This window comes from Paenibacillus sp. MT86 (assembly GCF_058792535.1).
The window spans coordinates 1,740,463-1,798,133 of the sequence record NZ_CM179499.1 but is presented as its reverse complement, the minus strand read 5'-3'; the positions used below and the strand labels follow the sequence as shown (position 1 = coordinate 1,798,133).

50 protein-coding genes, 1 tRNA gene and 2 other annotated features (1 of these 53 running past the window's edge) are annotated in these 57,671 nt (G+C 52.2%); of the genes, 5 read left to right on the top strand and 46 right to left on the bottom strand.

The annotated features are described in order from the left end of the window. The 39 genes from AC3RCL_RS07710 to lonB form a co-directional block, all read right to left on the bottom strand. On the bottom strand, nt 1-391 hold the 5' portion of the coding sequence (locus AC3RCL_RS07710; protein ID WP_009594028.1) for an ACT domain-containing protein. 47 nt of this gene lie to the left of the window's left edge; only the first 391 of its 438 coding nucleotides appear in the window; its start codon is at nt 389-391; its stop codon lies off the left edge, out of view. Nucleotides 392-689: 298 nt separating this feature from the next. Further along, a complete protein-coding gene (locus AC3RCL_RS07705) occupies nt 690-1,286 on the bottom strand; it encodes a hypothetical protein (protein WP_492535100.1) in 597 nt (198 codons plus the stop codon). Nucleotides 1,287-1,334: 48 nt separating this feature from the next. Beyond that, nucleotides 1,335-2,084 (bottom strand): hypothetical protein, encoded by a 750-nt coding sequence (locus AC3RCL_RS07700; RefSeq protein WP_192569320.1) that lies wholly within the window; start codon nt 2,082-2,084, stop codon nt 1,335-1,337. A gap of 25 nt (nt 2,085-2,109) precedes the next feature. Continuing rightward, complete coding sequence (locus AC3RCL_RS07695; RefSeq protein ID WP_213580567.1) at nt 2,110-2,868, bottom strand: tropomyosin; 759 nt, start codon at nt 2,866-2,868, stop codon at nt 2,110-2,112. 20 nt (nt 2,869-2,888) lie between these two features. Next, on the bottom strand, nt 2,889-4,196 hold the full coding sequence (locus AC3RCL_RS07690) for an SPFH domain-containing protein (RefSeq protein WP_096775412.1): 1,308 nt from the start codon (nt 4,194-4,196) through the stop codon (nt 2,889-2,891). Between the two features lie 279 nt (nt 4,197-4,475). Then, nucleotides 4,476-5,786 (bottom strand): GTPase ObgE, encoded by a 1,311-nt coding sequence (gene obgE, locus AC3RCL_RS07685; RefSeq protein WP_192569323.1) that lies wholly within the window; start codon nt 5,784-5,786, stop codon nt 4,476-4,478. Between the two features lie 13 nt (nt 5,787-5,799). Then, nucleotides 5,800-6,540 carry a Spo0B domain-containing protein gene (locus tag AC3RCL_RS07680; RefSeq protein ID WP_228468774.1) on the bottom strand — a complete coding sequence of 247 codons (741 nt, stop codon included), beginning with the start codon at nt 6,538-6,540 and terminating at the stop codon, nt 5,800-5,802. A gap of 170 nt (nt 6,541-6,710) precedes the next feature. Continuing rightward, on the bottom strand, nt 6,711-7,022 hold the full coding sequence (gene rpmA / locus AC3RCL_RS07675; protein WP_015734021.1) for a 50S ribosomal protein L27: 312 nt from the start codon (nt 7,020-7,022) through the stop codon (nt 6,711-6,713). A 17-nt stretch (nt 7,023-7,039) separates the two neighbouring features. Next, entirely contained in the window at nt 7,040-7,372 is a 333-nt protein-coding gene (locus AC3RCL_RS07670) for a ribosomal-processing cysteine protease Prp (RefSeq protein ID WP_492535096.1), read from the bottom strand. Nucleotides 7,373-7,385: 13 nt separating this feature from the next. Then, nucleotides 7,386-7,697, bottom strand: coding sequence for a 50S ribosomal protein L21 (gene rplU, locus AC3RCL_RS07665; protein WP_006208810.1), 312 nt, complete (start codon nt 7,695-7,697; stop codon nt 7,386-7,388). Between the two features lie 161 nt (nt 7,698-7,858). Next, a complete protein-coding gene (locus AC3RCL_RS07660; protein WP_015734019.1) occupies nt 7,859-9,094 on the bottom strand; it encodes an Rne/Rng family ribonuclease in 1,236 nt (411 codons plus the stop codon). Nucleotides 9,095-9,213: 119 nt separating this feature from the next. Further along, nucleotides 9,214-10,077: a M50 family metallopeptidase gene (locus tag AC3RCL_RS07655; protein WP_192569324.1), complete on the bottom strand. Its 864-nt coding sequence runs from the start codon at nt 10,075-10,077 to the stop codon at nt 9,214-9,216. Beyond that, nucleotides 10,070-10,978: a M23 family metallopeptidase gene (locus tag AC3RCL_RS07650; RefSeq protein ID WP_192569325.1), complete on the bottom strand. Its 909-nt coding sequence runs from the start codon at nt 10,976-10,978 to the stop codon at nt 10,070-10,072. Before AC3RCL_RS07650 ends, AC3RCL_RS07655 begins: the two co-directional genes overlap by 8 nt. A gap of 172 nt (nt 10,979-11,150) precedes the next feature. Then, nucleotides 11,151-11,945: a septum site-determining protein MinD gene (gene minD, locus AC3RCL_RS07645; RefSeq protein WP_009594006.1), complete on the bottom strand. Its 795-nt coding sequence runs from the start codon at nt 11,943-11,945 to the stop codon at nt 11,151-11,153. 3 nt (nt 11,946-11,948) lie between these two features. Then, nucleotides 11,949-12,611 carry a septum site-determining protein MinC gene (locus AC3RCL_RS07640; RefSeq protein WP_015734015.1) on the bottom strand — a complete coding sequence of 221 codons (663 nt, stop codon included), beginning with the start codon at nt 12,609-12,611 and terminating at the stop codon, nt 11,949-11,951. 85 nt (nt 12,612-12,696) lie between these two features. Beyond that, on the bottom strand, nt 12,697-13,221 hold the full coding sequence (mreD, locus tag AC3RCL_RS07635) for a rod shape-determining protein MreD (RefSeq protein WP_096775407.1): 525 nt from the start codon (nt 13,219-13,221) through the stop codon (nt 12,697-12,699). 1 nt (nt 13,222) lies between these two features. Further along, the gene (gene mreC, locus AC3RCL_RS07630; RefSeq protein ID WP_036673103.1) at nt 13,223-14,098 is read right to left on the bottom strand and encodes a rod shape-determining protein MreC; all 876 of its coding nucleotides are present in this window, start codon (nt 14,096-14,098) and stop codon (nt 13,223-13,225) included. A 57-nt stretch (nt 14,099-14,155) separates the two neighbouring features. Beyond that, entirely contained in the window at nt 14,156-15,190 is a 1,035-nt protein-coding gene (locus AC3RCL_RS07625) for a rod shape-determining protein (RefSeq protein ID WP_009593998.1), read from the bottom strand. A 38-nt stretch (nt 15,191-15,228) separates the two neighbouring features. Continuing rightward, nucleotides 15,229-15,918 (bottom strand): RadC family protein, encoded by a 690-nt coding sequence (radC, locus tag AC3RCL_RS07620; RefSeq protein ID WP_009593994.1) that lies wholly within the window; start codon nt 15,916-15,918, stop codon nt 15,229-15,231. Nucleotides 15,919-16,002: 84 nt separating this feature from the next. Continuing rightward, nucleotides 16,003-16,614, bottom strand: a complete 612-nt coding sequence (locus AC3RCL_RS07615) for a Maf family protein (RefSeq protein ID WP_192569327.1) — start codon at nt 16,612-16,614, stop codon at nt 16,003-16,005. Nucleotides 16,615-16,639: 25 nt separating this feature from the next. Next, on the bottom strand, nt 16,640-16,882 hold the full coding sequence (locus AC3RCL_RS07610) for a DUF4321 domain-containing protein (protein ID WP_009594010.1): 243 nt from the start codon (nt 16,880-16,882) through the stop codon (nt 16,640-16,642). A gap of 127 nt (nt 16,883-17,009) precedes the next feature. Further along, nucleotides 17,010-18,404 carry an SPOR domain-containing protein gene (locus tag AC3RCL_RS07605; protein WP_492535091.1) on the bottom strand — a complete coding sequence of 465 codons (1,395 nt, stop codon included), beginning with the start codon at nt 18,402-18,404 and terminating at the stop codon, nt 17,010-17,012. 205 nt (nt 18,405-18,609) lie between these two features. Then, on the bottom strand, nt 18,610-19,986 hold the full coding sequence (gene murC, locus AC3RCL_RS07600) for a UDP-N-acetylmuramate--L-alanine ligase (RefSeq protein WP_036662695.1): 1,377 nt from the start codon (nt 19,984-19,986) through the stop codon (nt 18,610-18,612). A 6-nt stretch (nt 19,987-19,992) separates the two neighbouring features. Continuing rightward, nucleotides 19,993-21,396 (bottom strand): bifunctional folylpolyglutamate synthase/dihydrofolate synthase, encoded by a 1,404-nt coding sequence (locus tag AC3RCL_RS07595; RefSeq protein ID WP_492536289.1) that lies wholly within the window; start codon nt 21,394-21,396, stop codon nt 19,993-19,995. An 8-nt stretch (nt 21,397-21,404) separates the two neighbouring features. After that, nucleotides 21,405-24,074, bottom strand: a complete 2,670-nt coding sequence (locus AC3RCL_RS07590) for a valine--tRNA ligase (protein WP_096775402.1) — start codon at nt 24,072-24,074, stop codon at nt 21,405-21,407. 111 nt (nt 24,075-24,185) lie between these two features. Beyond that, nucleotides 24,186-24,484: a binding site (T-box leader), on the bottom strand. Nucleotides 24,485-24,733: 249 nt separating this feature from the next. Then, entirely contained in the window at nt 24,734-26,083 is a 1,350-nt protein-coding gene (locus AC3RCL_RS07585) for a LysM peptidoglycan-binding domain-containing protein (RefSeq protein WP_192569329.1), read from the bottom strand. A gap of 163 nt (nt 26,084-26,246) precedes the next feature. Further along, on the bottom strand, nt 26,247-27,155 hold the full coding sequence (locus tag AC3RCL_RS07580) for an RluA family pseudouridine synthase (protein WP_192569330.1): 909 nt from the start codon (nt 27,153-27,155) through the stop codon (nt 26,247-26,249). After that, on the bottom strand, nt 27,152-28,447 hold the full coding sequence (hemL, locus tag AC3RCL_RS07575) for a glutamate-1-semialdehyde 2,1-aminomutase (protein ID WP_492535088.1): 1,296 nt from the start codon (nt 28,445-28,447) through the stop codon (nt 27,152-27,154). The genes AC3RCL_RS07580 and hemL overlap by 4 nt, the downstream gene beginning before the upstream one ends. Before the next feature lie 36 nt (nt 28,448-28,483). Next, complete coding sequence (hemB, locus tag AC3RCL_RS07570; protein ID WP_096775398.1) at nt 28,484-29,482, bottom strand: porphobilinogen synthase; 999 nt, start codon at nt 29,480-29,482, stop codon at nt 28,484-28,486. Between the two features lie 55 nt (nt 29,483-29,537). After that, the gene (gene cobA, locus AC3RCL_RS07565; protein WP_492535087.1) at nt 29,538-31,097 is read right to left on the bottom strand and encodes a uroporphyrinogen-III C-methyltransferase; all 1,560 of its coding nucleotides are present in this window, start codon (nt 31,095-31,097) and stop codon (nt 29,538-29,540) included. A 4-nt stretch (nt 31,098-31,101) separates the two neighbouring features. Beyond that, entirely contained in the window at nt 31,102-32,058 is a 957-nt protein-coding gene (gene hemC / locus AC3RCL_RS07560; RefSeq protein WP_492535085.1) for a hydroxymethylbilane synthase, read from the bottom strand. A gap of 3 nt (nt 32,059-32,061) precedes the next feature. After that, nucleotides 32,062-32,718: a precorrin-2 dehydrogenase/sirohydrochlorin ferrochelatase family protein gene (locus tag AC3RCL_RS07555; protein WP_492535084.1), complete on the bottom strand. Its 657-nt coding sequence runs from the start codon at nt 32,716-32,718 to the stop codon at nt 32,062-32,064. A gap of 6 nt (nt 32,719-32,724) precedes the next feature. Then, the gene (gene ccsA / locus AC3RCL_RS07550; RefSeq protein ID WP_009594011.1) at nt 32,725-33,555 is read right to left on the bottom strand and encodes a cytochrome c biogenesis protein CcsA; all 831 of its coding nucleotides are present in this window, start codon (nt 33,553-33,555) and stop codon (nt 32,725-32,727) included. Nucleotides 33,556-33,573: 18 nt separating this feature from the next. After that, nucleotides 33,574-34,980, bottom strand: a complete 1,407-nt coding sequence (hemA, locus tag AC3RCL_RS07545; protein WP_492535083.1) for a glutamyl-tRNA reductase — start codon at nt 34,978-34,980, stop codon at nt 33,574-33,576. Nucleotides 34,981-35,321: 341 nt separating this feature from the next. Beyond that, complete coding sequence (gene speD / locus AC3RCL_RS07540) at nt 35,322-35,720, bottom strand: adenosylmethionine decarboxylase (protein WP_006208786.1); 399 nt, start codon at nt 35,718-35,720, stop codon at nt 35,322-35,324. A 356-nt stretch (nt 35,721-36,076) separates the two neighbouring features. Then, entirely contained in the window at nt 36,077-36,667 is a 591-nt protein-coding gene (locus tag AC3RCL_RS07535; RefSeq protein WP_015734002.1) for a hypothetical protein, read from the bottom strand. Between the two features lie 213 nt (nt 36,668-36,880). Further along, nucleotides 36,881-37,525, bottom strand: coding sequence for a ribosome biogenesis GTP-binding protein YihA/YsxC (gene yihA / locus AC3RCL_RS07530; protein WP_096775393.1), 645 nt, complete (start codon nt 37,523-37,525; stop codon nt 36,881-36,883). Between the two features lie 17 nt (nt 37,526-37,542). Further along, a complete protein-coding gene (lon, locus tag AC3RCL_RS07525) occupies nt 37,543-39,879 on the bottom strand; it encodes an endopeptidase La (RefSeq protein ID WP_492535082.1) in 2,337 nt (778 codons plus the stop codon). An 84-nt stretch (nt 39,880-39,963) separates the two neighbouring features. Further along, entirely contained in the window at nt 39,964-41,673 is a 1,710-nt protein-coding gene (gene lonB / locus AC3RCL_RS07520; protein WP_492536287.1) for an ATP-dependent protease LonB, read from the bottom strand. 665 nt (nt 41,674-42,338) lie between these two features. Here lonB and AC3RCL_RS07515 point away from each other — a divergent pair. Beyond that, a complete protein-coding gene (locus AC3RCL_RS07515; protein WP_487717185.1) occupies nt 42,339-43,532 on the top strand; it encodes a transposase in 1,194 nt (397 codons plus the stop codon). Between the two features lie 293 nt (nt 43,533-43,825). On the opposite strand, the gene ispG is transcribed toward AC3RCL_RS07515, so the two are convergent. The 5 genes from ispG to AC3RCL_RS07490 all read right to left on the bottom strand — a co-directional run bounded on the left by ispG (nt 43,826) and on the right by AC3RCL_RS07490 (nt 49,506). Continuing rightward, a complete protein-coding gene (gene ispG, locus AC3RCL_RS07510) occupies nt 43,826-44,935 on the bottom strand; it encodes a flavodoxin-dependent (E)-4-hydroxy-3-methylbut-2-enyl-diphosphate synthase (RefSeq protein ID WP_009590416.1) in 1,110 nt (369 codons plus the stop codon). A 114-nt stretch (nt 44,936-45,049) separates the two neighbouring features. Further along, complete coding sequence (gene clpX / locus AC3RCL_RS07505; RefSeq protein ID WP_009590414.1) at nt 45,050-46,315, bottom strand: ATP-dependent protease ATP-binding subunit ClpX; 1,266 nt, start codon at nt 46,313-46,315, stop codon at nt 45,050-45,052. A 14-nt stretch (nt 46,316-46,329) separates the two neighbouring features. After that, nucleotides 46,330-46,920 carry an ATP-dependent Clp endopeptidase proteolytic subunit ClpP gene (gene clpP, locus AC3RCL_RS07500; RefSeq protein ID WP_009590407.1) on the bottom strand — a complete coding sequence of 197 codons (591 nt, stop codon included), beginning with the start codon at nt 46,918-46,920 and terminating at the stop codon, nt 46,330-46,332. A gap of 275 nt (nt 46,921-47,195) precedes the next feature. Next, the gene (gene tig, locus AC3RCL_RS07495) at nt 47,196-48,518 is read right to left on the bottom strand and encodes a trigger factor (RefSeq protein WP_036662679.1); all 1,323 of its coding nucleotides are present in this window, start codon (nt 48,516-48,518) and stop codon (nt 47,196-47,198) included. Nucleotides 48,519-48,663: 145 nt separating this feature from the next. Continuing rightward, the gene (locus tag AC3RCL_RS07490) at nt 48,664-49,506 is read right to left on the bottom strand and encodes a hypothetical protein (RefSeq protein WP_192569334.1); all 843 of its coding nucleotides are present in this window, start codon (nt 49,504-49,506) and stop codon (nt 48,664-48,666) included. A gap of 361 nt (nt 49,507-49,867) precedes the next feature. Here AC3RCL_RS07490 and AC3RCL_RS07485 point away from each other — a divergent pair. After that, a tRNA-Arg gene (locus tag AC3RCL_RS07485) sits at nt 49,868-49,941 on the top strand. 600 nt (nt 49,942-50,541) lie between these two features. Here the strand turns inward: AC3RCL_RS07485 and AC3RCL_RS07480 are convergent. Further along, nucleotides 50,542-53,343, bottom strand: coding sequence for a DEAD/DEAH box helicase family protein (locus AC3RCL_RS07480; protein WP_492535081.1), 2,802 nt, complete (start codon nt 53,341-53,343; stop codon nt 50,542-50,544). 151 nt (nt 53,344-53,494) lie between these two features. Further along, nucleotides 53,495-53,938 carry a GNAT family N-acetyltransferase gene (locus tag AC3RCL_RS07475; RefSeq protein WP_090910458.1) on the bottom strand — a complete coding sequence of 148 codons (444 nt, stop codon included), beginning with the start codon at nt 53,936-53,938 and terminating at the stop codon, nt 53,495-53,497. Nucleotides 53,939-54,070: 132 nt separating this feature from the next. Here AC3RCL_RS07475 and AC3RCL_RS07470 point away from each other — a divergent pair, with 132 nt between their 5' ends. The 3 genes from AC3RCL_RS07470 to AC3RCL_RS07460 all read left to right on the top strand — a co-directional run bounded on the left by AC3RCL_RS07470 (nt 54,071) and on the right by AC3RCL_RS07460 (nt 57,612). Next, a complete protein-coding gene (locus AC3RCL_RS07470) occupies nt 54,071-54,499 on the top strand; it encodes an EamA family transporter (protein WP_015733993.1) in 429 nt (142 codons plus the stop codon). Between the two features lie 144 nt (nt 54,500-54,643). Further along, nucleotides 54,644-55,408: a class I SAM-dependent methyltransferase gene (locus tag AC3RCL_RS07465; RefSeq protein ID WP_492535080.1), complete on the top strand. Its 765-nt coding sequence runs from the start codon at nt 54,644-54,646 to the stop codon at nt 55,406-55,408. A 58-nt stretch (nt 55,409-55,466) separates the two neighbouring features. Then, nucleotides 55,467-55,691, top strand: a binding site (T-box leader). A gap of 58 nt (nt 55,692-55,749) precedes the next feature. After that, nucleotides 55,750-57,612: an arginine--tRNA ligase gene (locus AC3RCL_RS07460; protein WP_492535078.1), complete on the top strand. Its 1,863-nt coding sequence runs from the start codon at nt 55,750-55,752 to the stop codon at nt 57,610-57,612. Nucleotides 57,613-57,671: the final 59 nt, after the last annotated feature.

Below are 57,671 nucleotides of genomic sequence, written 5' to 3'. Positions count from 1 at the left end.
TCAATCCGTCAAGCAGATCATCCAGCTCCTCATTCAGCCGGGAAACTTCGACGGAAATAACGACATTCGCGATTCCTTGCAGCGGGATGCTCTGATGAATGGTTAGCACGTTCCCGCCTTCACCCGCTACCAGCCCCAGCACCTCGGATAGCATGCCCGAGCGATGTTCCATATCGATGGAAATCGTTACGATTTCATCACGTTCCAATTGATTGATAGGGTGGATGCCGTCCTTGTACTTGTAAAAAGCGCTGCGGCTAAGCCCTACCTGCTCGACGGCTTCATGAACCGTCCTCACGTCTCCCGACGCCAGCAGTTTTTTCACTTGCATCGTTTTAACTACAGCCTCGGGAAGGATGTCTTCCCGGACCAGATAGTAGCGTTCCTTCACAAACGTCCTCTCCTCAAAGACTACTGTATTCGTATAGTGGACATTATACTGGATATACCCCGTAAGGGCAATACATAAGTGACCCATTTTTAGCGAGCCCGATATTTCCGGGCCAACCCTATAGCCTATACTATATCGCAATTCGAAACGGAACTCATCGGTATTCACGTCAAATTTGCAAATGATGCGTTAAAAAAACAGCCCCCGGTATTCCGGAGACTGCCGATCACTTCAAGCTAACTGGTGTATCTCATGGTCAAGCCGCAGTACTCGCACTCTTTTTCCTCATGCCGTGAAATCACGGTTCTTGCGCCGCAGCCGGAACATGCCACGACTTGGATTCCGTCTTCGTTTGAGATTCAACGGGGTTTACCGGCTCTCTATGCAGCGAACGGATCACCAGCGCGCCATCCTCAATCTTCCCGGCAGGAAGCATGCGCTCCTTCAACATATAGTTCAAATCCCGGATCACATGGGCCGGACTTTGGTTCGCAACGATCGCGATATGCTCGATGTAAATTAGCCGCCGCTGCAAGACAGCCTCCCTGTAAATTCCGAGCAGCTTCCGGAATTTCTTGTCTAAGAAGTCGGCAGCAACCAGCAAAAACAACGCGGGGATTAATATACACAACGCCATCGCTAAATTATCGTTTAAGAACTGCTCGCTGGATTCGCTCGTCACTAAATTGATTACCAGGATAACAATATAAGTGCCGAACAATACCCATCCGACCAATCTAAGGTTCCTTCCCTGATAACTGTGATGCTGCTGCGTGGGCAGAATACGAAACGCAGCGATAATCAAAGCTAATGGAAAAAACACATACGTCAGTCCGATAATAAAATAATCGAATGAGGTAAATTGCGATTTAAAAGGCTTTACCGGAACGCTCATACGAAGTTCTCCCCAGTCTCTTCTCTTTTAAATGGTACATCCGACGTGCTATGCCACAATCACGGTACCGCAATACTCGCATTCCTTCCCCTCCACATGCGTTACGACCGTTCTTGCTCCGCAGCCGGGGCATTCCACGGATTTAGGAGCCGGATCGGACGCAGGTTCGGTTCGGGATATGGGGGCCGGACCTGCAGTCGTATCGCCCAATGAATACTGCACGCGCTGCCCGCTGCGCGAAACGAATTCGCCACGGAACGCTTCGGACTTTCTGTGCAAGGACGGGATGAGAACAACTCCGTTGTCGAGCTTTCCGTTAGGCAGCATACGCTCTTCAAACATGAACGTGATATCCCGGATCACGTGTGCAGGCGATTGTCTCGCCTCACGGGCAATATGTTCGACCTGGACGAGCCCTCGATGCAGGATGGCATTCGAATAGAATTGAAGCAAGCTGCCGAATTTCTTGTCTTCCTTATTGGCGATCACCAGCATGATCATGGCTGGGACCAGAATGATTACGCCCCAAACGACGGTGGCCGAATAGAGGCTTTCGATATCTTTGTCATCAATCGTCGCAAGAATCATGAGCAATTCTATGATTCCATAGGTAATGGCAAGCACCCAGCCGAAGAGACGGTTGTTCCTCCCCTTGCAACGGTTGTGCCGATGGGTGACAAGGACCCGAACGGCTGCCAGCACGATGGCCAGCGGAAAAAAAAGCACGGCCAACGCGATGATCGAATAATCCATTTTCGTGAACTTAAGTTTAAAACGCTTCAGATTAGAAGCTCCCATATGCTATCCCCTCTATCATCCTGCATTAGGTTGATCCCGCCTTTGCCTTCAGAAGCACCGTATTGCGATCCTGCACCGTTCGGAGAATATCGCGGATGATAGGAACGGTTTGCTCTGCCAGTTCCTTGCGATGTTCAGCTTGCGCCTCGCCGATCAACGTTACTTGGTCCTCCAGCATCGCAATTTTTTGCTGAATCAACTGCTCCTCTTCATATAAGGAGGTATGTGATATGGGATCACTATAACGCAGCGTCTCTTCAAGCTCGGCTATCTGCCGTTCCAACGACGGCATGTTCTCTCCCGGCAGTTCGCTTAGCTTTCTGCGAATCTCCCCGATCCAGGCTACAGTCTCTCTCTTGACCGCGAGATGATCGCTTTCCTTTCGCTCCTGTGCGCCCGCATATTTTGCCGCCAGGAATACGAGCCCAAGAACAACGAAAAATCCAGAAAGCGTAATCAGATGAATCATGAAATACGAGGATACAGGCAGCTTAAATAAGTATCCCAGCAAAATAACCTCCAGCACAACGGACACCGTATAGATACCAATTATGATGCCGGAAGCAATATAAAATGGGGTGCCTGACGAAGCTGCCTTCCCCCTGCCGATGACAGAGCCGATAAATAGGAGAACGGCCGCTTCGGCGCATCCGACGGCAACCCCCGATATCCAAGAATTCGGCTGAAACATCCCGCCGACCCATCCAAATAAGAGGATCGTGACAAACGGAAGCGCAATGGCTGCCAGCCATGCCCCGTTTCGATCCTTGGTTCTTGTATTCACCTGATTCCCCCGCTTTCGCTTCACATCAATTTATGACCGCACTCCATGCAAAACTTCTGGCCCGGTTTGATCTCATGATCGCACCCCGGACATGTCAGCGCGTGACTCGACCCGCAGTGCGGGCAAAACTTGGCTTCGGCATCCACCAATTCTCCACATGCCCGGCAAGGCATCGGCAGCGGTGCACCGCAATCCGGACATTCGGCAGCGCCAGCCGGGTGATCATGTCCGCACTTCGGGCATGCATGGTAAGGGTCGCCGCAGTGAAGGCAGAACTTTGCATTCGGAGCCAGGGGCTGCCCGCAATCGTTGCACAGGATGGCTTTCGCCGGCGCTTCATCGGCCTGAGTCTGAAACGACTGGCCGCAGCCCGAACAGAACCGCGCTTCTTCCCCGTTCAGCATTCCGCATTTGGTGCATGCCTTCTGCTCGATTTGCTTATCGTTCTTCTCTTGAGGCTTGGCATGGTCAAACATATGGCCGACGGTCTCATACATCGGACCGACCATTCCGAGTCCCATGCCCAGCCCCGTCCCCATGGCCGCAGCCGGGCTTCCGGGATTCTTCGCCGCTCCCTCAAGCGTATTAAAGGTTCTTTCCTGATGGTAGGTATAACCGATGATATCCATCTCCGCTTTTTTTGCCAACGCTTCCTTGATTCGGACAGCTGCAGGATCATGCTCCGGTATATTGATGGAATCCACATAAAAATTCAGCAGGGTAATCCCCATCTCTTCAAATGAAGGCGCAATCGCTTCCATGATGTGCTTGGATATTTCCGCTATGTAAGCATTGATTTCCACAACGCTGATTTTTTTCCGAACGATATAGGAGGATATGATTTCCGTAATGTTGGACATCAGCACGCCGCGGTAATATTTGACCAGCGTTCCCTGATCAAAGGTTGGCAGGGTACCGACCATGGTTCCCAGAAACTTTCGCGGATCGCTGATTTGAACGCCGAATTGGCCAAAGGCTCGGAGCGATACGATGATGTTGTATTTCGGATCCTGCAGCTGGATCGGCGAGCTGGTCCCCCATTTCACGTCCAGCGAACGAAGTTTGTTCACAAACCAGACTTCTGCCGTAAAGGGAGACTTCCCTCCGAATGGAAGATTGATGACATTGGATAAAATCGGGATGTTTGCCGTACTCAGCGTATGCCGCCCTGCCGGGAAAGAGTCCAGTGCCTGCCCCCCCTTATACAGGATCGCCTCCTGCGTCTCATGAACAATAAGCTGGGTCCAGGTGCCTAACTCCTGATTCGGATAACGCCAGGCAAACACATCCGGCGGGCCTTCGTATTTTACGACTTCAATAATAGCCATAGTTCTACTCTCCTTTTTGCGCCGTTCCTTCCATCCTGAGATCCATGGAAAAGGTACTATTGTACTACTATTGTATACGATTTACCCGATAAGTGGATGCAAAATTTGGAAAGCTTGATCCGGCATTTCGAGCCAGACTCCCAGCCAATGGAATATACGGCTGCGCACGCTTGATTCACGATTTATGGGAAGCCTCCTTCGCTCACGAAAAAAAATACCGCCAAGCCTGCTGTAGACAGACCTTGCGGTATTTTTGTTATACATATATTCATCTGAACATCAATAGTAACTGCTGCCTTCGACAAATTCGAATTCGAAATCGCCGATCCGTACGATGGTGCCTTCCGTCGCGCCCCGTTTCCGCAGCTCTTCATCAATGCCCATATGACGCATCGTTCTGGCAAGCTTCAGGATCGCATCATGCGAATTCATCTGCATCCGTTTCAGCATTCGCTCAATTCGCTCACTGTGCACCACATACATTTCATTGTCTCTGGTGACGGTGAAGGAATTGTCGTTCTGCGCTTTGAATTTATACACCTTGCGCTCGGAAACTTCGGATACTTCTTCAATCGCCGGCTCATCCGGAATGCTCTCCAGCACATCGATCGTGCGGTAAAGAAGTTCCTGGATCCCCTGACGGGTCAGCGAGGAGATCGGCATCACCTCGATGTCAGGGCGAATCTCCTTCACCTTCTCTTTGAAGGCCGTTAAGTACTCCTCTGCTTCCGGCATATCCATTTTATTGGCGGCTACGATTTGCGGCCGTTCGATCAGAACCGGGTTATAGAGCCTAATCTCATCGTTGATTTTTTGCCAATCCTCGAACGGATCCCGTCCTTCCGTGCCTGCCATATCCACGACGTGGATAATGACGCGGGTTCGTTCCACGTGCCGGAGGAATTCGTGGCCAAGTCCCACGCCTTCATGGGCACCCTCAATCAGGCCAGGCAGGTCAGCCATGACGAAATTGCGCCCGTCCCCGACCTCAACCATGCCCAAATTCGGCGTGATGGTCGTGAAATGGTATGCCCCGATCTTCGGCTGAGCCGCGGATACAACAGACAACAGGGTGGATTTGCCTACGCTCGGGAATCCGACGAGACCTACATCAGCCATCACTTTAAGTTCCATGGTTACGTAGCGTTCTTCGCCTTCTTCTCCATTCTCGGCAAGCTCGGGCGCCGGATTGTTCGGCGTGGCAAAGCGGATGTTTCCGCGGCCCCCGCGGCCGCCTCTGGCAACAACAACCTGTTGACCGTGACGGGTCAAATCGCCAATCACTTCACCGGTATCGTCATCCGTTAAGATGGTACCCGGCGGAATACGGACAATCATGCTCTCCGCATTGGCCCCATGCTGGCTCTTATTGCGGCCCTTTTCCCCGCGCTTGGCCTTGAAATGCTTCTGGTAACGGAAATCCATCAACGTGCGCAGTCCTTCGTCCACCCGGAAAATCACGTCGCCGCCCTTGCCGCCGTCGCCGCCGGCAGGTCCGCCTTCAGGAACGTATTTCTCACGGCGAAACGCAATGAGCCCATCGCCGCCGTCGCCGCCTTTTACATATACTTTTGCCTTATCTACAAACATGAAATCACCTTCCTCAAGTCACAAACGGCAGATACAAACGGTACGAGGTCTCCCCCGGCTCCGTCTGCTCCACCCGAATGCCTTCGCCTTTTACGGATTGTTCAATCTGAAGCTTCAAGCCCTCCGGGTCTCCAAAGGAACCTTCTCCTAGAGCCCATACGATCAGCTCTTGCTCCTGCTGCATAAATGTTAATGTTAACTGCCGGGTATCCCCCCATGACGCCGTTCCGCTCAATTGAAAGGCTCTCACCGTTTGAATGATCGCTTCGGTAAAAGACTCTGCCGTTTGTGGCGATACTTTGTCTTCCAGCTGTACCTGGTCCACCACTTCAACGCAGAGCTGCAGGTTGCTGCTGTACGTTCGGTATGAATGTAAATAAAAAACCAGTGAAGGAATGCCAAGCTTGGAGATCCTGCTCTCCGTCGCCATCCTGTCCTTTATTCTTTCCACAGAACCCACGGTTTTATCATGCTTCCCCAGTTGAATGTAGCCGTACAAAATTTGAAGCTCATTCATCCAATCATGACGATGGTGATTCAACATCTGAATCGCCGTCTGCTCCATATTCCGAATGATGGCTTGCTGCCTGCGCTCGTCCGATTTACGGACAAGCCATGCTCCGCAGGCAGACGCGGCGACAGCCCAAGCCGTCAACACTGCTCCTGCAGCCAAGGATGGTTTCCATACCATCCATGCCACCGGTATTACGGAGGTTAACCCCGCCACAGCTGCTATCCATTTCCAGGATTTCATCGCTTCTCCTCGTCTTTCAACAGCAATTGGTTACATTCACCAAATCCCAGTATATCATAGACTTTCAGGACGGTTCATCCCCTGGATGATCTTTCTTTGCGCAATTTACAAAAAAAGAAGCCCCGGCAACGATGCCGAAAGGCTTCTTCTGTATGCAGCATAAGAAACGATTAAGCTTCAACTGCAGCCGCTACTGGAGCGACATCAACCGGGTAGACGCTCACTTTCTTGCGATCACGACCCCAACGTTCAAATTTCACAACGCCGTCAACTTTCGCAAACAAAGTATCGTCTTTACCGATACCCACGTTCGTGCCTGGATGAATTTTCGTTCCGCGTTGACGAACCAAGATGCTGCCGCCAGTCACTGCTTGACCGTCTGCACGTTTCACGCCAAGACGTTTCGATTCGCTGTCACGACCGTTCTTTGTGGAACCTACACCTTTTTTCGATGCGAATAACTGAAGATCCAATTTCAACATGTTGTCTACCTCCTTCTTCAAGTAGTCAATTCTTGTATTCTTATATACTTGCCGTACGAATCGGCAATTCCCTGTAACATAACAACCATGGATTCGAGAAGCAGTTGAACTTGGCCGGAGACGGAATCATCTGCCGTATGCGGAAGATTCGCGCTAAGAAAGCCGCCCTTCATCCGGGTCTCCATAACGGTTCCGGTTAACGCTTCAATGGAATTCACCGTTCCCACGGTAATGCTGGAAACTCCAGCACATACAATATCTTCACCCGGATCGGCATATCCCGCGTGCCCCGTTACCTTGAAGCTATGGATCCGTCCATCTTCCCCGCGCAGTACTTGTACAGTAATCAATTACCGCACCTTCTTACGCTTGGATTTTCTCGATGGTTACTTTAGTGTAAGGTTGACGATGACCTTGCTTCTTGTGGTAGTTCTTCTTCGGCTTGTATTTGTATACAACGACCTTACGGCCTTTACCGTGCTTCTCTACCTTTGCAGTTACAGTCGCACCGGAAACAACCGGAGTTCCTGCTACCAATCCGTCCTCTTTGGAAACGGCCAGTACACGGTCGAAAGTCACGCTCTCGCCGTCACCTGCAGTCAGCTTCTCGATGAACAATACGTCGCCCTCTTGAACTTTGTATTGTTTACCGCCTGTTTCGATAATAGCGTACATTTGCTTGCACCTCCCTATGTCTCAGACTCGCCTGGTATAAAGGTGTCCGTCCCAAAAGGAACGTTCTTGTGAACCCAACCGGAGCGGTTACAGCATGTGCAGCAACCTATCACTAGACACATACCCAATGATAATATCATATTCCCCGTTCACCGTCAACATCATTCTTCGATAACCACGCCCCGGCCTCCGCAGGTTCCGCAAGGCTTGGCAAAGGGGAGAGACGAGCTTTCCCGGGCTTTTTTGCGGGTCATTTCCAGCAGTCCCAGCTTGGTCCAGCCGACCACAAAGCTCTTCGTGCGGTCTTTGCGCATAACGGCCTCCATGACTGAAACCACCTGCTGCCGGTGCTCTTCATGATCCATATCGATGAAATCCACGATAATAATGCCCCCGATATCCCAGAGGCGAAGAATCCTTGCGATCTGCTGCGCAGCCAGAAGATTCGTCTTCAGTACCGTTTCCTCGAAATTATCCCCGCCGATATATTTGGCTGTGTTCACGTCGATGATCGTCATGGCTTCGGTTTGGTCTACGACGATGGTCACGCCCTCGGGAAGCGTGATTTTCCTTGCGAAACTGGCTCTCATCTGCTCGTCTAACCCGTACGCTTGAAAAATCGGGCCTCCTTCCGAGTAATATGTAACCTTAGGCTCCATTCCCGGAACGGTTTCCTTCAAATAACTCTTGGTTTCCTCGCCTTTCTGCTTGCTGTCGATCACAAGCTCGTCATGCAGCGGATCAAAGGCATCGCGCAGAAACCGCTGCAGCAGGCCTAAATCGCGATGCAGCAGCGCCGGAACGGGCGCAGATTCCGCCTTGTCGAGAATCCGGGCCCACTCTTTTCGCAGATACTCCAGATCTCCCTTTATGAATTCCAGGGGCTCGTCCTCCGACACCGTTCGGATGATGATTCCCTCTTCATCTGTGCGAAGCTGCTCGCCGATGCTCTTCAGCCGGGCCCTTTCCGCATCGCGTCCGATTTTCTTGGAGACGGCAACATAGTCCGCAGTCGGCATATACACCATGCATCTGCCCGGAAGCGAAAAATGCGTCGTCACCCTCGCTCCCTTGCCGCCTCTGGGTTCCTTCATGACCTGTACGATCAATTCCTGCCCCGCCGTCAGCAGCTGCGAGATCGAAGGCTTCTGCTTGGGCTGCTTCTCTAAATGCGGATGGAGCACATCATCGATATATAAAAACGCGTTCTTTTTCAGCCCGATATCTACAAAAGCCGCCTGCATCCCCGGCAGCACGTTCACGACCCTGCCTTTATAAAAGCTTCCGACAACACTTTGCTCACGACTCCGCTCAACGGCGAATTCGGCTAACCTCCCATCTTCGATGAGGGCCATCTGAATGGTCTCATGTTCACAATGAACTATCATTTGCCTCATGGCTTCACCTCTCAAATGGAAGACGATATTCTATTGTTTTATCCTAACACAATCTCTGATGACATGAATGGATAAAGAAACTTGGCCCGCCCCCCGTCTTCCTCATGATGTTTTACGATTTACGCATACCAGGGCGGACCAGTTGATGCAAAATAAGAAGAGATCACATGCTGCTCCGGAACAACGGCAAGCAGGCTGCCGCGTCCGCTCATGACATAAATCAAATGATACTTCTCTCGTTTAAATAGACGCATGATATCATCCAAAGGTTTCGAAGAATCTGCAACGATTGGCTGGGCAGGACCGAGTCCGTCCAAATTCCGTTCATAAACCTCGCTCCGATTGACCAAAAATCTTAAAAACCGGTAATGGACGTTCCGATAGTCTTCGAAATTGGAATACGCCAGGAAAAGGCCGATCATCAGCACATTTAAACGAATGCCGTCTCCAGAGAATAACGGCTGCAATCCGTAACCGATCATAATTAAACTGCACAAAATGCCTGCGCGGGAAGCCCACAGCAAGGTGGCATGATAAGGAGCGAGCAGGCTGATGACGGCCTGCAGCACTTTGCCGCCGTCCAGCGGCAGAATCGGAAGCAGGTTAAACAACGCGATGACGAGATTCCCTTGAATGATGTAAGACAGCAGCTGCTCGTCACCCCACCCCGCCCATTGGCAGGCCAGGGTAATGCCGATCATGATGACATTTTGCAGCGGTCCCGCAAGCGCAATGATGATCTCCTTCATCGCAGTCATCCTGCCGTCGTCTTCAATGACAGCAACGCCGCCGAACGGCAGCATCTGAATGGCTCGTACCTTGAACCCCATCGCTGCCGCGGCGGCGGCATGTCCCAATTCATGAATAAACACGATAATAAACAGGGTCAGCAACTCCAGGAAGCGACCGGTGAATACGGATGCCAGCATGACAATGACAAAGAGCGGATGCAGCGACAAGACCGTTCCCTTAAACTTAATCAAACGGAATCACTTCCGCCGGATCGACGTCACGATCCCCCTCTTTGAGTTCGAAATAAAGGGAGGGCGGGCTGCCTGTGCCTGAAGATGCCAAAGTCCCGATAATATCTCCGCCTTGGACCCAGTCATTCGCCTTAAGCCCGGTTTCCGCCAGCCTGCTGTATGTCGCCGTTCGCTCTCCCGTATGCTGTATGCGTACCGTAATCCCGTTCTCAGGATGTTCTTTAACCTCAAGGACGCGCCCGGTCTCTATACTTTTAACCGCCCGGTCGGCTAAAGAACCCCCTCCGGCTTCCAGAACGATGCCTTTCAGATCAACGGCAAAGGATTGAACCACCCTTCCCGAAAGCGGAGGAACCAAAGAGGTCCCGGCATTCACCTTCGTCGAATGCTCGTCGGTTTGTCCAAAAATCGGAATAAAGGACGGCGCGCTGCCAAAATGCTCCTCGTACCATACCTGGGCCGCCTGGAAATCCATCTCATGGCTCAGCCCTTCAATGATGAATGCCTGCGCGCGAAGGGCCCACGGCTGCTGAAACGAAAATACGCCCCATGCCAATCCAAACACCAGCGCACTGACGGCGACGCGGCGGATCAAGCCCGACAGGAACGAAGCTTTTTTGGGCGGTTCTCCCGGAGCACCGGGATCCAGCGTATCATACCAACCGCGATGCCCTTGCTTCCAAAGCCGCTCGGGATCCGGTTCATGCTCTGCGTAACGTGGGGACGGGTTCGCTATGTTGTCCTTGATGAAGCCTGGCTTTGGATTATGGGGATTAGCGGGTGTTCTATCGGGAAGCGCCGTCCAAGACGGCTTATCGTCCTGCGCCGTGAACTGCTCCCCTTCCAGCAGTTCGCGAATGCGGGCTTCTCTTCGGTTCTTGACGGAAGTTTTGATGTCCATTGTTCTCTCCCCCTTGGGGCTTGTTTTCTTACTCTATCCTATGAGGAGATGAGAGAGATTTAGAACAAGCCCTGATGAAGAGGCGGACGGGTTCTACGAAAGCCGCTCAGACCGCCGAAGGAGAAAAACAAAAAAACCGATGCCTCCCGGCACCGGTTCTTGGTCGAAACCCTTAACCCATTCCAAAAAACTTTTTGAATTTGGTGAACATTCCTTTTTTCTGATGGATTTGCATCAGCGGAACGGTATCGCCAAGGATACGCCGGGCGATGTTTCTATAGGCGATGGCTGCCTGGGAATCCGGGTTCATCACCGTAGGCTCCCCGATGTTGGCCGCTTTAATGACCATTTCATCATCAGGCACGATACCGATCAGATCGATATTCAGCACCTGCAGCACATCTTCGATTTCGAGCATGTCCCCGGATTTCACCATATTCGGGCGAATCCGGTTCACCACGAGCTTCGGAGACTCGACATGCGAGCTCTCCAGCAGGCCGATAATCCGATCCGCGTCCCTTACGGCCGCATTCTCGGGCGTCGTGACGACAATCGCTTTGTCCGCGCCGGCGATGGCATTCTTGAATCCCTGCTCAATTCCGGCCGGACAATCGATAATGACGTATTCGAATTCCTTTTTCAATTCAAGTACGATATCTTTGACCTGCTCCGGAGAAACGGCATTCTTGTCCTTGGTCTGGGCTGCAGGAAGCATATACAGCTCATCGAAGCGCTTGTCCTTGATCAGCGCCTGGTTAAGTCGGCATCGCCCTTCCGCAACGTCGCACAAATCGTATATAATCCGGTTTTCCAGGCCCATCACGACATCCAAATTGCGAAGACCGATGTCCGTATCAACCAGACACACTTTTTTTCCGAGCAGTGCCAAAGCTGTGCCGATGTTCGCCGATGTCGTCGTTTTACCGACTCCGCCTTTACCTGAAGTTACGACGATTGCCTCTCCCATGTTCTACACCCCTTTAAACACATTAAAATCCCGACCCAAACGTGAGATGTTGCTGATCTTGTCGATCTCCATGCTTCCGTCCTTCAAATACGCAAACTCCATGACCGTTTCCCGCGTTTCCCATTCATCCGGCGGTCTGCTGATCATCTGGGAGATACGAAGCTGGGTAGGGGCAAAATACGAAGCCGCTATAATCGCTTCCTCGTTGCCCTCTACACCGGCGTGCGCGGTTCCGCGCAGAGCGCCCAATATGTAAATGTCGCCGGTGCACGTAATCGTCCCGCCTGGATTCACATCGCCGAGGAACAAGAGATCGCCGTCATGATGCAGCACCTGTCCGGAACGCACCATCCCCGTCTTAAGCGCAAGCTTTTCCTCCGGAACGAGCTCGGACGCAAGCGGCGGCGATTCCACATTGCGTATCAGCAAGTTGCCCTTTTGCTTCAATATGTCAAGAATCGTCTGCTTCTCTTCTTCGGAAATTTGCCGGGAACCCAGCTTCACATCCACATGAATGATGGGTCCGGTCAGAATATTCTGATGACTATGCTCCAGCTTATAGCGGAGCTCGCCAAGCAATTCCTCCAGCTCGCATTGATCGTCAAGCAGGAATACCAGGCCATCTTTGATGCCCTTAATCGTCACATGATTGGATTTTACAGCCATAAGCCTGTCCCTCCCATCCCTATACATTTCGCGCTCAAACCTACAAGTTCCTGCTAGTCTAGTAAAATGTCATATTGGAGAGGGTTCAGGTTGCCTTCCTTCTCTGATTCTTCGTTACCAGCTCAATCTGCTTGCGTAAGGGAACGTAAATTGCCAGAGCAAAGGCAAAATGAACAAGGAGATTGGGAAGCATATGATGAAGCAGTGACCAATTATAAGAAGTCGGGTTGAGTCGAAATACCTTATATATGCCAAAAAGCGTACTGTCAAACAACAAGCTTCCCAGAATGACAATGGTCATCATCATGGGCAGCGGCGCCCGCGGGGACTTGAAGACAAGCCCCACCAGATATGCGGATACGCCCATAGCAAACGAATAAGTGCCAATCATCTCGCCGTAATACACGATATCGTGAAGCATGCCGAATAGGAGTCCGAGCACGAGCCCCGTGTGGCGATGGTAATAAATCGATACAAAAAACAAACAAACCAACACGAAATTAGGATAAATCTGAAGCTGCAGCGAGCTTGGCGTTAACCAGAAAACCACCGTGCCCTGCAGAATAAACAGCACGAACAGCAGCAGGACCAGAATCTGTTTACGTGCCATACTATTCCGGCTCCTCAGGCGTAAAGACGATGATCAGATACTTCCAATCATCAAACTTGGCCGCAGGTTCGATCGTAGCCGTTCTGCTTTGACCGTATTGGCTGGTCTGAACGCTGAGGACCTTACCGATGATCATACCTTGAGGAATAACGCCTCCGGCACCGGATGAAATGATTTTATCGCCTTTCTTGATTGGATCATCTTCCGAAATCCGCGTCATGAGCAGCGTGTTGGTCTTCTCATCATAGCTCTCGACCACGCCGAACGTCTTATCCTCTTTGCCGATGGCCGTGACCGAAATCGGCTGCGGATTCGGATCCTGGGCGTCCATCGTTGTCAGCAGTTTCACGGTGGAGGTGAAATTGCTCACGCTGCTAATGATGCCTACCATGCCGTCGACAGTCGTGACCGACATATTAGGACGAACCCCATCGCGCTCGCCCAGATCGACGACCAGTGTCCGGTTATTCGGATCCGAGTTGACGCTAAGCACCTGCGCCGTACGGTAGTTGTATTTGTAACGTTCCTTCTGGTTCTTCGTAAATCCAAGAATATCTTGAAGTTCTTCGTAATTGGCTTTCATCGTATTGTAGGAAGCGCTCTCCCGAGAATATTGGGCTACCGCTCTTCGCAGCTCCTCATTCTCTTCATAGATTCCCTTCATGTTCCGTACATCTTCAAAGAAACCCGCTATATAAGCAGCGGGCTTATAAAACACACTTTGCACAAAACCGACCGTATCTTTGACGAATTTTTCAGGCCAAGATAAAGAAGCTCTCGGGCCGAGCGTAAACCCCATAATAGCGATAAACGCTACCAGCCCGATGAGCATAATGAACAAACGCTTATTGCCTAGCAGCTTAAACAGTTGCAACACCCTCTAACTTACTGTTTTCTCTCCCAACATTAGGGGTTTACACTTTTATTTTGGTTTCTACCGTTTGGAACGGACGGCAGAGCTGCTCCGGGATTTAAACAAGTGAATGTTCTCGAGCGCTTTACCTGTGCCAATGGCCACGCAATCCAGCGGATTCTCCGCAACGATGACCGGCATGCCGGTCTCTTCGGCAAGCAGCTTGTCCAGGTTGCGAAGCAATGCGCCGCCTCCCGTAAGCACGATGCCCCGGTCCATAATATCCGCAGCAAGCTCCGGAGGACATTTCTCAAGGGTAACCTTAACGGCTTCAACGATGGCATTAATGGTGTCTGCCAACGCTTCGCTGATCTCATCCGATGTAATCGTGATCGTCTTCGGCAGACCCGTCACCAAGTCGCGGCCGCGAATTTCCATCGTTTCCACGGTCTCCAGCGGCATCGCGGAGCCTACTTCCATCTTGAGCAGCTCGGAAGTGCGTTCACCGATCATCAAGTTGTATTGGCGTTTGATATAAGAAATAATGGACTCGTCCATTTCATCGCCCGCAACGCGCACGGAGCGGCTGGTTACAATCCCGCCAAGGGAAATGACCGCAACCTCGGTCGTGCCTCCGCCGATATCTACGACCATGCTGCCCGTAGGCTCCCACACGGGCAAGTCTGCACCGATTGCCGCTGCAAAAGGCTCCTCGATCGTGTAGGCTTCGCGTGCACCCGCTTGCTTGGTCGCATCTTCAACCGCACGCTGCTCGACCGCCGTAATGCCGGAAGGTACGCATACCATCACGTTCGGATGGCGCGGGAAGATGGAACGCTGCTTCTGCGCTTGACGAATAAAGTATTTAATCATCGTAGCCGTTGTATCAAAATCGGCAATGACGCCGTCTTTCATCGGACGAATGGCACGAATGTTGCCTGGCGTCCGTCCAATCATTTTCTTAGCCGATTCCCCGACGGCTTCAATGCTCTTTGTATCTGTACGCAGAGCAACCACGGAAGGCTCTCTTACGACAATTCCTTTTCCACGGACATAAACCAGCGTATTTGCCGTCCCCAAATCGATTCCCAAATCTTTCGTAAAACCACCTAACATGATGTATCTCCCTTTCTTCGTCAATCTGAACTATTATATTACATCAAGCCCCGTTCCTTCAAACTTACAAACGATCCGTCCCCGATGATCAGATGATCCAGCACGTCGATCCCGACAATCTGTCCTGCCTCCACTAAGCGTGCAGTCAGCGAAATGTCCTCCGGGCTGGGCGTCGGATCTCCGCTCGGATGGTTATGCGCGCACACCAGGGATGCACTGCTGCATTTGATGGCCGCTCTGAACACCTCGCGGGGATGAACGATGGAGGCGTTAAGGCTCCCCATCGATAGCGTTTCCTGGGCAATGACATGATTTTTCGTATTTAAAAATACACAGACAAAATGCTCTTTCTGTAAATACCGCATCTGTTCACTGAGCAGTTCTGCCGCGTCATGCGGACTGCGGATAATAACCGGCTCTACATGTCTCGATGCGGCCAAGCGCCGTCCAAGCTCGATGCCAGCCTTCAGCTGAACAGCCTTGGCGGTTCCAATTCCTTTGATTTGCGTAATTTCCTCGATGCTAAGATCAACGAGCTGCCGGATGCCGCCTGCTTCCCCCAGCAGCCGCTGGGCTATATGTACGGCAGATTCCTGGCGGGTACCGGTCCGAAGCAGTATCGCCAGCAATTCTGCATGGCTTAAAGCGCTCGCCCCATATTGCATCATGCGCTCTCTTGGTCGTTCATCATGGGGGATGTCGCGCAGCAATAGCGTTGGCGACTCCATATATTCCCCTCTTTTCTAAGATTTAAATCAGCAGGTCACCGAAGCTTCCATGATTCCGTTGGCTTCGGATGCCGTGTTCTATATCTATGAATCGGTGAGTACATCCATCCCCATTTCAGACAGCATGTCCGAGAGCAGAGAAAGCGGCAGGCCGACAACGTTAAAGTAGTCGCCTTCGATTCCTTCCACGATGGTTGCACCCAGGCCTTGAATCGCATACGAGCCTGCTTTGTCGGCAGGTTCCCCGCTCTTTACGTAAGCCGCGATCGCATCATCACTTAACGATTTCATCTTTACGGTCGTCACGCGGTGAGATACCTTGGCCCGACCGGAACGCCGGTCGATGCAAGCCACTCCCGTGTAAACGAAGTGTGCCCGTCCTTGAAGCATGGACAACATCCTTGCAGCATCAGTTTGATCCTCCGGCTTCCCGAGGACATGGTCATCTACGACCACAATCGTGTCGCTTCCCACAATGATACCATCTCCCGGATCATCCGTCAGCTTTCGGAGAACCGCTTCCGCTTTGCGCAGCGCCAGTGACTCCACAATTCGCTCTGGCGACCACCCTTGCGGTGTGTCCTCGTCAGCTTCACTTGGCATAATCTCGAATGGGATACGAAGGGAGGCAATCAATTCCTGACGCCGAGGAGAGGTGGAAGCCAATATAATGCGGCGGTTTCTCTTCTCATTCAAGGGGGATAATCTCCTTTGTCATGTCTTAGAGCCTGCGGTATAACCAGACGGCAGCAATAATGCCGAGCAGACTGAGCAGGCAAAAGTTAAGTTCAAGGTTAATGTCATAACGAATAATGTCAAAATCAGCTGAAGGCGACCACTTGATCGGTGTAGTAGACGTCAGAAACGACAGAGCCTTGACCGGTTGAAGCGCCTTGGCAAGCCATGTTCCCGTCAGCCACCCCAGCAGCAAAAACAAGATGAGCATTCCTTTATTTTTCTTCATGCATCCTCTTCCCTCGCCATTTTTTGACACCCTAATTATTATACGGTGAATCGATAAGCAATACAAACAGAAATCCGGCATGGGGAACTATTTCCAGTTCCAAGCCGGATTTGACGTAAATTTGAATTTATAGGCCATCCAGGAGTTTCTTTTGGCCCATGACATAGTTCATCATGCCTGTTTGAATCTCCCACAAATGCCCCTTGGATTGATTTTTGTTGTATTCGGAGAGCGCCGTGATCGAACTGTTCATCGACTGCTCCATGGCCGGCAGCGCGGCCCCGGTCTCCGGACCCAAGCCTGCGGCCAGCTGCTTGACCGATTGGATCCATTGCTGATGCAGATTCGTGATGGTATTCATATGCTCCGACGTCGCTGCGCCGGGCTCCTGCAGGCCCAGCAAGGATGCCGATAGTTGGCTAAGCTCCGATACCAGCTCCCCGCTTATCGTAAAATAGTCCGTCAGCGTCTGCTCCTCGCCAGCGAATGCCGCTGACTCTATGCCCGGCAGCGCGATCTCTCTAACGTATAATTCAACCCCTTCGGCCTTAAGCTGATTGCTGAGCAGCTTCGCCTGCTCGCGGTCGGGCGAGATGCCCGCATACACGCGGTTCTCCTCGTCCAGATCGCCGCCGGCGGCAATACCGGATTGCTGCAGTTCCCCGATCGCCTGCGCTGCCCGCTCGGGCGTGCTGAACACGCCGTATTGAAGCAGATAAAAGTTTTGCTCTGGAATATGAACAGCCGATTCGGTCATATCAGGCGTCGGTGATGCCCCCGCTCCCCCGGATGGATCGGTCGGCGCTAAGTTCCCTGGATCACTGCTCTCGAGCTGCCCCGTTGCCGGGTTCTCGCCGGCGTCGCCGCCGTTAAACATGGACAGCACCATGTACCCGAACAGTAGGCCCGTGATGACGGCGGCGGTCACGGACACCGCCATCTTCCAGAAGGAGGTGGGTTTGCGTGAGCGATAATAACCGTAATCGCCGGCAGATGTCTCATATAGATCCGACTCGGGCCCGAGATTCCAATGGGGGTCGTTCGCTTCGGGGGTCATTCTCCCGGAAAATGCATCATCATGGAGGTCGTAGAGCTCCTCGTGCACGTGATGGTATGTATCCGATTCTACAGGGGCATCAGGGGCATCGTCGTACGGCCAGCCGTTATCATGGTCCAGGCGCCGTCTTTCCTCAGCCAGCCGTCCCCTGGACCGATGATTGCGCGATGGTCTCCAGTCACGATTGTCCACGTCCCGGGTATCCCGCTCCTCCCGGAGCGGCGGAACGACGCGCAGATGATCCTGCTGAACGCTCCTCTGAGGTTCGTACGAAGTGTCCGTATCGGTAAACCGATTTGCTGTCGCTGTGTCATATTCGTCGAAGACGGAATGGCGGTCGTAGACCCGGGGGTTTTGGCCCGCCGGAACGTTTTGGTTCGCGTCGTGTTCCTCTCGCGCATGGTCTTTGTTCCTGCCCTTCGGCGGATCGTGATCGAAACGTATCGTCATCCGTGCTTTATTCATATCCATACACCTCACTTGTCCTTCTACACCTAGCTATATGATCAAGCTTGGCAACTTATGAGTATGCGAAAAACAAAAGGGCTGACCAAGAAATGATCTTGATCAGCCCTTCGTATCGTTATCGATGCTGGCTTTGTCCCCTCATAAGAGGCAAAGCCAATGCAGTCCCCTGCTGCAGCGAAGCAGCAAAGGAAGCAGGCAACCTTTATTTCTTGCCCTTAATGAACTCCGCTAAAGCCGCGCCGACCTTCCAGATGTCGCCCGCTCCCATCGTGAGAACCAGGTCGCCTTCTTTTACGCGACCTTTGAGATCGTTCAGGACATCTTCCTTCGTAGGCAAATAGCGGGCACCGGCATTGCTGTTCTGAACGATCAGCTCCACCAGCTTACCCGAGCTGATGCCCTCGATCTGCTTCTCGCCGGCAGGAGAGTAAATATCGGTGATGATCACCTCATCCGCTTCTCCGAACGCGCGGCTAAACGCATCCAGCAGGAAGAAGGTTCTCGAATACCGCTGCGGCTGGAATACGGCAATGATCCGTTTGCCCGTAGCTTTAGCGGCACTGATCGTCGCCTCGATCTCGGTCGGATGATGCGCATAGTCGTCAATCACCAGAATGCCTTCAGCTTCGCCAAGCACCTGGAAGCGGCGCTTAGCCCCGTTGAATTTGACGATGGCCTCTACAATCGCCTCGAACGAGATGCCGCTCTTCAAGCAGCATATCACCGTGGCCATGGCGTTGTAGACATTATGTTTGCCCGGTACGGACAGCTCGACGGTGCCAAGCTCCATGCCGTTATGAAGCATCGTGAAGCTGACGTGACGGTCGCCCAGCACCAGATTGGTTGCCGTATACTCCGCATCCGCATGAATGCCGTATGTGGTCACATTGCATTTCAGGTCAGGCAAAATCGCCTGAATGTTGTTATCGTCGGCGCAAACCACGGCTGTACCGTCAGCCTTGATCTGGCTGAGGAATTGCACGTAGGCGGCCTTGAGACGATTGAAATCCCCTTCGTAATTCTCCAGGTGATCGGCTTCGATATTCAGAACGACGCCGAGCCATGGATGGTATTGCAGGAATGAACCGTCGCTCTCGTCGGCTTCGGCTACCACATGCTCGCCTTCGCCCGCTTTGGCATTCGTGCCCACGTTCATAATTTCCCCGCCGATGATAAATGTCGGATCGACTCCGCATTCTTCCATCACGAGCGCAATCATGGATGAAGTGGTTGTCTTGCCATGCGCTCCCGCTACGGCCACGCCTTTGCGTTCGTTCAAAAGACGCGCCAGCATCTGCGCACGGTGAAGGACAGGAATGTTCAGCTTCTCTGCCTCGACCCGCTCCACGTTGTCTTTGGACAATGCCGTGGAGTACACCACAAGGTCCGCGCCTTGGACTTGCTCGGCGGTATGTCCAATGTATATTTTGGCGCCCTTGGCCGCCAGCTTTTCTGTCAATTCTTGCGATGCCACGTCAGAACCCGTGACTTTATAACCCATCTCCAGCATTACTCGCGCTATGGCGCTCATCCCGTAGCCGCCAATTCCTATAAAATGAACATGTTCTGATGTATTCAACAGATATCACCAACCTTTTTCAGAATCGGAAAGGCCCAGGAGGTTGGAACGCACGTCGGCAATCAGGTACAACGTGCCCGACACCACCCCAAGATCCTCCGCTTCCGTCCGTGACTTCAACTCTTCAAGTGCGTTTTTCCAATTTGGTTCTATGATGATTTGCAGTGTATGTTTGGCGTATTTCTCCCTTACCTGCTCTACGATGTCACCAAGCGCCTTGGCGTCCAGTTTCTTCCGGAAATCCGGTTCAGTCAGGATAAGCGTATCCACTATTGGCAGTATATGCTGCAAATACGATTCATGATGCTTATTTGCCAGCATTCCCATCATTAAGTTCAGTTTCCGATACTTATAGATCTGCGGCAAGCTTTTGGCCAAGGATTCAGCCCCTTCGGGGTTGTGCGCGCCATCGAGAACAATCCGCGGGGAGGACTGCACTTGCTCCAGTCTTCCCGCCCAGAACGTATCCTTAAACCCGGCACGCAATTCTTCTTCATCCACGATAAAGGCCATGTACTGGCGAAGCACCTCCAGCGTCATCATGGCAACCGCGGCATTGGCGCATTGATGCTCGCCCTGCATCGAAATATCCAGATCCATATCCCGGAACGGTCCCTGAAAACGGAAAGTCTGGCTTTCTTCGTTCCCGCGCAGCCGTTCATAAGAGAATTGCTCGTCTACGAGGTACAGACTTGTACGGTTTTTGGCGGCCGTTTCTTTCAGAATTTCGACAGCCTCAGGCTGAGTGACCGTGCTCACCACGGGCACTCCGGGCTTGATGATGCCGGCCTTCTCCATGGCGATCTCCTGAATGGTATCTCCCAGAACGTCGGTATGGTCCATGCCGATGTTCGTGATCACCGAAATGATGGGATGAACGATATTGGTCACGTCAAGACGACCGCCAAGTCCGGTCTCCCATACCACCACGTCCGGATAAGACACCTCGCCGTAATACAGGATCGCAAGAGCCGTGGACACCTCAAACATCGTGGGCGATCCAAGCCCGGAGCCCGCAATTTCGGCAACAAGCGGCTCTAAGCGATTCGCGAGTTCCAGCAGCGTCTCTTCCGGTATGTCTTCGCCGTTATACTGAAACCGATTGGTAAACTTCGTAATATAGGGGGACGTATAGGTGCCTACCGTGAATCCCCCTTGAAGCAGAACCTTTGTTAAAAAAGCGCATGTGGAGCCTTTTCCGTTCGTTCCGGCCACGTGGATAAATTTTAATCGACGCTCCGGATGGCCGAGCAGCTCCATCAATCGCTGAATTCTATCCATGCCAGGGCGGATCCCAAACGGAATCAGCCCATTGATCCAAGCTACCGCTTCCTCATAGGTATGGAACGGAGCTGCCGCTGCAGCTGCCGATTGATCAACCATCGTTCTCACCTTCTGGTCCAGATTCATCTTGCCCATTAGCCTCTCAATTCTTCGATGCGCGCAATCACTTTGCTTCGTTTGTCCGAGTAATCCGCGAGTTTCGCCCGTTCTTCCTCAATCACCTTCTCGGGTGCTTTCGATACGAAACCAGGATTGTTCAGCTTCTTCTCCACACGCTCGACTTCGCTGTTCAAGTGCTGAATTTCCTTCTCCAGACGCGTGATCTCCTGAGCGATATCGATCAGTCCGGCAAGCGGCAGATACATCTCAACACCTGTCACCACGGCGGTCATCGCTTTATCCGGCGCCTCAAGCGCAAGGGAGGACTCATATTCCGACGTGTTGCAGAAGCGGCGAATATAATCGGAATTGCGATCGATAATGCCGGCAATTTGCCCGCTTACCGGTTTCAATTGCAGTTCTACTTTTTTGCTCATCGGCACGTTCACTTCCGCCCGGATGTTACGTACGGCACGGATCACATCCATCAGCAGGTTCATTTCGGTAACGGCTTCCGTATTCTCAAACGCCTCATCATAGGTCGGCCAAGAAGCCAGCATAACGGTCTCGCCTTCATGCGGCAAATGCTGCCAGATCTCTTCGGAGATGAACGGCATGAACGGGTGAATCAAGCGCATCGTGCGGTCCAGCACATAGGCAAGCACCGACTGCGTCTTTTTCTTGGCTGCTTGATCCTCGCCATATAGGGACAGCTTGGCAAATTCGATATACCAGTCACACAGATCATCCCAGATGAAATTGTAGAGCAGTCGACCGGTTTCGCCAAATTCGTAGGCATCAATTAGACGCGTAATGTCGCGGGAAGTTTCGTTCAAACGGTGCAAAATCCACCGGTCCGCTGTTCCCAGCTCTCCGGAAATGTCGATATCCGCCGCCGTGAAGCCCTCCAGGTTCATGAGCGCAAACCGCGACGCATTCCAGATTTTGTTAGCGAAGTTACGCGCTTGCTCCACGCGTTCCCAGCGGAATCGAAGATCCTGACCCGGCGTGCTGCCGGTCGATATCATATAACGCATAGCGTCTGCGCCATACTGTTCAATAACCTCGAGCGGGTCAATGCCGTTGCCCAGCGACTTGGACATCTTGCGGCCTTCGCTATCCCGAACCAGGCCATGGATCAGCGTGTCCTTAAACGGCATTTGCCCTGTAAATTCAAGTCCTTGGAAAATCATCCGCGACACCCAGAACGGGATGATGTCGTAACCCGTTACGAGAACGCTGGTCGGATAATAACGTTTGAAATCCTCGCTGTCCTGGTCCGGCCAGCCCATGGTCGAGAACGGCCAGAGCGCGGAGCTGAACCAGGTATCCAGCACATCCTCGTCCTGTCTCAGATCATCCTTGCCCAGCTTCGCGCGGGCTTCCTCTTCATTCATGGCAACAACCACTTCGCCCGTGGATTCGGAATACCACGCCGGGATCCGGTGACCCCACCACAATTGACGGGAAATGCACCAATCGCGTACATTCTCCATCCAGTGCAGATAGGTTCGCTCGAACCGGTCAGGCACGAAGTTCACGCCCTTGCCGGATTTTTGCGCATCCACGGCTGCTTCCGCAAGCGGCTGCATCTTAACGAACCACTGCGTCGACAGGTAAGGCTCGACCACCGCACCGGATCTTTCGCTATGGCCAACCTGATGGACATGGTCTTCGATGCGAAGCAATACGCCCGATTCCTTCATGTCGCTGACGATCTGCTTGCGGCATTCTGCACGGTCAAGGCCCTGGTATTTGCCGGCAAACTCATTCATCGTTCCGGATTCATCCATTACGGTAATTTGCGGCAGGTCATGTCTCAGCCCCATCTCGAAGTCGTTCGGATCATGCGCCGGTGTAATTTTAACCGCACCGCTGCCGAAGTCCTTCTCCACGTACTCATCCGCAATAACCGGAATCTCGCGGCCCACGATAGGCAGCACCAATGTCTTGCCGATCATGTCTTTATAGCGCTCGTCTTCGGGATGAACGGCGACCGCCGTATCGCCGAGCATGGTCTCCGGACGGGTGGTTGCCACGGTAATGGAGCCGCTGCCGTCCTTCAGCGGATATTGCAGGTGATACAAATGGCCGTTGACCTCTTTGTACTCCACTTCAATATCGGACAAAGCCGTACGGGCAGCCGGGTCCCAGTTGATGATGCGTTTGCCGCGGTAGATGAGCCCTTTATCGTAAAGCTTGACGAATACTTCCCGTACGGCTTCGGACAATCCCTCGTCGAGCGTGAAACGTTCTCTGGAGTAATCGAGGGACAGGCCGATCTTGGACCATTGATCACGGATCGTGTTTGCGTACAGGTCCTTCCATTCCCACACCTTCTCCAGGAATTTCTCGCGTCCCAGATCGTAACGGGTAACGCCTTCTTCGCGAAGCTTCTGCTCTACCTTGGTTTGCGTGGCGATGCCCGCATGGTCGGAACCGGGGAGCCACAGCGCATCGTAGCCCTGCATCCGCTTCACGCGAATCAGGATGTCCTGCAGCGTAAAGTCAAGCGCATGGCCGATATGGAGCATGCCCGTAACGTTAGGAGGAGGAATAACAATCGTGTAAGGCTCCGCGTCCGGTCGCTTGCCGGCTTCAAAAAAGCCGCCTTCCTTCCAGTACGGATACCATTTTTGTTCGGCTGCCTTCGGATCATACGTCGTCGGCATTTCTAACTGGGATTGGTTTTGTTTTTGATCCATATTTTCGTACCTCCGATACTGTTAATCAGTTTTGCCAACCCGAAACGTTTTAGCCTCCGGGCGTGTTCGTGGATATCATAGTTGGCGTGAAACAAAAAAAGCCCTTCGTCCTCAAAGGACGAAAGACTGTTCTCTCGCGGTACCACCTTTGTTTCGTGCTTACATGGTTCAGCAACCGTTGTCCTCCCATGAAGAACATGAAAGGCTTTCGGTCAAGCACGACACTTTACGCAGATAACGGCTGCGGCCGGCGAACTCTAACCAGGGTAGCAATCGATCCTACTCTATCTCAAGTCCGCAACTCCGGGGCGACTTCGGCAAGCTGGTTCCTGCGGAATCTCACAGCGCTTGGTAGCAATTCCGCTCTCTGAAGGCCATACCTTCCTACTCTTCCCGTTCAACGTTGTTCTAGCTTTTGGAATACCTGTACATATACTATTCAAATATAACGTGGTTGTTCCATATAGTCAATATTTCGAGTGTTTCCGAACGATTTAGACATCATACCTGCCGATTCGAATTAATCCTTGTTCGATGCAACATCCTATCCAAGCTCGCTGCGCTTTCTATCCTCCAAACCGGTTCCCCGCAGCACAAAAAGCAGGCCAAGGCTGCCTGCCTCGGCCTGCTTCATTCTTGCCCCATGACGACTTCCCGGGTTACTGGGGAATATACAATACCTGGCCTTCTTCCACATTCTGCTCGGACATGCGGTTATACAACAAGAGCTCTCGCGGCGTCAGTTGATAACGCTCGGCAATCACGTCGAGTGTCTCCTCACGCTGAACAATGCACATCCGGACCTTACGGAACGGCGTTTCCTCCCGGCGGTTGCCCAGGAACAGACTCTTCCATTCCACATCCTCGGACGAAACGGCATCCACCGATTCTTCGACGGCCTCTTCCTCGTCTCGAGCAGCTTGTTCCTGATCCTGAACCGTTCTGCTCGATTGAAGCAATGAGGAGAAGCCTACGCCCGAAGCGGTGTTAGTGGTGCTGTTCTTCGCGTTGAAGGCAACCTTTAGCTCCGGTTTGGACGGAGCCTCTTCGACTTGAACGGAAACCTCCTCCTCTATCTCCTCCAACGGCTCGGCTTCCTCGGCAAAAACAGGCTCGGCTTCCTCCGTTTCCGGGGAATCCAATACCGGCAGGGCTTGAACCTCTTCGCCATTGCGCTCAGTTACGCCCGGGAAATCGGCTGCCGGTTCTTCCTGCTGCGGCTCCGGCTGGGCCGCAGCCCGTTCGAACTGCCATACACTCGGAGTCGACGGCTCAGCTGACTGAAATTCCGTCTCATTATGTAAGGCATATTCGACCGTATCTTGGGCTTCAGGGGTACTGGAGATGCTTACCGTTCGGTCCGAGTCCTGCGTATCTTGAATTTGATTCTCGTATTCCGCCCAAGATGCCAGATACTGCTGCGTGCGCGCATCCGCCTCGGACTCTTGGACTCTAGGCTGAGCCTCGCTGAAATAAGAAGGCGAAGGCGTAATCGCTTCAGCGTTGGCTCCGCCGCCTTGATACGGTTCATACGGATTGGCTGCGAACTGCTGCTCTCCGCCTGCATACATATCATTCGCTTCAGGAGCATGTACCACTGTGAATTCCTCATTGGTCCATACTTGGTCACGAGCTCCCGGAGCCGCCGCCTGGATTCCTTTGAGCGATAAAACCCCCGTTATGTTCAAGCTGCGCTTGGATAACAGATCCACGTCAAAATTCTCGATCTCGACCGCGATGTCATCCAATGACGATACGCGGTTCAGCGGGACCGTGATCTCGACCGGAATCCAATGCTCGAGCGGCTCCGTCTCTCCTGCTTCGGTATCCCCTTTATACAGGCCTGCTAGAAGCAAATGGCCCCGAAGCGTGGCCTGGTCCTGCTGGCTGATCACCTGAATGTGCGGGATCAACTCCGCCTCTTCCAATTCTTCGATTCCCGGCAAATCTTCCGTCAAATTAATACGCTCGTAAATATCGAACCGCAATCCGTAGGACTGGTCAAACACGGGAATGTCCTCCTTTTTGGCATATACTATCCGTGATCTGTCATCACGGCATGAGCCTAAGTTTTGCCACTCAATTTATCTATATGCCGAAAACAGGAGAGCATGACTTTTTTGCGAATTGCACATGGAAGTTAGCGGGCGTTCAGGGCCGCTGCGGCATCCCCTATCGGTTCGCTCCCTCTATGATTCGCTCTCGTAACTCCATCATATCCTGAGGCCACGGCGCCGGCACCTCAATGCTCTCGCCCGTAAAAGGATGATGGAACAACAGGCGTTCACCATGCAGCGCTTGGCGCGCAAACGTCCCGGGTCCCCCGTACAAAACATCCCCCAGAAGGGGATGTCCCATATGGCTTAGATGGACCCGGATCTGATGCGTACGGCCGGTTTCAAGGCGAATGTGCAGCAGACTGGCTTTCGGATACGCTTCGGCTGAGAGAATATGCGTGATCGCGGCCTGTCCCGTTAATGAAACCCTCCGGCGGCTTGCGTGATAGCGATCCTTGCCGATCGGGAGATCGATTCGCTTCAGCTCCTGCGATACCCTCCCTTGAACGATAGCCGCATACATTCGAACGATCTTCTTCTCGCGCATGGCCTCGTCAAGCTTCAGCTGCGCATATTCGTTCTTGGCATACAGCACGGGCCCCGTCGTATCTTTATCCAGCCGATGGATGTGACGGACTGCCGCGTGAATCCCCTCTGCTTCGTAATAGGCGGCCACGACATGATTCAGCGTTGTCTCCCGGCTTTCGTTGTCCGGATGGACCGCCAAACCGGCCGGTTTGTTCACGACCAGGCAGAAATCGTCCTCGTACAACACCTGAAGCTCCTGCCACCTCGGTTCGATGCCGTATTCCCGATAAGGAAAAAGGACCAGCCGAAGCCGGTCCCCTCTCCATTGTATCCCCTGCTCATGATGAAGCTTGCGATACAGCTTCTCGGGCATACCGACCGTTTCCAGAAGCCACTTGGCGGCGGCCTCATCCCGATCCGGCTGGCCCAACAGCACTTTGCCGGGCGTCATCTCGAGCCATTCGCCGCGTTTACTCCAGCTGCCCCCGTAGCTCATAGGCTTTTGAAGGCGTTGTAATTGGCTTCGATGGTAGCATCGATATCTTCCACCGTATGGGCCGCCGAGATGAACATGCCCTCGAATTGGGAAGGAGGCACGCTGACTCCCTCTTGCACCATCGCCGCAAAATAGCGGCGGAAACGGTCCAGGTCACTCGTCTTGGCCGTATCGAAATTCACGACCGGCGAATTCGTGAAGAATGGGCATACCATGGAGCCGATCCGGTTGATCGTAAGCGGGATGCCGAATTCCTTGGCGTTGCGCTCGAATCCTGCCTGAAGGCGGGCCCCCCGTTCCTCCAGCTGGTCATAAACGGCAGGCGTCAACAGCTTCAGGGTGGTGTATCCGGCTGCCATGGCCAGCGGATTTCCGCTTAACGTTCCCGCCTGGTAGATCGGTCCTGCCGGAGCGATCTGATCCATCAGCTCACGCTTGCCTCCATATGCGCCGACCGGCAATCCGCCGCCGATCACCTTGCCCAGGCATGTCAAGTCAGGCGTAACGCCGTAACGTCCCTGAGCGCAGTTCAGGTCCACCCGGAATCCGGTCATCACCTCGTCGAAAATAAGGATGCTGCCATAATCGGAAGTGACCTTGCGGAGGCCTTCCAGGAATCCTGGTTGCGGCGGAACCACGCCCATATTCCCTGCCACCGGCTCAACGATGACGGCCGCGATCTCTTCGCCGAAACGCTCGAAGGCAAGCTGTACCGATTCCAGGTCGTTATAAGGAACCGCAATGGTGTTGGACGCCACGCTTTCAGGCACGCCCGGGCTGTCAGGCAGGCCTAGTGTCGCTATGCCGGATCCCGCCTTGATCAGAAGGCTGTCCGCGTGACCGTGGTAGGAGCCCTCGAATTTGATGATTTTGCTGCGTCCGGTATAACCACGCGCCAGACGGATGGCACTCATGGTGGCTTCCGTGCCGGAATTCACCATTCGCACCACCTCGATCGACGGCACGCGCTCGCACACGAGCTTCGCCATCTTCGTTTCGAGCAGGGTTGGCGCGCCGAAGCTGGTCCCTTTGGCAGCAGTCTCCTGAAGCGCTTCAACGACTTCAGGGTGTGCGTGGCCCATAATCAGCGGTCCCCAGGAACCTACATAATCGATAAAGCTGTTGCCGTCGATGTCGTATACCCGGCTGCCTTCTCCGCGATCGATATAAATCGGCGTGAGTCCTACAGATTTAAATGCACGTACCGGACTGTTGACGCCGCCCGGGATATATAACTTCGCTTCTTCGAAAGCAGAACGCGACAACTCTTCTTTTCGCAAATCTTGGCTCATTCTATGCACTCCTAACTCTTTAGTCGTTAATCGTTGCTAGCCGCGCATCCAGCGTGCCGCATCCTTCGAGAAATACGTAATGATAATGTCCGCACCGGCACGCTTCATTCCCGTCAGCAGCTCCATCACGATCGCCTGCTCACTGATCCATCCCTGCTGAGCCGCCGCCTTGATCATGGAATACTCGCCGCTCACGTTGTAAGCGACGATCGGCAGATCAAACTGGTCTCTGAGCAATCGGACAACGTCGAGGTAAGCCATCGCCGGCTTCACCATCAGCATATCCGCGCCTTCCAGCACGTCCGTCTCCGCCTCGCGGAGCGCTTCCCTTACGTTAGCCGGATCCATTTGATAGGTTTTGCGGTCGCCGAACTGCGGAGCGGAGTCTGCGGCTTCGCGGAATGGACCGTAAAAAGCCGAAGCATACTTAACCGAATACGACATGATCGGCACATTATAAAATCCGGCTTCATCGAGTCCGGTACGAATGGCTTGGACAAAGCCGTCCATCATATTGGAAGGTGCGATGATATCCGCTCCCGCTTTCGCCTGGGAGACCGCCGTGCGAACGAGCAGCTCCAGCGACTCGTCGTTTAATACGTCGCCGCAGGTGTGACCGTCACGCTCGAAGGTATGGACCATGCCGCAGTGGCCGTGGTCGGTGAATTCGCACAGGCACGTGTCCGCAATGACCAGAAGATCGGGATGCCACGACTTAATGAGGCGGGTGGCCTCTTGGACGATTCCGTCATCCGCGAAACCGGACGTGCCTACACTGTCTTTTGTCTCAGGAATCCCGAACAGGAGCACGGCAGGAATCCCTAGATTTACGATTTCGTCCACTTCTTCCTTCAGGGTATCCAGCGAAAAATGATATACGCCCGGCATCGAGGAAATTTCGGATTTCACACCGCTGCCATAGGTCACGAAGATCGGCTGAACCAGATCCTCCGTATGAAGCACGGTCTCCCGGACCATGCTGCGAATGCCGGCATTTTGACGCAGCCGGCGATGGCGTACGATTGGAAAACTCATGACGTTGTACCTCCATAAGATGTAATTTAAATCATGTATTTAAAAGATAAGGATATTATGGCGTCGTTATACGGCGTGGATCGCTCTCGTTCCAAACACACAAGGCCTTGACCAGACTGTCGACCGTCGCTTCCTCGGCGAGGAGCGATACGTGCAGTCCGGCTTCCTCCGCGGTTTGCGCGGTCAGCGGTCCGATGCAAGCAATCGTCGATTCCTTCAGCAGATCGGCAGGCTCTGCCACGCCCATCCCCTTCAGCACTTTCAGCAGATTGGTAACCGTAGAAGAACTGGTGAACGTGACCGCATGAATGCCGCCGTCTTGAAGCAGCTTCAGCAGCTCATCATCGTCCTCGCCGCACAGCATGTTCTCGTATATCACGGCTTCCGTCACATGCAGTCCCATTTCCATAAGCTTCTCCGGCAGCCATCGGCGCGCGAGATCGCCGCGAGGCAGCAGCACGCGCTGGCCCGGCTGAAGCTCCGGACCGTAAGCATCGATAAGGCCCTCCGCCTGGTAACGCTCCTTGATCACTTCGGCGGTTATACCGTAATTCCCAAGAGCATCGGCTGTTGCGGGACCTACCGCGACGATGCGCGCCGAGGCCAAGGAGCGAATATCGCGTCCATGCTCCTTCAGGTGGCGGAAGAAAAACTCGACGCCGTTTACGCTGGTGAAGAACACCCAATCATACGTACCCAGCTTGTCCAGCGCTTCTTGAATCCCGGCAAGCACCTCGCCCTTCGAGGGCATCACCGTTTCAATGACGGGAAACTCATAAGGCTCCCCGCCAAGCTCCTCGATTTGGGATACCAATGAACTGGCTTGGCTCCTTGCCCTCGTGACCAGAATCCTTTTGCCGAACAGGGGCAGCCGTTCCGCCCACTTCAAGTGCTCCCGCTGAAGCACCACCTCGCCAACGACGATGACGGCAGGCGGCTGAAAATTCGCTGCCTTGACCTTGTCCTCGATGTCTGCCAGCGTTCCCGTCAGCGTATCCTGCTCCGCCCGGGTTCCCCATCTTATTAGAGCCACCGGCGTTTCCGGAGGCCTTCCATGCTTCATCAGCTGACGGCTGATATAACCGATCTTCGCCACGCCCATCATAAAAATCAAAGTCCCCGTCGCATGGGTCACCTTATCCCATTGAATCATGCGGTCCAGCTTCTCGGGGCTTTCATGTCCTGTAATGATGGATAAGGATGAGGCATGATCGCGATGCGTCACCGGAATTCCTGCATAAGCCGGCACGCTGATCGCCGAGGTGATCCCCGGGACGATCTCGTACATGATGCCATGACGATATAACAGCTCCGCTTCTTCGCCGACTCTTCCGAAGATCGTGGGATCGCCGCCCTTTAAACGGACCACCGTCTTGCCTTCCAAAGCATAATCCACCAGCAGTTGATTGATCTGTTCCTGTTTCATCGTATGCCGATCCGGAAGCTTGCCCACGTAGACCTTCTCTGCTCCGGGTTTCATCCAGCGCAGCAGCCGAGGACTGGCTAATCGGTCATACACCACGACATCCGCTTTTTCAATGCATTCTTTGCCTTTGATCGTAATCAGGCGCGCATCGCCCGGACCTGCTCCCACGAGATAAACCTTGCCTGCCATCCCCTCAACCCCTAACTTGTGCCAGTATCTTCTCCGCTCCTTTAGCTTTCAGCTTTGCAGCCACTTCCACTCCGAGCGCTTCAGGGTCGGTTCCTTCGGCGCTTTCCTTCAAGACGATTTCGCCGTCAGGAGAACCTACCATTCCTGTTAATTGTATAACGTTTTGTCCGCCGCGGGAATCTCCTGCCTCCACATTCTTCATGACGGCGTAAGCCCCGATCGGGACCTGGCATCCGCCGTTCAGCTCGCTTAGAAACTTGCGTTCCGCGGCGACGGTCCGCGCGGTTACTTCATCGTTATAAAGAGAGAGCAGATGCAGCAGCTCTTCATCGTTTTCACGGCACTCAATGCCGAGAGCGCCTTGGCCTACGGCAGGCAGACTGACTTCAACCGGCAGGTACGACGTGATCCGATCCTCCCAGCCCATGCGCTGCAGGCCGGCAGTTGCCAGAATGATGGCCTGAAACTCGCCTTCCTCCATTTTGCGAATCCGGGAATCGATGTTTCCCCTGATCCAATCGATCTGCAGATCAGGCCGATAGGCCTTGAGCTGGCTGGACCGGCGCAGACTGCTTGTCCCTACCTTGGCACCTTGAGGAAGGTCATCCAGCGTCGTCCCTTCTTTGGAGATCAGGCAGTCGCGAGGATCCTTTCTTGCGGGCACCGCCCCGGAAACCAGTCCTTCAGGCAGAACGGAAGGCATGTCCTTCATGCTGTGAACCGCCATGTCAATTTCGCCGTCCAACATGGCCTGCTCGATTTCTTTGACAAACAATCCTTTGCCGCCTACTTTGGAAAGGGTAACATCCAGTATGCGGTCGCCCTTGGTGACGATTTTCTTGACCGCGAAGTCATATTCCAATCCGTGCTCCTTGGCCAAACGCTTCAAATCATCGATAACCTGTCCTGTCTGTGTCAGTGCCAGAGCACTTTGTCTACTGCCAACTACGATTGTGCGCATCCTTCATTCCTCCTGATTCTTCTCAATCCACTGCTTGATTTCGTCCGGACTCCACGGCACATAACCTCCGCGGCGAATCTCCCCGAGCATGTCCATGCGGTATGCCTTTTGCAACAGCCGCCTGCGCGCGTCGGCGGACTTCACCTCATCCTTGATCATCGAACGCATGCTATATAAAAAATCCAGATAATCCTCATACTCCGGTCCGAACCGTTCTTCGAGCTCATCGCGTATATCGCGTGCGGCCATCGGCCCTGCTCCCGACGTGGACACGGCCAGCAAAAGCCTTCCCCGCCGCAGCACCGTCGGATTGATAAACGTACCGGCATCGCCATCGCTGGCTACGTTAACCAGCACGCCAAGGCGATCGGCGTCCTCGGCTATCTTCAGGTTCAGCTTGGCGTCATCCGTTGCCGCATGGACCATAAACGCGCCTGCCGGATCGTCTGGCCGGTACTTCCGTTCCGTCCATTGAAGGGCCTTCTCTCCCGCCAAATGCCGGAGCGTCTCGCTTCTTAGTACAGGACTTACAATATGTACGCTTGCCCCGGCGTTCAGCAGGGTGAGCGCTTTGCGTTCCGCCACCTTGCCTCCGCCGACGATCAAGCATAAACGTCCCCTGCAATTCAGCAGGACGGGCACATAATGGTCATGCGTCATCAGCCGTCACACTCCTGACCAACTGTGGAAAGCGGACCACGTATTCAGAAAAAAATTCAATATAATGAATCCATACCCGATTAAAGCCCATATGGCGGCCTCCCTGCCGGACCTTCTCCACAGTCGGCGTTTGATGAAATACACCATATACATCGCTAGCGCCGTCAGCGTAGACAATACTTTGATATCCAAAAACAGGGTCCACCGCCCGGCCATGGCCACCGACATTACGGCCAAGACAAGCGACATGACCAGAATAATCGTACCGGCCATCAGCGCTTTATAAGAATACACATCCAGCTTCTCCAGACTCGGCAGCCTGCGGACCGTATCATTCCACTGCTTGTGCTTCAGCTTCCGATGGAGAAACATGTAGATCGCCGCAAACACGGCCCCGACGGTCAAAGCGGCGAAGCTGATGCTCGCCAGGGCAATATGAATCAGCAAGAGACGGTGTTCCGTCTCCCAGCTGTACAAAGCATTATCTCCTGCCGTGAACCATAAACGATTGACCAGCATCACGCAAAAACCGACGAGGTTGATGAGCAGGACGGCAAATTCCGAGCGTTTCATATACGCCAGGGCAATCGAAGTGATCGAAATGCAGAAGGCCAGCAGGAACAGGAAATCAAACAGCGTAAATACCGGGAAGTGGAAATGTCCGCCCTCCATGGCCCTGATGCCGATGCCCGCGAATTGCAGCAGCGCGGTAATGACAAGAAGCCCTGTGCCTATCCGCTTCGCCACCGAATTGCGTGAAATGCAATCCGAGATATAAAACAGAAGGCTCAGGGCATAGATACAAATGCCGGTGATATAAATTATGTTTAACAGCATGGGTTATACTCACCCTCCTCAAAGGGTGGCTGGGGCCAGAGACACCTTAAGCGGCTTCTCTTCTGCCTGCTGATCTACAGCATTCTTCGTCCGTTCAGCTTTAACGGGTGCAGTTGCTTTCTTGTTGCGGCCGCGGGCTTCCTGCTCATTCTCATGGATCAAGCTTTCCAGCGCAAAGATTTGTGAAAAATAATCCAATGCCTCGCCGCCCTGCTTGCCGCCCGTCATCTCCTTGATCCGGTTGATCGGATCGTGCATCATCTGGTTGACGATGCTTTTGGTCAAACGACGGATGACTTTCCGTTGGCGTTCGTCCAGCTCCGGCAGCTTGTTGAACAAGCTTTCCATCGTTTCTTCATGAATGGCGTTCGATTTCTCCTGCAAAGCCCGAATCGCCGGTCTGACACCGAGCGTCTTCAGCCATGTGTGGAATGCATCCATCTCCTCTTGAATCATCACTTCGATCTTCGCTGCTTCCACCCGGCGCATTTCCAGATTGGTTTCCACAATGCCTTCCAGATCATCGATATCGTACAGGAATACGTTGGAGAGCTCCCCGACTGCCGGATCGATGTCCCGCGGAACCGCGATATCAATCATGAACAACGGGCGGGACTGGCGTTTTTTCATGCTCTCTTTAACCCGCTCCGCATTCAGAACATATTCATTCGAGCCTGTGGAGCTAATCACAATGTCGACTTCATTCAACAAATTCTTAGCTTCGGCGATGGTGCACGGCGTTCCTTTGAACTTGCGAGCCAGTTCCTCGGCACGGCCAAGCGTGCGGTTGGCCACGATCACTTTGGCCGCGCCGTTGGCATAAAGATGCTTCACGGTAAGCTCGCTCATCTTGCCTGCGCCGAGTATCATCACTTTTTTATCGTTAAATGCGCCAAAAATCCGTTTACCCAGTTCCACCGCAGCATAGCTGACCGAAACCGCGCTCTCTCCGATCGAAGTTTCCGAATGCGCCCGCTTGCCGAGCGTAACGGCCTGCTTGAATAACATGTTGAACCAAGTTCCGGTGGCATCATGCTTCTGCGACGTCAAAAAAGCATTGCGCACCTGTCCCAGGATCTGCGTCTCTCCAATGACCATGGAATCCAAACCGCAGGTAACCTTAAACAGATGGGAAATGGCTTGTTCGTCTTCATATATATAGAGGTGCTGCGTAAATTCTTCACGATTAATGCCGAACCACTGTTCCATAAAACTGCGGATAAAGTAGCCGCACATATGAAGGCGGTCTACCACAACATAAATCTCAGTACGGTTGCAGGTAGCGACAATGACGCCCTCCAATACGCTCTTGGTCGAATTAAGCTGCTCTAACGCCTTAGGCATGTCTTCTTCCGAGAATGTAAAGCGTTCTCTGACTTCCACGGGCGCCGTGCGATAGTTCAACCCAACAACGACGATGTGCATTGCATGTTCACCTGCCTATTTCTCCGAGTAGTTTTGCCGTTCACAACGGACTGCCTTGACCCTGTTCATTATATCACAGTATGCTGGGCAGCCTTGTCTATTTTATGAAATGTTTATGAAATCCCCATACTTCTTCATGCCATTCTTGAACAATCCTTCCTCTAGATCGCACCTTACTATTGTGGATATAGAACACCCTAGATATACGTATTATTTTCTACGAAATCTCATTTCAGAGAACGACGGCATGGAATCTTCATGAAACTTTCCCGTCTTCACAAAATAAATAACCATGGAAATATCCATGGTTATCAGAATACGCGTTTTTTTTAAGGGCTGGATTAAACGAGCTCAGCCTGTTTCATCTCAGGCGTTTCCACGGTCATTTCGCCGAGTCCGCGCACGAGTTTCTTAGCATAGCATTTTTCAGGTTTCAAAGCGGATACCAGATAGTCAATAGCCAACTGCGGATCTACTGTCTCCCCGCAGGTATAACAGTCAATCGCAGCAAAACCTCTCTCAGGGTATGTGTGAATCGAGAGATGGCTTTCCGACAGCAACACCAGCACAGTCGCACCTTGTGGTTCAAACTGCTTGGATTGGACGGACAATACCGTTGCTCCACATGCTTCAGCGGCTTCCACCATCTGAGCTTGTAAAAATTCTGCACTGTTCAGTAGTTCAAAATCGACTCCCCAAGTATCAACAGCAACGTGTCTTCCGAAAGTTGAGTATTCCATCTTCCGGTTTCCCCCTTCCTAGGAATAAAATGTTTGAAAATTTCATCCGCTAGGACCTACGTCATTCACTTCCCGAGGGAATAATCTCTCGCAACATTACATGTCCTGAGTGAATCCTGGTTCCTATTTTCTTTTCAACGAGATTAAAAATAACATCTATGACGCTTAAATGCAACACCTTTTTCGAAAATAACCCATAAATATTTTACAGCTCAATATATGTGCATTTGAACCACATGGTGTCTCCGGCCCATGAAATAAATATCACCCGCTCTATGTTACATAAACATGCATGAAACCGAATTTTTAACGATAAATACACATAAAAAAAGCCGCCCCTTGCGGGGCAGCCCTCCCTAAGCTTCAAGCACGAACAGGCGCTGATTAAACCGTCGCAGCCTTTCGTCTATCGTCTTCGTAATCAGTTTATCATTCCCTGCTGCAATCCGCTGGTCCAGAAGCACGTTGATATGATGCTGGATGGATTCGATCTCTTTCTCTGCTTCATTGCTGTTAAAGAGACGCTGCAGCTCGCCTGCCGTATTCTTGTACTCATAAATGACAATGCTGTCGTTCCCGGCGACTTGCGTAATTCGATGCACCGTTCCCGCATGGTAGTCGTAGCTCATCGTAAAGCCGCGATAAATCCGATTCACTTTACCTGATCCCTTAAAAGCCGCAAACAGTTTGCGTACGGCATTCGTCAGATGGGGAGTAACCAATCGGCATGACAGCTCACAGACGTACAAGCCATTCTTGCGTTCAAAGGGCAAATGAACTTCTTCCCCGCTTTCATCTTCGAGCACGAACTCCTGCTCTCCGCTATCCATGACTTTTACCCGGTTAGTGACCCGGAAAGCTTGGGTATATTGCAGAAATTGATCCATTTGAATATCCGTCATTTGCATTGTGGCATTAACATATTCTGTGGCTAACCGCTGAGCCATAAAAATCTCCCTCAATTCTTTTAACTTACTACCATTATACAGCAGATCCAAGCGGTCTTTCCTGCCGTTCGAATGAGAATATCCATCATATTTCATAAAAAAACGGAATTAGCCGGAATCAGAGCGATATTTCCCGCAAGATGCTCACTTTCCTGTAAAGAATGCACCGATTCCCTATAGCACCCTTGAAAAAACATCACAAACCCATCCGGATCAGACATGCTCGTTGCTGTCATTCTCCGAACCCGGGTGCGGCTCTTCCTCATGATCCTTCGTTCCCATATGGGACTCCATAATGGCCCATAACTCATCTTTACCCAAACCCAGCTCGGATGAAAACATGACAAAGGAATGATAGGGCTTGAAACCGAGCGTTTCCTTCACGATCTTCACATGCTTCTGGCGGCGCGTTTTCGGAATTTTATCCGCCTTGGTCGCGACTACGCACACCGGCCGGTTGTAATGCTGCAGCCATTCATACATGCTGATATCGTCTTTTGAAGGCGGGTGACGCATGTCCACAATCAATAATACAAGCTTCAGTTCTTCCCGGCTGAGCAAATATCTTTCAATCATTTCGCCAAATGCCGCACGCTGGGTCTTGGATACCTTCGCATAACCATAGCCGGGAAAATCGACCAGATACAGGTCGTCGTTCACCCGATAATAGTTGAGCTGCTGTGTCTTCCCCGGCGTGGCGCTTGTACGAGCCAGGTTCTTACGGGATATCATACGGTTAATCAGCGATGACTTGCCCACATTGGAACGCCCTGCCAGAGCAATCTCCGGCAAGGCGTCTTCAGGATATTGGGCAGGTACGACAGCGCTGATGACAAACTCGGCTTTCGTAACTTTCATAATGTAGACTTTCCTCTCTAGTGCACTCCCGCTTGTTCAACGAGCGCATGCTCCAGAACCTGATCCATATGGGATACCGGAACGAACTCCACGTCGTTCTTTACGCTGTCAGGAATATCACGCAGGTCGCGTTCGTTATCCTTAGGGAGCAATATTTTTTTGTACCCGGCACGGTGGGCTGCCAGCGACTTCTCTTTCAAGCCGCCAATCGGCAGTACGCGTCCCCGAAGTGTAATTTCACCCGTCATGGCCACGTCACGGGCTACATGCCGTTTGGTTAAAGATGAGATAAGAGCCGTCGCAATCGTAATGCCGGCTGAAGGGCCATCCTTCGGTATGGCTCCCTCCGGGATATGGATATGGACATCAAGCTTCTCATGGAAATCCGGATCAATGCCCAGCTCTACCGCTTTCGAGCGGGTAAAACTGAAGGCGGCTTGAGCCGATTCCTTCATCACGTCACCAAGCTTGCCCGTCAGCGTCAGCTTGCCGGTACCAGGCACCACGGTTACCTCAATGGTCAGCGTTTCGCCGCCCACTTCCGTCCATGCGAGCCCCGTGACCGTACCTACTTGATCTTCAAGCTCGGCCATGCCATAACGAAACTTCGGAATGCCGAGATAATCCTTGATATCGGCAGCCTTGATCTCGATGGATTCCGATTGCTGGGTCACGATCTGCTTGGCGGCTTTGCGGCACAGCGCCGCCACTTGCTGCTCTAGATTCCGCACGCCGGATTCGCGGGTATATTCCCGGATCACCTTCATCAGCGCTTCCTCGTCCAGAATCAGCTGCTCAGGCTCAAGCCCATGCTCGCTCTTCTGCTTGGGCAGCAAGTAACGGTTGGCGATTTGGAGCTTCTCCAGCTCCGTATACCCCGGAATGTTCAGCACTTCCATCCGGTCCAGGAGCGGTCTTGGAATGTTATGAAGCACGTTCGCCGTCGTGACAAACATAACGTTGGACAGGTCAAAAGGAATTTCCACGAAATGATCGCTGAACGTATTGTTCTGCTCTGGATCGAGCACTTCAAGCAATGCGGAAGACGGGTCCCCGCGGAAATCGGATGCCATCTTGTCGATTTCATCCAGCAGGAACACGGGATTCATCGAACCCGCTGTTTTCATGCCTTGAATAATGCGGCCCGGCATAGCTCCGACATAAGTGCGCCGGTGACCGCGAATTTCCGCCTCGTCCCTTACCCCGCCTAACGAGACGCGAACGAACTTGCGCTCCAGGGATCGGGCGATGGACCGGGCAAGCGATGTTTTACCGACGCCCGGAGGGCCGACCAGGCACAAAATAGGCCCCTTCATCTTCTTCACCAGCTTCTGGACCGCCAAATATTCCAGAACGCGTTCTTTCGGCTTCTCGAGACCGTAATGATCCTCGTCCAGCACTTGCTCCGCTTTGACGATGTCCAGATCATCCTCGGTTTTGTTCGTCCACGGCAGCGCCAGCAGCCAATCCACATAGTTCCGGATAACGCCGCCTTCCGCAGAGCTCGCCGGCATTTTCTCGAGTCGGTCGATTTCCTTCTCTACCTTCTCCTGGACGCGTTCCGGCAGTTCAAGCTCCTGAAGCTGACTTCGGAGTTCCTCTACTTCCCCGGCACGGCCTTCCTTGTCGCCAAGCTCTTTCTGGATGGCCTTCATCTGTTCGCGCAAATAGTATTCCTTCTGGGTCTTCTCCATTTGCTTCTTGACCCGCTGGTTGATCTTGCGCTCCAGCTCCAGCACTTCGCGCTCGTTATTCAGTATATCTAGAAGTTTCTCGAGCCGTTTGCGAACGTCGATTGTTTCGAGAATTTCTTGCTTATCCTTGATCTTCAGCGACAAATGACTCGTAATGACGTCCGCCAGCCGTCCTGGCTCATCGATATCGGAAACGGCTGCCAGTGTCTCAGGCGTCACTTTCTTCGACAGATTGATATAATTCTCAAACTGAGACAGTACGGTTCGCATTAATGCGGAGACTTCAGGATCATGGTTCTCCTCTTCGGGAAGCTCCCGAGCGATGACCTCGTAGTATTCCTCTTGATCCGTATATTCAATAACTTCCGCCCGTTCCATACCCTCCACTAGCACACGTATGGTACCGTTTGGAAGCTTAAGCATCTGGCGTACGTTCGCAACTGTGCCAATCCGAAAAATATCATCCTGCGTCGGTTCTTCAATGTTCACTTCCGATTGAGAACATAGGAGAATCAAATTGTCTTCAACCATCGCCTTTTCTAAAGCCCTTACCGATTTCTCCCGGCCTACGTCCAAGTGAAGCACCATGCTTGGATAAACCAGAAGACCTCTTAAAGGCAGTAAAGGAAAACGACGACCTTTGGATTTACTTGGTCCCATCGCTTTCGCACCTCCAATGGCTCTCAATGTTGACACTATTCCTATTTTATCAAATCTGCGTATAAAAAACCAACTATACGAGGCTTAACATCCTCCGGCATCCGTTATTTTTCCGTTGCGCGGAGGCGTGGCCTGCAGCAATGAAGCGGAAGAGGATGGAAATACCTCGTTTCCGGGAAGCTGTATCACCTCCGGAGCGAACGTACCGCCAAAGATATGCCCGAAAACTTCATCCACCGATTCTACCGGAATCACCCGCAAGCCCCCGCTCAAATCCTGGAACAAGGTCTGCCAATTGTCCTTGGGGATGATCACGCGGGTCGCGCCTGCCTGGAATGCCGCCTCCACCTTGGCGATGACTCCGCCAATCGGCTTCACTTTTCCATGGATGCTTATCTCGCCGGTCATCGCTACCTTGTTATCGACTTCAAGCCCTTTGATGGCCGACACGATGGCCGTGGCCATCGCAATGCCGGCGGAAGGGCCGTCGATCGGCGTTCCTCCGGGAAAATTGATATGCAGGTCATAGTTTTTGGGCGTAAAGCCCATCGAGCCCAGCACGGTCAGCACATTCTCGATCGAGCCTTTGGCCATGCTCTTGCGGCGCAGCTTGCGCGAGCCTCCGCCAAATTCCTCTTCATCCACTACCCCGGTGATATTGTAGGTACCCCGGCCCTCCTCGACAGGAACCGCAGATACTTCAATTTCTAGCAGAGCCCCCATATTCGGGCCATATACGGCCAATCCGTTAACTACCCCAATCTGCGGCTTCTCCGGTATTTTCCGGTCGGGCCTTGGCTGCAGCTGGCTGCTGCTGGCCACCCATTCCACATCCGCCGCGCGCAGGGCATCCCGCTTCTCCGTCAATGCCAGGCCGGCCGCCAATTGAATCATATTGACCGCTTCCCGGCCGTTGGAGCAGTACTGCTTCACGACTTCTACCGCTTCCGGCGGAGCGTTCAGGCCAATCTTCTGAATGGCATCCTCCGCAATCTTGCCGATCTCTTCAGGCAGAAGCGGACGGAAAAAAATCTCCATGCAGCGCGAACGAAGTGCAGGAGCAATCTCTTCCGGCGAACGTGTCGTAGCACCTACCAGACGGAAGTCCGCCGGAAGCCCGTTTTGAAAAATATCGTGAATATAAGCGGGCGTATTGGCATCCTCTGAATTATAATATGCGCTTTCCAGCAGCACCTTGCGGTCCTCCAGCACTTTTAAAAGCTTATTCATCTGGATGGGATGCAATTCCCCAATTTCGTCAATAAACAGGATTCCCCCATGGGCCTTGGTCACCGCGCCCGGCTTCGGCTGAGGGATGCCTGCCACCCCCATGGCACCAGCGCCTTGGTAAATCGGATCATGAACAGAACCGATGAGCGGATCGGCAATTCCACGTTCATCGAAACGAGCCGTCGTTGCGTCGATCTCCGTGAATTTCGCGTCGTATTTAAACGGCGATTGCGGGTTCTTCTTGGCTTCCTCCATCACCACGCGGGCAGCAGCGGTCTTACCAACCCCCGGAGGGCCGTATACGATGACATGCTGAGGATTCGCGCTGCATAGCGCGGCTTTTAAGGCGCGCAAGCCGTCCTTTTGCCCCACAATGTCATCCATAGTTTGCGGCCTTGTTTTCTCGGCGAGCGGTTTCGTTAACGATACCGACCGGAGTTTGCGGAGTTTATCCAGCTCCTTGCGCGATTCCCGGTCCACCGCTGTTTTGCTTGTCTTCTGTCCACGCAATAAATTCCAAAAATAAATGCCGATGATGACTGCAAAAAACAGCTGCACCAGCATAATCACGATACTTAAATTCACAAGTCATTCCTCCTGTACTCCATTATGTCTTCATCCAAACGTTAATACATGGTAGTATTGCCGATTCCTCGGATGGTAAAACGCAGGAGGCGGAACAAATTGTAAAAGAGGGGATGATTGAATCAGGTTGTTTTGACGAAGCCGTAAAAGTATCAAAAAGTGGATGGAGACGCTTAGGTGAGACGCTCCAATGAGACGCTCCGCGTACGTATCGTTCCTCCGATCGCTGTTGTTTCCGAATTTCATGAATGAGGATAGTAATGTAGAAACTCGGCAACAGCTTATCCTTCCGATGCGAGTTTTCCTGCGGTAAACTTTCAGCCGACCGCTTCGCTTCTCCGGAATCGATTCGTCCGCTCCGCTGGTGCGGCGCATGGCATCCTTCTTCATCGTGGGGGGTGGGGAGAGGGAAGAGCTGAGCTTCATTTATCAGAAGCTCAATAAAGAGCCAATATACTCGGGACAACAGAACGCCTCTTTGCAACTTTGTACTAATAAGTAGACCGCTCTTTTGTTTGAGCATTTTGCATTAATCTGAGCCCTTGATACACAAGGATTTTCAAACATAAAAAAGGGACTTCACCCCAATTTGGAGAAGTTTTCAAGTGACCAAACCCAAAAACTCCGAGAGGAAGTGAAGTCACTTGTATATTCTCCAAGAAAGTCTATTTTCCTTTGAGGATCTGTTAAAAATGCAATCAAAAGATCGATTGCCCATTTTTTTTAGCGTCTTGGATCTTCGCCCTTATGCCAAGCAATTGAGAAGTCGTTCACCCCGTGGCGCTGACGGGCACTGTAGAGAAGGAATTCTTCGTGCACTTTTGGCTGCGCCGCTTGAGCATATTCAAACGTTTACTGGCTTGCATCATCGATTGGAAACAGATCTTCGATTTCGCTATCAGTGTGGACTTTCATTAGATCGCAAAGCACCGTCTATTTCTACGCTAAGCCGGGTCTTCGCCGAACTGACAAAGAAAAAATTGGCACAGCAGCTATTCGAGAATCTGGTCAACCTCTGTCAGCAAGAGGGCATCATCGACGGCAGCCACATTGCGATCGACAGCGCCGCCATCCATGCTTATGAGAAGAAGCAACCCAAGCGCAAAAGTGAGCAGACCGGCGATGCCAACTGGGGCGCAAAGTTCGATTCATTCGGCCACAAAGTCACTTGGTTCGGATACAAACTCCACCTAGCTGTTGACACGAAAAGCGAACTTCCGCTAGCACTAGAAGTCACGCCCGCACATGTCAATGACGGAGAAATGGCACCTGGTCTGATTGCGAAGGTAGCTGCCAAAACGAGCGCGAAATTCTTTATGCTCGATGCGGGCTACGATCAAATGAAAGTTTACGAAGCCGCTCGAAACGTGAAAGCGCAAGCCATCATCCCTCTGAACCCCCGAGGAGAGAAAGAACCTCCTGCCGGGATGACAGCAACCGGAACGCCATGTTGCTCGATGGGGTTCGCCATGACTTACTGGGGTGCTGACGGCGATTACTTGAAGTTCCGTTGTCCTCATGCCACGGGCAAAGTCGACTGCCCATTAGGCATGGCGGCTTGCTCGACTTCCAACTATGGTATGGTCGTCAAGGTGGATGCGAAGGACGATCTTCGGCGATACTGCAGCCCTCATCGAGATACAAAACGCTGGAAGGAGCTTTACAACAAGCGTACAAGTGTGGAACGATGCAACTCCAGAATGAAAACCTATCTTTCGGCTGATGGCATGCATGTCTGGGGCATCCAGAAAGTAACGACTCACCAGTATTTGAATGCCATCGTGCTGCTCGTATCCGCTCTTTCCATTGTTTCTAGAAAACAACAAACGGCAGCTTAAAAATTGAAACTGATGAAATTCTGCTGGTCTGCCCATTTTTAGAATCGAGTCACTTAGTAGTCTGGGGCTATTGATTTCTGCTGTCTGTTACACAAAAACGGAATTATGCAAAATGCTCGTTTGACATTGTTATACCTTATTCCTTAAAAATACATTCAAACAAAAATGTAAGAAACAGACTTTGGACGTCCTTGGAGCTTTTGTTTCCTAAAAACAAACAAAACGGCAGTCTCAATTAGCCAGAGACTGCCGTTTCAATATAAGTGGTTGTTACAATAACTTAGTTATCAAGCTCAGACCGTGGATTTGTGCTTGCGCCCCGGGATTTCGCCGGTTTCCTCATACACCTTCACGATATGATCGATTTCTTTCTTAAGTTCTTCCACCATGGTGGCTTCCGGAACTTTGCGGATCATCTCTCCGTAACGGAAGAGCAAACCTTCCCCACGAGCGCCGGCAATACCGATGTCGGCTTCTCTGGCCTCACCGGGACCGTTCACGGCGCAGCCCAATACGGAAACCTTAATCGGCACTTTAATCTTCGAGATGTACTCCTCCACCTCATTGGCGATGGAGAACAAATCGATATCCAGCCGTCCGCAAGTCGGGCAGGATACCAAGGTTGCCGCATCCGAGATCAGACCGAAGGATTTTAGAAGCTCCCGGCCAACCTTGATCTCTTCGACCGGATCGGCGCTCAAGGAAATACGCATCGTGCTGCCGATGCCTAGGGACAACAGCGCCCCAAGACCGGCCGCGCTCTTCACGGTACCCGAGAAGAGGGTGCCTGCTTCGGTAATCCCCAGATGAAGCGGGTACGGAATCACTTCCGCCGCCTTGGTGTACGCCGCAATGGCCATCGGCACATCAGACGCTTTAAGCGAAACGATGATATCGTGGAAGTCCAGTTCTTCCAAGATGCCGATATGATACAAGGCGCTCTCTACCATGGCTTCCGGTGTCGGATACCCGTATTTTTCAAGAAGGTGATTCTCCAGGGAACCGGCATTCACCCCGATCCGAATCGGAATCCCCTTCTCCTTGCATGCCTTCACGACGGCTTCGACCTTTTCGCGCTTACCGATGTTCCCCGGATTGATCCGGACTTTATCGATACCGTTCTCGATCGCCATCAGGGCGAGCTTATAGTTAAAATGAATATCCGCCACGAGCGGGATATGAATGCGTTTCTTGATTTCTTTGATGGCAGCAGCTGCTTCCTCATTGTTTACCGTTACCCGGACGATCTGGCATCCCGCTTCCTCCAGGCGCAGTATCTCGGCAACGGTTGCCTCCACGTCTGCTGTTTTGGTGGTGCACATGCTTTGAATAATGACTTCGTTCTTTCCCCCAATGGTAAGGTTCCCCACCTTGACGGGCCGTGTGTCTTGTCTCAAAAACATGGTACGATCTCTCCCATATAACGCCAAAGCTCCACTCCAGCAAAGCCCATTTGGGCATAACTGGAAGTGGAGAATCAGCGTAGATTTATTCCACGTCTAAAACGCTATAACGCATTAGGCGCTTTCTTCTTGTTTCTTGTCGTCTTCGTTAGCTTTGGTTTGAAGCTCAGGAATCACTTTATCCCGAACGACCTGCTCCGTAATGACGCAATCCTTGATGTCATCCCTGGACGGCACTTCATACATCACGTCAAGCATGATGCTTTCGATGATGGAACGCAGTCCGCGTGCACCCGTATTGCGCTTAATGGCTTCGCGGGCAATCGCTTCAAGTGCGCCCGGCTCAAACTTGAGGTTCACGTTATCAAACTCAAGCAGCTTTTGGTACTGTTTGGTCAGCGCGTTTTTAGGCTCGGACAGAATACGGACCAATGTCGCCTCATCCAGCGGCTCGAGCGTGGACACGACCGGCAGACGGCCGACGAATTCCGGAATCAATCCGAATTTCAACAGATCCTCCGGCAGAACCATCGTCAGGTATTCACCTGGCTTAAGATCCTTTTGGCTTTCTCCGGATGCATTGAAGCCGATGACCTTTTTGCCGATCCGGCGTTTGATGTACTGCTCCAAACCGTCAAACGCACCGCCGCAAATGAACAGGATGTTCGTTGTATCGATCTGGATGAATTCCTGATGCGGATGCTTGCGTCCACCTTGCGGCGGCACGGAAGCAACGGTTCCCTCCAGAATTTTCAGGAGAGCCTGCTGAACCCCTTCACCGGAGACGTCACGCGTAATGGACGGATTCTCCGATTTGCGGGCCACTTTGTCGATCTCATCAATATAGATAATGCCGCGTTCTGCTTTTTCCACGTCATAATCCGCAGCTTGAATCAGCTTCAGCAGAATGTTCTCAACATCCTCACCCACGTAACCGGCTTCGGTCAGCGAGGTTGCGTCCGCAATAGCAAACGGTACGTTCAAAATTTTGGCCATCGTTTGCGCAAGCAAGGTTTTACCGGAACCTGTAGGTCCGAGCAGCAAAATATTACTCTTTTGCAATTCGACGTCCTCGATCTTGCTCTGGGTGTTGATGCGCTTGTAGTGATTGTAAACGGCAACCGAAAGGGATTTCTTCGCTTGATCCTGTCCGATTACGTATTGATCCAGGATATCGCGGATTTCACGCGGTTTCGGAATATCCTTCAGATCCACTTCTTCCTCGTGTCCGAGCTCTTCCTCTACGATCTCCGAACACAAGTCGATGCACTCGTCACATATATAAACACCGGGCCCCGCAACCAGCTTGCGGACCTGCTCCTGCGATTTGCCGCAGAAGGAGCACTTCAGCTGCCCTTTGTCATCGTTAAATTTAAACATGCTATTACCACCCCTTAAGATTTGGTCGGTGAAGACAGAACATCATCAATAATACCGTACGCCTTCGCTTCCTCCGCGCTCATGAAAAAGTCGCGGTCTGTATCGCGTTCGATTTTTTCAAGGGGCTGACCCGTGCGCTCCACATAGATTTGATTCAGTTTTTGTCTGGTCTTGATGATCCAATCTGCATGGATTTGGATATCGGATGCCTGACCTTGAATGCCTCCGAGCGGCTGATGAATCATCACCTCACTGTTCTCGAGAGCATATCGTTTGCCTGGCGCTCCTGCAGTAAGCAACAATGATCCCATGCTGGCGGCCATGCCGACGCAAATCGTGGATACATCAGGCTTGATCAACTGCATCGTATCATATATACCCATCCCGGCCGTTACCGAACCGCCAGGGGAATTGATGTACAAAGAGATGTCTTTTTCCGGATCTTCCGCAGCCAGAAACAGAAGCTGGGCAATAACAAGATTGGCAACATCGTCATCGATCGCACTGCTGAGGAATATAATGCGATCCTTCAGTAATCTTGAGTAGATATCGTAAGATCTTTCGCCTCGACTGGTTTGTTCAACAACCATAGGTACAAGACTCATGCGACCAACCTCTTTTCCTTGAAAAATATACTACAGCGTTACAAAAGTTATTCTAACATGTTCAAAGCACGATGTCATTTTTTAACCCTGTTTACATTCTATGAACTTGCCAAGAATTATATCCTGCCAACTTGTCTCATTATGTATGTCGAAATTTATAACCAATTCATGTCACATTTAGTAGTAAATTGGCTATTCTTAGTTAAAAATAAGGCACGCATGAAATGTACGTGCCTTATCTAATGTGAGGGCAGCTTTTCGCAGCCGCCTATTTATTATTCTTCAGTTGCTTCTTTTTTCTCAACAGGAGCGCCTTCTACGCTGTTTTCCAGCAAGAAGTCGATCGTTTTGCGAAGAAGCAGTTCTTCACGAAGGCTGTCGAGGGAACCGTTAGCACCGAGGATGCTGCGGATTTCATCAGCGGAACGCTTGTACGTATCAGCCATGTTTTCCAGCTCTTTGTTGATTTCTTCTTCGGATACTTCGAGTTTCTCTTCCTTCGCGATTTGCTCCAGCACGAGGTTGTTGCGAACGCGTTTTTCAGCATCGTCCTTCATTTGGCCTTCCAGATCGGCATTGGTTTGGCCGGAGAAGCTTAGGAACATTTCCAGGTTCATGCCTTGCTGGCGAAGACGGTTGTCGAAATCGCGCATCATGTTTTGAACTTCGGATTGAATCATGGCTTCCGGAATTTCAACTTCAGCGTTTGCTGCTGCTTTTTCAACGGCTTCGTTCTCACGAACGCCTTGGGCTTCTTGCTCTTTGCGAGTCAGCAATTGCTTCTTCAGATCTTCCTTGTACTCATCAAGCGTATCGAACTCACTAACGTCTTTAGCGAATTCATCATCCAGCTCAGGAAGCTGTTTGCGTTTGATTTCGTGCACTTTCACTTTGAAGACGGCTTGTTTGTTAGCCAATTCTTCAGCATGGTAAGTTTCAGGGAAGGTCACTTCCACGTCTTTGAAGTCTCCTGTAGCCATACCGATGACTTGGTCTTCAAAGCCTGGAATGAACGTGTTGCTTCCAAGCTCAAGGGAATAACGCTCAGCTTGTCCACCTTCGAAAGGAACGCCGTCGACGGAACCGTCGAAGTCGATTACAACGATATCGCCGGACTGGGAAGCACCTTCGTCGATAACGGTAAGCTCAGCATGACGTTGTTGCAGACGCTCAAGCTCTTCGTTCAGTTCCTCGTCGGAAACTTCTGCAGCTACTGCAGCAACTTCGACGCCCTTGTATTCGCCAAGCTTAACTTCCGGCTTCACGGTTACCCTAGCTTTGAACTTGAAAGTTTCGCCTTTAGCGAACTGCTCGATGTCCACTTCCGGACGATCCACAGGGAAGATATCCGCTTGTTCCACTGCTTCGCTGTATACTTCCGGAAGAAGGATGTCGATTGCATCCTGATACAGGCTCTCTACGCCAAAACGCGCTTCAAAGATCGGCCGAGGCACTTTACCTTTACGGAATCCAGGTACATTTGCTTTTTTAGCTACTTTATTAAAAGCCTTGTCGAGAGCGGATGCAACGCGCTCCGCATCAACCTCAACGTCAAGAACGCCAAGGTTCTTCTCTATTTTTTCCCAAGTTGCTTTCATTTATGCTTTCCCCTCCAAAATAATTCACGTGGTCGACGCAATAATGTATCACGTACCGAATAACCACTATAGTATAAACAACATTAAATCCTTTTTCAAGGGCGAACCCTTATGCCGCGATACCGTAAACGTTTTCCAGCTCTGGCTAATCTTCCACGCCTGCAGCGACGAATTGCTTGAGAGATCGATAGGCTCCCTCATAGCGGAACCGCATGGTGTCCGTGATGCCGTAAAGCGGGCGGATTTCCTCCTCATTGCGAAAACCTTTCAGGCTCTCCGACACGATGTCATGCAGCGCTGCGGCCCATATATCGAGCGTGGCTTCTTCTTCGTCCAGCATGGAATGGTAGTCCTCCGTGCCGTAAATCGCCATGATGAACTGGGACCATAATTCCTGGGCAAAATAAAACAGCGTCGGCTCATGAACCTCGGTCTGATCCGCAACGCGCTCCAAAATCCTCGTAATCGCGTCCGGGAAGCCTCCCGGATCCAAGGGAACCGTATCGATCTCGATCTCGACGGCTTCCTGCCCGCGATGAAGGCTTACGTGCCCTTCCATCCCTCTTCTCCGGAGCGTTTGCAGCACCCGGAATTGCAGCAGGGGATGAAGCGGCGTATCATGCAGCCATTCGACCAGAATCGCGTCGATCTCCGGACGGTCCAGATAAGCGAGCTGTTCCAGCGCCAAAATGGTCTGCTCCGTCAGTGGCCCGGTCATGACCGAAGCCAGCAGCTTGTCGGCGTATCCGGCATCCTGGGCAACCTTGTCCCTGACCATCTGTCTCGCCATCTCGGACTCGTCCGGATCATCCTCGTCAGCCTCAGCATCGAAATCGACCGAACGGGGCATGGCCTGTTCCGGAAATGCGGCTTCAAGCCATTCGAGGAGCGAGTTCCACTCTTCATAGTGCCGTTCGTTCTGTCCCCCGCACTTCAGCAGAAAACGCAGCACTTCCATCGCTTCACCGTAACGTTCGTTCTCGAGCATAACCGTAAGCTGAATCTGGTAATAATCCAGCGTCTTCGGAAACAGGATGATGTTCTTATCCTCTTGTTCTTGGGAGTAAGAGTCCTTGATAAGGACACCTCCTTTCTGGTCCTGTTTTTCGTATTCGTTGATTATAGCATATGTACTGCCAAGTTTAAAAAAGGGCGTAACAGCTTGCGTGCATCATGCCCTTGGCAACATAAAGACGGCGATCCCCAGTTTTTCGTGCGTATATTTTATCAATATAACCCGATATGATACTCGAATAATCTTGCAAATCCGAAAAACTTTATGTCATAAAATAATGATTGAATTTCTCCTGTGCATGTGATAATATATTTTTTGCTTGAAAAATTTCTATGTCCCAGTAGCTCAGCTGGATAGAGCAACGGCCTTCTAAGCCGTCGGTCAGGGGTTCGAATCCCTTCTGGGACGTAAAAGAAGACACCGTCATATGACGGTGTTTTTTTATGTCCCGTGAGGATGAGAACCCCTAGAAGGGGTTCGTCGGAGCCTACGCTTCGGGAGGATTGCTTCGCAGTCGGCCCGAAGGGCCGTATCCCTTCTGGGACGTAAAAGAAGACACCGTCACATGACGGTGTTTTTTTATGTCCCGTGAGGATGAGAATCCCTAGAAGGGGGTTCGTCGGAGCCTACGCTTCGGGAGGATTACTTCGCAGTCGGCCCGAAGGGCCGTATCCCTTCTGATGCACTATCGACATTATTCTACATATGAACGCCATGGCCGATTCCAATACGACGTACACCCTAACACGACTTTGGCGGACCGTAGGTTCGTTATTTCATCAAAAACGGCCCGATTTAGAAATTAGCGGACACCACAGCCGTTATTTAGCTAATTCACAGTCAAATTACCCTCATTTTTCATGAATAACGGACTTCTGGTCCGCTAGCATACCTGTATGAGGGTTTTACCCTCAATTAACGGCCCCTGGGTCCGTTAAGGCAGCGCAGCACGGTGCATCACACCCCATCCCATGACTCCCTCCACATTCCGCGAACACTCCGGATCCTCTACCTCCAAGCACTAACCCGCTCCGATTTCTTCACGAACATGGAGGACAAAGCCCGCGTTCGCGCGGTCAGGAGCATTTTTCTGCCTTCCGGCGTACGGGTGTAGACCAGCTCGGCCGGACCGATATGCTTGCGCCACAGCCGAGCAAAGCGTTCCGCGTGCTCTTTTCGACGTCCGATTTCCTCCGGTACGGCATGATAATCCCGCCTGGTCGCAAACCGGCCGCGCGATTCGCGGTACAAAAGATAACGCGGGTTCTCGATCGGGTCCAGCACCTGCTGCAGCGAATTCAGGAAAAGCGTCTTCTCCTGGGTGGTTCCGTCTTTCAGCCAACACACGACGGCTCCTTCTTCCTCCTCCGCTCTCAACCGGTGAAGGCTTGGCTCGGTTTCGACCAGCTCCATATCGTATAACGCCGTATACACGACCAGAGCCACTTCTCGAATGCTCCGCTCCAGCGATTGATGACGCATTACCATTTTGACGGCTTTAAATATCCAAGGACTGGATAAGATCAAGGCAATGGCGACCGAGAATAGCAGGCTGAACCAAGCCGGCGCGTCCGATTGAAGCAAAACCGGCGACGTTAAGGTCTCGATGAAGGCGCCCAGCCCCAAACCAACGGCAAAAGCAAGCACGGCCCTTACCGTATGCGAGAAAATCAAAGGCTTAGGAATACGCTCCCGATCCACCGTCAGTTCCTCCGTCATGGAGCTGTGAAGGGCAATCGCCGAATTCCATCGCTCCTTCAAAAGATGCCGCTGCCTCGCCCGCTCCCATGTGTCGCGGTTATAGGCGCTGATGCTTTCTGCGGTTTGGTTTTTCCGAAGATCAAGTCCCATGCGCTCCATGCCCGACTCTATGGTTTGATGCGAGATCGATAGACCGACGAGAGATCGAAATCTGCGCGCAAGCGAGCTCAAATCCTCGCCCCCATCGATTTGGGCGGTATCGACGCATGCCAGATGCCAGATCGCTCCGGTCTTATCCGGGTTCCCGCGTTGGGCCCGAATCGCCCGTCCCCGCATCTGGTTGGACAGCATGAACGAGCCTACATACGATGCCATGATCAAGGAATTGATCCCGGGAGCATCCCATCCCTCGCCCAGGAGAGCCGCCGTACCGATCAGCACCTGAATTCCCCCCTCTGAAAACACCTCCGTTATAATAGCCACGATAGCCGAGCGATTTGCATCGCGAACATCCATCGTTACATAACGGCAGTCATGGGCAAGGGGACGTTCCGACAAGCGGAGGCCCCGTCGATCGGCGCAAGCCCTGGCCAAAGGCATAGCCGTCACCGGGAGCACCACAAAGGAGCCTGTCAAAATACCGATGGGCAACTCGCGATCGCCCCGTGACCAGCTTTTCTCCGCTAGCTGCCTGCGGATCAGCTCAAAAATCGGAACAACGCCGAGCCGATTCAGCGGCTTCTCGTCATCCGCATCCTTCGGCAGGTCCTCCTTGCGGATATAATCGGTCAAGATTACCATCCGCATGCTCTCCCCCAGCATGGAGCGCTCGAATTCAAGAATGCGGCCGATGCTGTGCAATTTCGAGACGCTCTGGACCAGCATTTTATCAATCGCAGGCGTCGATCTCATATACACCTTCCGCCGTTCAATCATCCCTAATCGGCTGAGCCTCTTCTGCAACGCCTTTAACTCCGGCAGTCCGCGATCAATATGGGCGTCTTTATACAGCATGCCGCCAAGGAGTTCCTGCAGCCACTCCTCCGTAAAGTCGGGCGCTTCCTTCTCTTCCATGCCGAGCAGCTTCACAGCCTCCTTCCAGATCGGCCGATTGGCCGCTCGCAGATAGAGCACCATGCTGGAGTAATACCCCGGGGAGGACAAAATGTCCTCCATGTACGCCTCGGACCGTGTTATCCAGGGGTGATGTACGATCAAATCCGCCAAAAACTCATCTCGGACCAACTCGTCTTTGACCTGTTGTGCCTGCATTCGAAATTCCCGCAGTTTAGCGGCCTCTTCATGAGTTGGCCTTGTCAGGCTGATATAATCCTGATGGGGACACAACTCCCCATGGCGAACCAGCTCGGGCACGCTGATCTCCTCGTCGATAGGGCCGCAAAGCTCGATATACCGCTGCCATTCCCTCGGATTGACATCGTATGGCGGAGTGGCCGTAAGCGCAATCTTGGTCGGCTCGTCCAGCATTTCGCACAGCTGCATGGCGCTTTGCCACCAAGACATTCGAAGATGATGCGCCTCGTCAAAAATAAGCGTATGATATCCCTGCTGCTTCAACAGATCCAGAGCTTCTTGAGCCTCGGTGCCGTCCGTGATATCGTCCTCGCGGTCAGCGTCCCTCCCGGCCGGTTCAGCCTCAGCGTCTTCCATGCCCGTATCCGAAAACTCCTGATTCTCATCACCGGTTTGGTCCGCTTGCACCATCCCCGCGATGACCTTCTTCTTCGCAGAAGTCGGCTGCCCTGCTGCACTAATCAGGCTGTGTAGGGCTTGGTAGGTCGTAATCGTTACCAATGCCGGTCGCTTGAGCGAGGTCGAGACCCACTCCGGCTGGACATCTTCGTCAAGAAACAGCTCCACCAGACGGCTTGCCCATTGCTGTTTAATGGTGATGGTGGGAGCCAATATAATCGTCGGCCGATTAATCCGAAGCATGACCTCCAATCCAAGAACGGTCTTCCCCGAACCGGGCGGCGCCACCAGATGCAATTGGCGATTCTTCAGATGATGGTCAAGCCCGTGGAGCACGCGCCTCTGATAGGAGCGCCAAGGATAGGGAAACGACAGGTTGCTCGGAAAAAACTTCATTGACTCCTCCAGTTTAGCTGCACTCCCTTTTTCATTGGATAGGTTAAAACATACCGTCTATCGATGTTTGTTCTTTCACCCAGAGATAGGCTGCTTTTCGAAAATACTATACTCGCGATTATCGTGGACTCGGCTGTGCCGATCCATGACATTACCGCAGCTGCATATGAATAAGCGGAAACGGCTTTCCGGAACCGTCGAGCTCCGAACGGCCGATCTGCACGAATCCGTATTTTTTATAAAAAGCGTGGGCCTTGGGGTTCTGTTCATTCACATCCACTTGAAGTCCGGGCCCCTTCAGCCGTTCGGCATGCCGGATCAATTTCGTTCCCGTCCCTTGGCCGTGGTGAAGGGGATCCACAAACAGCATCTCGATTTTGGAGCCGTCCAGTCCGATAAATCCAATCGCTTCCTGTTCCGTATTCAAGCACATCCATATCTCCACGGACCTCAGTGCCCCGCTTTGCATCATGCCATAATAGAACCGGATATCTTCCTCCGTCAAAAAATCGTGCGTTTGGGATACGGCACGAAGCCATAATTCCACCAGCTGATCATGGTAAGCTTCCGTATAAGCCGCGATATGATGTGTCATTTTTCATCCAGCCCTTTCCAAGTCGTTCAATCCTTTGAACATTCATGAGATCCTTCAAATTGCTCTATACTATTATAAAGGAATCCGGTACATTAATCAGAGACTTTATCTTGTCGAAAAGGAGAGGTACGCATGCCATTATGGCTTGTATACGCATTGCTGTCGGCAGTCACGGCGGCACTTGTGGCCATTTTCGGAAAAATAGGCCTGCAGAACATCGATGCCAATTCGGCAACAGCCATTCGCTCCGTCATTATGGCCCTGTTTCTGCTGGGGGTCGTAGCGGTTCAGGGGAAATTCTCGGAGCTCGGAGAAATTCTGGTTCAGAAAAAGGCACTCAGCTTTATAGTGCTCAGCGGCATCGCGGGCGCGTTGTCCTGGCTGTTTTATTTTCTGGCGTTAAAATACGGCAAAGTATCGCAGGTAGGTCCTATCGATAAATTGAGCGTGGTTATTGCCGTGATCCTGGCCTTTGTGTTTCTGGGTGAGAAGATCTCCTGGATTAACGCAGCCGGCGTTGCACTCATTGCCGTTGGCGCGCTTCTTGTTGCCGTTAAATAGTCCTCTGCATAAAACCGCTGACAAAGCGGCTTTTTGTTCCTCCTCTTATTAGTTAAACCTATCAGTGTTATCGAATTTATATATTTCTAATTATAAGCCGATCATGTCACAATGAGGATAAATCATGCGTGGAGGGGTGTTGTTATGTCAGAGCAAGTATGGAAACCTTACGATTACGATCGACAGCTATCGTTTGTATCTGCTTATGGAAAAGGAGCTGCAGAGCTGCTGGCGCCTCAACCCGGAGAACGGATTCTCGATCTCGGCTGCGGAACCGGCGACTTGACTCATGAAATATCCAAATCGGGCGCACATGTAACCGGCATGGATTATTCCAGCGAGATGATTGAGCGGGCCAAAAGCAAATATCCTGGACTTCCGTTTCTGACCGGGGATGGCGAGAACTTCGAAACCGAAACGCCATACGATGCCGTCTTCTCAAACGCGGCCTTGCACTGGATGAGGGATGCTGAAGGCGTGGTACGCTCCGTACATGGAGCCCTTAAGCCCGGCGGCCGATTCGTTGCCGAGTTCGGAGGCAAAGGGAATATTGACGGCATCTACCAAGCCTTGAAAACCGTGTTCGCCGATCATTATCGAATCGATGCGGACGCCCGGAATCCGTGGTATTTTCCTAGTCTTGGGCAGTATGCCAGCCTGCTTGAAGCCCAAGGGTTCCGCGTGCATCTCGCCCATCATTTCGACCGTCCCACGCGATTATCCGAAGGCAAGGACGGCATAAAGCATTGGCTGCTGCATTTTGGCGATTGCTTTTTTGCCGGATTCTCGGCTGAATCGAAGGAAGAAGCGATCGCTCGCATCAGCCTAGCTGCTCAATCGACGCTATGGCAAGAGGATGCTTTCTGCGCGGATTACCGGCGTCTGCGAGTATTTGCAGAAAAGATTTAGCCATTGGGGGGTTGCTTTTCTAAATAGAATGGTTATAATATGAAAAAACTTGAGAATATTATTTTCGTTGATTGGGAGAGTAACTGCACTGACTTTAGTCCAAGCGAGCCGGGAGGGTGGAAACCGGTACAAAGTCGGCCGTGAAGCGGACCCAGGAGATGGCCTTCCGAAGCAACATGCTGTAGGGAGCCCCGGCTTACGCCGTTATCGTATGAAGGTGGTTAGACCCTTGCGGGGTTTAACAACAAGAGTGGTACCGCGAGCACAAGTCCTCGTCTCTTTTGGAGATGAGGGCTTTTTTGGTTTTCCGAGTCGTTTTATTTTTTAAAGGGGGATTTACCGTGTTAAGTCATAAGATTATTTCGAGCCTTCAACAAGCCGTGAACCAGGTCTGCGAAGCTTACGGCACCAAACTGCCGGAGTCCACTCCGATCCGGATCGAGCAGCCTGCCAGCATGGAGCATGGGGATTACGCAACCAACGTTGCGATGCAGCTTGCGAAGGTGCTCCGCAAGGCTCCCCTGCAAATCGCCGAGCTGATCCAAGCCGAGCTGGAGCAGGACGCATCCTACAAACAGCTCGTCCGCTCGACTGAGATTGTCGCTCCGGGCTTTATGAATCTGCGCATCGATTGGGAGTATTGGGCGAGCCACCATTTTGAACTCCCCCCGGCAGCTAACGAAAAGATCGTCATTGAGCACACGTCCATCAACCCGAATAAGTCCGCCCATATCGGGCATCTTCGAAATTCCTGTATCGGAGATACGCTCGTGAGATTGATGAGGAAGCTGGGTTACGAGGTCGAGGTGCATAATTATATCGACGACCTGGGCAATCAGCTGGCGGATACGGTGGTCGGCTTGCTCCACACGCCGCTGACGAAGGAGCATGCCCGGTTCGGCGATTACTGCTGGGACGTGTATTCAAGCACCAATAAAGCCTACGAAAGGGAGCCGGGGCTGGTTCAGCATCGGACCGAGGTTCTGCATGCACTGGAAGAGGGCAATCAGAACCTTTCCTGGATTGGACTGCTTGTTGCCGAGCGAATCGTTAAGGAGCATCTTGAGGAGATGAAGCAGTTCGGCATTGAATACGATCTGCTTGTATGGGAGAGCAGCATTGTTAGGGAGGGATTCTGGGCGTCCGCGTTCGAGCTGTTGAAGAATACCCCGCTTTTCCATCAGGAAACCGAGGGTAAACTTGCAGGCTGCTGGGTGCTCAAGCAATCAGGAACCGAAGCCGGAGACGAGGCGGAGTCGGACCACAGCATCGATAAAGTGCTGGTGCGCTCCAATGGCATCCTGACTTACACCGCCAAGGACATCGCCTACCACTTGTGGAAATACGGCGTGCTTTCCAATGATTTTGTATATAAAAAATTCACCGACGAGGTTTGGACGACGAGCTCGCACGGCGAGGAGCGTTCTTACGGCAAAGCGGACATGGTCATCAACGTCATTGATTACAGGCAGCAGTACCCGCAGGCGATGGTGAAGCAGGCTTTGGAAGGCCTGGGCTTCCAACAAGAGGCTGAGAAGCTGCGCCATGTCAGTTACGGCGTCGTCTCGTTAAGCCCTTCCGCTGCAGCGGATCTCGGCATCGATACTTCCGACGGTAAGGCATCCTATGCGATGTCCGGACGTCAGGGAATCGGAATCAAAATCACCGAGCTTATTCATCAAGTAGCCAAGGTCATCGAGGACACCCGATCCGATAAAAACGGTTTGTCCAGCCATGCGATCGCAACCGCCTCCATCCGTTACTACCTGCTTCGCTTTGCACTGCAAACCGAGGTGGTGTTCGATCTGAAGCAGGCCACTGAAATATCGGGGAATACGGGGGTGTATTTGCTCTATTCCTACGCGCGTGCACTCAGCGTGCTTAATAAGGCTCAAGAAGCCGAGGTTACGCCGTCTGTGCCTGCCCGGTTCCCTGCCATGGAAAAAGCGGAACATGCGCTGCTGCGGCATATCAGCACCTGGGATGATACCTTATATGCCGCCGGACGGGATCTATCTCCTAGTGCCATCTGCAACTTCACCTATGAGCTGTGCTCCCTGTTCAACAATTTTTACTCGGCATGCCCGATTCTGAAGGCGAAGGAGGAAGTGCTCCAATTTCGCGTATGGCTCACTTCCTTATTCAAGAACACCCTTGGCGAAGCGCTGGAGGTGCTGGGTTTGCCTACTCCGAGCCGGATGTAAATTCACTCTGATGAATGAGCGGATCATGCCTAATAAAAAAGCCACCGTACTATTATGTT

Coding starts and splice junctions, on each gene's coding strand:
- AC3RCL_RS07650 (WP_192569325.1), bottom strand. CDS start 10,978: ATGGACATCAAAACTTCCGTCAAGAACCGAAGAGAAGCCCGCATTCGC.
- AC3RCL_RS07470 (WP_015733993.1), top strand. CDS start 54,071: ATGCCATTATGGCTTGTATACGCATTGCTGTCGGCAGTCACGGCGGCA.
- radC (WP_009593994.1), bottom strand. CDS start 15,918: ATGGAGTCGCCAACGCTATTGCTGCGCGACATCCCCCATGATGAACGA.
- lonB (WP_492536287.1), bottom strand. CDS start 41,673: ATGCTGGTGCAGCTGTTTTTTGCAGTCATCATCGGCATTTATTTTTGG.
- AC3RCL_RS07535 (WP_015734002.1), bottom strand. CDS start 36,667: ATGGCTCAGCGGTTAGCCACAGAATATGTTAATGCCACAATGCAAATG.
- AC3RCL_RS07680 (WP_228468774.1), bottom strand. CDS start 6,540: ATGAAATCCTGGAAATGGATAGCAGCTGTGGCGGGGTTAACCTCCGTA.
- yihA (WP_096775393.1), bottom strand. CDS start 37,525: ATGAAAGTTACGAAAGCCGAGTTTGTCATCAGCGCTGTCGTACCTGCC.
- AC3RCL_RS07640 (WP_015734015.1), bottom strand. CDS start 12,611: ATGGCTGTAAAATCCAATCATGTGACGATTAAGGGCATCAAAGATGGC.
- hemA (WP_492535083.1), bottom strand. CDS start 34,980: ATGCACATCGTCGTTGTTGGGTTGAACTATCGCACGGCGCCCGTGGAA.
- AC3RCL_RS07605 (WP_492535091.1), bottom strand. CDS start 18,404: ATGAATAAAGCACGGATGACGATACGTTTCGATCACGATCCGCCGAAG.
- clpP (WP_009590407.1), bottom strand. CDS start 46,920: ATGAGTCTTGTACCTATGGTTGTTGAACAAACCAGTCGAGGCGAAAGA.
- AC3RCL_RS07595 (WP_492536289.1), bottom strand. CDS start 21,396: ATGAATCTGGACCAGAAGGTGAGAACGATGGTTGATCAATCGGCAGCT.
- hemL (WP_492535088.1), bottom strand. CDS start 28,447: ATGAGCCAAGATTTGCGAAAAGAAGAGTTGTCGCGTTCTGCTTTCGAA.
- AC3RCL_RS07465 (WP_492535080.1), top strand. CDS start 54,644: ATGTCAGAGCAAGTATGGAAACCTTACGATTACGATCGACAGCTATCG.
- AC3RCL_RS07480 (WP_492535081.1), bottom strand. CDS start 53,343: ATGAAGTTTTTTCCGAGCAACCTGTCGTTTCCCTATCCTTGGCGCTCC.
- AC3RCL_RS07475 (WP_090910458.1), bottom strand. CDS start 53,938: ATGACACATCATATCGCGGCTTATACGGAAGCTTACCATGATCAGCTG.
- AC3RCL_RS07580 (WP_192569330.1), bottom strand. CDS start 27,155: ATGAGCTACGGGGGCAGCTGGAGTAAACGCGGCGAATGGCTCGAGATG.
- obgE (WP_192569323.1), bottom strand. CDS start 5,786: ATGTTTGTAGATAAGGCAAAAGTATATGTAAAAGGCGGCGACGGCGGC.
- AC3RCL_RS07660 (WP_015734019.1), bottom strand. CDS start 9,094: ATGAGGCAAATGATAGTTCATTGTGAACATGAGACCATTCAGATGGCC.
- ispG (WP_009590416.1), bottom strand. CDS start 44,935: ATGTTTTTGAGACAAGACACACGGCCCGTCAAGGTGGGGAACCTTACC.
- hemB (WP_096775398.1), bottom strand. CDS start 29,482: ATGAGTTTTCCAATCGTACGCCATCGCCGGCTGCGTCAAAATGCCGGC.
- cobA (WP_492535087.1), bottom strand. CDS start 31,097: ATGGCAGGCAAGGTTTATCTCGTGGGAGCAGGTCCGGGCGATGCGCGC.
- AC3RCL_RS07610 (WP_009594010.1), bottom strand. CDS start 16,882: ATGAAGAAAAATAAAGGAATGCTCATCTTGTTTTTGCTGCTGGGGTGG.
- AC3RCL_RS07700 (WP_192569320.1), bottom strand. CDS start 2,084: ATGGGAGCTTCTAATCTGAAGCGTTTTAAACTTAAGTTCACGAAAATG.
- ccsA (WP_009594011.1), bottom strand. CDS start 33,555: ATGCTGTTAAACATAATTTATATCACCGGCATTTGTATCTATGCCCTG.
- lon (WP_492535082.1), bottom strand. CDS start 39,879: ATGGGACCAAGTAAATCCAAAGGTCGTCGTTTTCCTTTACTGCCTTTA.
- mreD (WP_096775407.1), bottom strand. CDS start 13,221: ATGGCACGTAAACAGATTCTGGTCCTGCTGCTGTTCGTGCTGTTTATT.
- rplU (WP_006208810.1), bottom strand. CDS start 7,697: ATGTACGCTATTATCGAAACAGGCGGTAAACAATACAAAGTTCAAGAG.
- speD (WP_006208786.1), bottom strand. CDS start 35,720: ATGGAATACTCAACTTTCGGAAGACACGTTGCTGTTGATACTTGGGGA.
- clpX (WP_009590414.1), bottom strand. CDS start 46,315: ATGTTTAAATTTAACGATGACAAAGGGCAGCTGAAGTGCTCCTTCTGC.
- minD (WP_009594006.1), bottom strand. CDS start 11,945: ATGGGAGAGGCAATCGTCGTAACTTCAGGTAAAGGCGGAGTCGGTAAA.
- AC3RCL_RS07690 (WP_096775412.1), bottom strand. CDS start 4,196: ATGGCTATTATTGAAGTCGTAAAATACGAAGGCCCGCCGGATGTGTTT.
- rpmA (WP_015734021.1), bottom strand. CDS start 7,022: ATGTTGAAATTGGATCTTCAGTTATTCGCATCGAAAAAAGGTGTAGGT.
- AC3RCL_RS07625 (WP_009593998.1), bottom strand. CDS start 15,190: ATGTTAGGTGGTTTTACGAAAGATTTGGGAATCGATTTGGGGACGGCA.
- hemC (WP_492535085.1), bottom strand. CDS start 32,058: ATGCGCACAATCGTAGTTGGCAGTAGACAAAGTGCTCTGGCACTGACA.
- tig (WP_036662679.1), bottom strand. CDS start 48,518: ATGAAAGCAACTTGGGAAAAAATAGAGAAGAACCTTGGCGTTCTTGAC.
- AC3RCL_RS07555 (WP_492535084.1), bottom strand. CDS start 32,718: ATGACGCATGACCATTATGTGCCCGTCCTGCTGAATTGCAGGGGACGT.
- AC3RCL_RS07590 (WP_096775402.1), bottom strand. CDS start 24,074: ATGGATCAAAAACAAAACCAATCCCAGTTAGAAATGCCGACGACGTAT.
- AC3RCL_RS07705 (WP_492535100.1), bottom strand. CDS start 1,286: ATGAGCGTTCCGGTAAAGCCTTTTAAATCGCAATTTACCTCATTCGAT.
- AC3RCL_RS07490 (WP_192569334.1), bottom strand. CDS start 49,506: ATGCTCGAGAACGAACGTTACGGTGAAGCGATGGAAGTGCTGCGTTTT.